This window comes from Aquibium pacificum, from assembly GCF_040839445.1.
Classification (GTDB): domain Bacteria; phylum Pseudomonadota; class Alphaproteobacteria; order Rhizobiales; family Rhizobiaceae; genus Aquibium; species Aquibium pacificus.
In genome coordinates this window covers 54,209-109,150 of record NZ_JBDPGJ010000001.1, presented here as the reverse complement: position 1 = coordinate 109,150, position 54,942 = coordinate 54,209, and the positions used below count along the sequence as shown (strand labels likewise).

General features: G+C 66.3%; 57 protein-coding genes (1 of these 57 running past the window's edge). 33 read left to right on the top strand and 24 right to left on the bottom strand.

Annotation, left to right across the window (positions count from 1 at the left end; translation table 11 throughout):
- On the top strand, positions 1-316 hold the final stretch of the coding sequence (locus ABGN05_RS00595) for an extracellular catalytic domain type 1 short-chain-length polyhydroxyalkanoate depolymerase (protein WP_367952054.1). The gene continues 830 nt to the left of window position 1, outside the view; the window shows 316 of its 1,146 coding nt (coding positions 831-1,146); its start codon lies off the left edge, out of view; it ends in the stop codon at positions 314-316.
- A gap of 82 nt (positions 317-398) precedes the next feature.
- Here ABGN05_RS00595 and katE read toward each other — a convergent pair whose 3' ends face one another.
- Together katE and ABGN05_RS00585 are read right to left on the bottom strand one after the other, a co-directional pair.
- A complete protein-coding gene (katE, locus tag ABGN05_RS00590; protein WP_367952053.1) occupies positions 399-2,510 on the bottom strand; it encodes a catalase in 2,112 nt (703 codons plus the stop codon).
- Between the two features lie 296 nt (positions 2,511-2,806).
- The gene (locus ABGN05_RS00585) at positions 2,807-3,979 is read right to left on the bottom strand and encodes an acyl-CoA dehydrogenase family protein (RefSeq protein ID WP_367952052.1); all 1,173 of its coding nucleotides are present in this window, start codon (positions 3,977-3,979) and stop codon (positions 2,807-2,809) included.
- Positions 3,980-4,224: 245 nt separating this feature from the next.
- Between ABGN05_RS00585 and ABGN05_RS00580 the strand changes: the two genes are divergently transcribed.
- Both ABGN05_RS00580 and ybiA read left to right on the top strand, forming a co-directional pair.
- A complete protein-coding gene (locus tag ABGN05_RS00580) occupies positions 4,225-4,506 on the top strand; it encodes an SCP2 sterol-binding domain-containing protein (RefSeq protein ID WP_367952051.1) in 282 nt (93 codons plus the stop codon).
- Positions 4,507-4,623: 117 nt separating this feature from the next.
- A complete protein-coding gene (gene ybiA / locus ABGN05_RS00575) occupies positions 4,624-5,175 on the top strand; it encodes a riboflavin biosynthesis intermediates N-glycosidase (RefSeq protein WP_367952050.1) in 552 nt (183 codons plus the stop codon).
- A 75-nt stretch (positions 5,176-5,250) separates the two neighbouring features.
- Here the strand turns inward: ybiA and ABGN05_RS00570 are convergent, their stop codons facing one another.
- Positions 5,251-5,838 (bottom strand): GNAT family N-acetyltransferase, encoded by a 588-nt coding sequence (locus ABGN05_RS00570; RefSeq protein ID WP_367953109.1) that lies wholly within the window; start codon positions 5,836-5,838, stop codon positions 5,251-5,253.
- Between the two features lie 127 nt (positions 5,839-5,965).
- Positions 5,966-7,099 carry an ornithine/lysine decarboxylase gene (odc2, locus tag ABGN05_RS00565; RefSeq protein WP_367952049.1) on the bottom strand — a complete coding sequence of 378 codons (1,134 nt, stop codon included), beginning with the start codon at positions 7,097-7,099 and terminating at the stop codon, positions 5,966-5,968.
- A 602-nt stretch (positions 7,100-7,701) separates the two neighbouring features.
- Here odc2 and ABGN05_RS00560 point away from each other — a divergent pair.
- From ABGN05_RS00560 to ABGN05_RS00550, 3 genes are all read left to right on the top strand, one after another.
- On the top strand, positions 7,702-8,157 hold the full coding sequence (locus ABGN05_RS00560) for a DUF2231 domain-containing protein (protein WP_367952048.1): 456 nt from the start codon (positions 7,702-7,704) through the stop codon (positions 8,155-8,157).
- Complete coding sequence (locus ABGN05_RS00555; RefSeq protein WP_367952047.1) at positions 8,150-9,745, top strand: PQQ-dependent sugar dehydrogenase; 1,596 nt, start codon at positions 8,150-8,152, stop codon at positions 9,743-9,745. The genes ABGN05_RS00560 and ABGN05_RS00555 overlap by 8 nt, the downstream gene beginning before the upstream one ends.
- A 130-nt stretch (positions 9,746-9,875) precedes the next feature.
- Positions 9,876-11,069, top strand: coding sequence for an amidase (locus tag ABGN05_RS00550; RefSeq protein ID WP_373695872.1), 1,194 nt, complete (start codon positions 9,876-9,878; stop codon positions 11,067-11,069).
- 23 nt (positions 11,070-11,092) lie between these two features.
- Here the strand turns inward: ABGN05_RS00550 and ABGN05_RS00545 are convergent, their stop codons facing one another.
- Together ABGN05_RS00545 and ABGN05_RS00540 are read right to left on the bottom strand one after the other, a co-directional pair.
- Positions 11,093-11,290 carry a type II toxin-antitoxin system HicA family toxin gene (locus ABGN05_RS00545; protein WP_367952046.1) on the bottom strand — a complete coding sequence of 66 codons (198 nt, stop codon included), beginning with the start codon at positions 11,288-11,290 and terminating at the stop codon, positions 11,093-11,095.
- The gene (locus tag ABGN05_RS00540; protein WP_367952045.1) at positions 11,291-11,527 is read right to left on the bottom strand and encodes a DUF1902 domain-containing protein; all 237 of its coding nucleotides are present in this window, start codon (positions 11,525-11,527) and stop codon (positions 11,291-11,293) included.
- 128 nt (positions 11,528-11,655) lie between these two features.
- On the opposite strand from ABGN05_RS00540, the gene ABGN05_RS00535 reads away from it, so the two are divergent.
- From ABGN05_RS00535 to ABGN05_RS00515, 5 genes are all read left to right on the top strand, one after another.
- Complete coding sequence (locus ABGN05_RS00535) at positions 11,656-12,555, top strand: LysR family transcriptional regulator (protein WP_367952044.1); 900 nt, start codon at positions 11,656-11,658, stop codon at positions 12,553-12,555.
- Positions 12,556-12,634: 79 nt separating this feature from the next.
- The gene (locus ABGN05_RS00530) at positions 12,635-13,300 is read left to right on the top strand and encodes a DUF1007 family protein (RefSeq protein WP_367952043.1); all 666 of its coding nucleotides are present in this window, start codon (positions 12,635-12,637) and stop codon (positions 13,298-13,300) included.
- Between the two features lie 7 nt (positions 13,301-13,307).
- Positions 13,308-14,372 carry a nickel/cobalt transporter gene (locus ABGN05_RS00525; RefSeq protein WP_367953107.1) on the top strand — a complete coding sequence of 355 codons (1,065 nt, stop codon included), beginning with the start codon at positions 13,308-13,310 and terminating at the stop codon, positions 14,370-14,372.
- A gap of 157 nt (positions 14,373-14,529) precedes the next feature.
- Positions 14,530-14,850, top strand: coding sequence for a type II toxin-antitoxin system PrlF family antitoxin (locus ABGN05_RS00520; RefSeq protein ID WP_367952042.1), 321 nt, complete (start codon positions 14,530-14,532; stop codon positions 14,848-14,850).
- Positions 14,847-15,365 (top strand): type II toxin-antitoxin system YhaV family toxin, encoded by a 519-nt coding sequence (locus ABGN05_RS00515; protein ID WP_367952041.1) that lies wholly within the window; start codon positions 14,847-14,849, stop codon positions 15,363-15,365. The genes ABGN05_RS00520 and ABGN05_RS00515 overlap by 4 nt, the downstream gene beginning before the upstream one ends.
- A 15-nt stretch (positions 15,366-15,380) precedes the next feature.
- Here the strand turns inward: ABGN05_RS00515 and denD are convergent, their stop codons facing one another.
- The 5 genes from denD to ABGN05_RS00490 all read right to left on the bottom strand — a co-directional run bounded on the left by denD (position 15,381) and on the right by ABGN05_RS00490 (position 19,087).
- Positions 15,381-16,343, bottom strand: coding sequence for a D-erythronate dehydrogenase (gene denD, locus ABGN05_RS00510; protein WP_367952040.1), 963 nt, complete (start codon positions 16,341-16,343; stop codon positions 15,381-15,383).
- Positions 16,344-16,346: 3 nt separating this feature from the next.
- Positions 16,347-16,547 (bottom strand): hypothetical protein, encoded by a 201-nt coding sequence (locus tag ABGN05_RS00505; protein WP_367952039.1) that lies wholly within the window; start codon positions 16,545-16,547, stop codon positions 16,347-16,349.
- Positions 16,547-17,305, bottom strand: coding sequence for an SDR family oxidoreductase (locus tag ABGN05_RS00500; RefSeq protein WP_367952038.1), 759 nt, complete (start codon positions 17,303-17,305; stop codon positions 16,547-16,549). The genes ABGN05_RS00505 and ABGN05_RS00500 overlap by 1 nt, the downstream gene beginning before the upstream one ends.
- A 93-nt stretch (positions 17,306-17,398) precedes the next feature.
- Positions 17,399-18,352, bottom strand: a complete 954-nt coding sequence (locus tag ABGN05_RS00495; protein WP_367952037.1) for a cation diffusion facilitator family transporter — start codon at positions 18,350-18,352, stop codon at positions 17,399-17,401.
- Between the two features lie 51 nt (positions 18,353-18,403).
- Complete coding sequence (locus tag ABGN05_RS00490) at positions 18,404-19,087, bottom strand: GNAT family N-acetyltransferase (RefSeq protein ID WP_367952036.1); 684 nt, start codon at positions 19,085-19,087, stop codon at positions 18,404-18,406.
- Positions 19,088-19,184: 97 nt separating this feature from the next.
- On the opposite strand from ABGN05_RS00490, the gene ABGN05_RS00485 reads away from it, so the two are divergent.
- From ABGN05_RS00485 to ABGN05_RS00475, 3 genes are read left to right on the top strand one after another with little or no spacing between them, the layout of a single operon-like run.
- Positions 19,185-19,451, top strand: coding sequence for a type II toxin-antitoxin system VapB family antitoxin (locus ABGN05_RS00485; protein ID WP_367952035.1), 267 nt, complete (start codon positions 19,185-19,187; stop codon positions 19,449-19,451).
- Positions 19,452-19,454: 3 nt separating this feature from the next.
- On the top strand, positions 19,455-19,859 hold the full coding sequence (locus tag ABGN05_RS00480; protein WP_367952034.1) for a type II toxin-antitoxin system VapC family toxin: 405 nt from the start codon (positions 19,455-19,457) through the stop codon (positions 19,857-19,859).
- A 2-nt stretch (positions 19,860-19,861) separates the two neighbouring features.
- The gene (locus tag ABGN05_RS00475; protein ID WP_367952033.1) at positions 19,862-21,049 is read left to right on the top strand and encodes a pyridoxal phosphate-dependent aminotransferase; all 1,188 of its coding nucleotides are present in this window, start codon (positions 19,862-19,864) and stop codon (positions 21,047-21,049) included.
- Here the strand turns inward: ABGN05_RS00475 and ABGN05_RS00470 are convergent.
- The 4 genes from ABGN05_RS00470 to ABGN05_RS00455 form a co-directional block, all read right to left on the bottom strand.
- Positions 21,037-22,815 carry a sodium:proton antiporter gene (locus tag ABGN05_RS00470; protein ID WP_367952032.1) on the bottom strand — a complete coding sequence of 593 codons (1,779 nt, stop codon included), beginning with the start codon at positions 22,813-22,815 and terminating at the stop codon, positions 21,037-21,039. The two genes, ABGN05_RS00475 and ABGN05_RS00470, sit on opposite strands and share 13 nt — an antisense overlap.
- Positions 22,816-22,982: 167 nt before the next feature.
- Positions 22,983-23,738 carry an SDR family oxidoreductase gene (locus ABGN05_RS00465; protein ID WP_367952031.1) on the bottom strand — a complete coding sequence of 252 codons (756 nt, stop codon included), beginning with the start codon at positions 23,736-23,738 and terminating at the stop codon, positions 22,983-22,985.
- Between the two features lie 214 nt (positions 23,739-23,952).
- Complete coding sequence (locus tag ABGN05_RS00460) at positions 23,953-24,789, bottom strand: hypothetical protein (RefSeq protein WP_367952030.1); 837 nt, start codon at positions 24,787-24,789, stop codon at positions 23,953-23,955.
- Between the two features lie 32 nt (positions 24,790-24,821).
- A complete protein-coding gene (locus ABGN05_RS00455) occupies positions 24,822-25,259 on the bottom strand; it encodes an ABA4-like family protein (protein ID WP_367952029.1) in 438 nt (145 codons plus the stop codon).
- Positions 25,260-25,406: 147 nt separating this feature from the next.
- Between ABGN05_RS00455 and ABGN05_RS00450 the strand changes: the two genes are divergently transcribed.
- Positions 25,407-26,039 carry a TetR/AcrR family transcriptional regulator gene (locus ABGN05_RS00450; RefSeq protein WP_367952028.1) on the top strand — a complete coding sequence of 211 codons (633 nt, stop codon included), beginning with the start codon at positions 25,407-25,409 and terminating at the stop codon, positions 26,037-26,039.
- A 28-nt stretch (positions 26,040-26,067) separates the two neighbouring features.
- Here ABGN05_RS00450 and ABGN05_RS00445 read toward each other — a convergent pair whose 3' ends face one another.
- The 3 genes from ABGN05_RS00445 to trhO are packed head-to-tail and all read right to left on the bottom strand — an operon-like array spanning position 26,068 to position 28,078.
- On the bottom strand, positions 26,068-26,811 hold the full coding sequence (locus ABGN05_RS00445; protein WP_367952027.1) for a tellurite resistance TerB family protein: 744 nt from the start codon (positions 26,809-26,811) through the stop codon (positions 26,068-26,070).
- Positions 26,812-26,863: 52 nt separating this feature from the next.
- A complete protein-coding gene (locus ABGN05_RS00440) occupies positions 26,864-27,067 on the bottom strand; it encodes a hypothetical protein (protein ID WP_367952026.1) in 204 nt (67 codons plus the stop codon).
- A gap of 39 nt (positions 27,068-27,106) precedes the next feature.
- A complete protein-coding gene (trhO, locus tag ABGN05_RS00435) occupies positions 27,107-28,078 on the bottom strand; it encodes an oxygen-dependent tRNA uridine(34) hydroxylase TrhO (RefSeq protein ID WP_367952025.1) in 972 nt (323 codons plus the stop codon).
- Positions 28,079-28,200: 122 nt separating this feature from the next.
- On the opposite strand from trhO, the gene ABGN05_RS00430 reads away from it, so the two are divergent.
- On the top strand, positions 28,201-29,115 hold the full coding sequence (locus tag ABGN05_RS00430; RefSeq protein ID WP_367952024.1) for an N-acetylmuramidase domain-containing protein: 915 nt from the start codon (positions 28,201-28,203) through the stop codon (positions 29,113-29,115).
- A gap of 86 nt (positions 29,116-29,201) precedes the next feature.
- Complete coding sequence (locus tag ABGN05_RS00425; protein WP_367952023.1) at positions 29,202-29,843, top strand: 2-dehydro-3-deoxy-phosphogluconate aldolase; 642 nt, start codon at positions 29,202-29,204, stop codon at positions 29,841-29,843.
- 55 nt (positions 29,844-29,898) lie between these two features.
- Here ABGN05_RS00425 and mepK read toward each other — a convergent pair whose 3' ends face one another.
- Both mepK and ABGN05_RS00415 read right to left on the bottom strand, forming a co-directional pair.
- Positions 29,899-31,773: a peptidoglycan L,D-endopeptidase MepK gene (gene mepK, locus ABGN05_RS00420; RefSeq protein ID WP_507237404.1), complete on the bottom strand. Its 1,875-nt coding sequence runs from the start codon at positions 31,771-31,773 to the stop codon at positions 29,899-29,901.
- A gap of 227 nt (positions 31,774-32,000) precedes the next feature.
- Entirely contained in the window at positions 32,001-33,536 is a 1,536-nt protein-coding gene (locus ABGN05_RS00415) for a sigma-54-dependent transcriptional regulator (RefSeq protein WP_367952021.1), read from the bottom strand.
- 149 nt (positions 33,537-33,685) lie between these two features.
- On the opposite strand from ABGN05_RS00415, the gene ABGN05_RS00410 reads away from it, so the two are divergent.
- From ABGN05_RS00410 to ABGN05_RS00395, 4 genes are all read left to right on the top strand, one after another.
- The gene (locus ABGN05_RS00410) at positions 33,686-35,548 is read left to right on the top strand and encodes a M3 family oligoendopeptidase (RefSeq protein WP_367952020.1); all 1,863 of its coding nucleotides are present in this window, start codon (positions 33,686-33,688) and stop codon (positions 35,546-35,548) included.
- A gap of 75 nt (positions 35,549-35,623) precedes the next feature.
- On the top strand, positions 35,624-35,917 hold the full coding sequence (locus ABGN05_RS00405; protein ID WP_367952019.1) for a CopG family ribbon-helix-helix protein: 294 nt from the start codon (positions 35,624-35,626) through the stop codon (positions 35,915-35,917).
- Positions 35,914-36,198: a type II toxin-antitoxin system RelE/ParE family toxin gene (locus ABGN05_RS00400; protein ID WP_367952018.1), complete on the top strand. Its 285-nt coding sequence runs from the start codon at positions 35,914-35,916 to the stop codon at positions 36,196-36,198. The genes ABGN05_RS00405 and ABGN05_RS00400 overlap by 4 nt, the downstream gene beginning before the upstream one ends.
- Positions 36,195-37,127, top strand: coding sequence for a heme-dependent oxidative N-demethylase family protein (locus ABGN05_RS00395; RefSeq protein ID WP_367952017.1), 933 nt, complete (start codon positions 36,195-36,197; stop codon positions 37,125-37,127). Before ABGN05_RS00400 ends, ABGN05_RS00395 begins: the two co-directional genes overlap by 4 nt.
- A 16-nt stretch (positions 37,128-37,143) precedes the next feature.
- Here ABGN05_RS00395 and ABGN05_RS00390 read toward each other — a convergent pair whose 3' ends face one another.
- Both ABGN05_RS00390 and ilvD read right to left on the bottom strand, forming a co-directional pair.
- Positions 37,144-37,437: a hypothetical protein gene (locus ABGN05_RS00390; RefSeq protein ID WP_367952016.1), complete on the bottom strand. Its 294-nt coding sequence runs from the start codon at positions 37,435-37,437 to the stop codon at positions 37,144-37,146.
- Positions 37,438-37,521: 84 nt separating this feature from the next.
- The gene (gene ilvD / locus ABGN05_RS00385) at positions 37,522-39,357 is read right to left on the bottom strand and encodes a dihydroxy-acid dehydratase (protein WP_367952015.1); all 1,836 of its coding nucleotides are present in this window, start codon (positions 39,355-39,357) and stop codon (positions 37,522-37,524) included.
- Positions 39,358-39,596: 239 nt separating this feature from the next.
- On the opposite strand from ilvD, the gene ABGN05_RS00380 reads away from it, so the two are divergent.
- Positions 39,597-41,348, top strand: a complete 1,752-nt coding sequence (locus ABGN05_RS00380; protein ID WP_367952014.1) for a hypothetical protein — start codon at positions 39,597-39,599, stop codon at positions 41,346-41,348.
- Positions 41,349-41,640: 292 nt separating this feature from the next.
- Here the strand turns inward: ABGN05_RS00380 and ABGN05_RS00375 are convergent, their stop codons facing one another.
- Positions 41,641-42,228 (bottom strand): TetR/AcrR family transcriptional regulator, encoded by a 588-nt coding sequence (locus tag ABGN05_RS00375; RefSeq protein ID WP_367952013.1) that lies wholly within the window; start codon positions 42,226-42,228, stop codon positions 41,641-41,643.
- Positions 42,229-42,361: 133 nt separating this feature from the next.
- On the opposite strand from ABGN05_RS00375, the gene ABGN05_RS00370 reads away from it, so the two are divergent.
- From ABGN05_RS00370 to ABGN05_RS00320, 11 genes are all read left to right on the top strand, one after another.
- The gene (locus ABGN05_RS00370; protein ID WP_367952012.1) at positions 42,362-42,859 is read left to right on the top strand and encodes a hypothetical protein; all 498 of its coding nucleotides are present in this window, start codon (positions 42,362-42,364) and stop codon (positions 42,857-42,859) included.
- A 180-nt stretch (positions 42,860-43,039) separates the two neighbouring features.
- Complete coding sequence (locus ABGN05_RS00365) at positions 43,040-44,485, top strand: homospermidine synthase (RefSeq protein WP_367952011.1); 1,446 nt, start codon at positions 43,040-43,042, stop codon at positions 44,483-44,485.
- An 89-nt stretch (positions 44,486-44,574) separates the two neighbouring features.
- Positions 44,575-44,949, top strand: coding sequence for an outer membrane lipoprotein Omp10 (gene omp10 / locus ABGN05_RS00360; protein WP_367952010.1), 375 nt, complete (start codon positions 44,575-44,577; stop codon positions 44,947-44,949).
- 42 nt (positions 44,950-44,991) lie between these two features.
- Entirely contained in the window at positions 44,992-45,669 is a 678-nt protein-coding gene (locus ABGN05_RS00355) for a zinc metallopeptidase (RefSeq protein ID WP_367952009.1), read from the top strand.
- A gap of 23 nt (positions 45,670-45,692) precedes the next feature.
- Complete coding sequence (locus tag ABGN05_RS00350) at positions 45,693-46,946, top strand: phenylacetate--CoA ligase family protein (protein WP_367952008.1); 1,254 nt, start codon at positions 45,693-45,695, stop codon at positions 46,944-46,946.
- Positions 46,947-47,110: 164 nt separating this feature from the next.
- A complete protein-coding gene (locus tag ABGN05_RS00345; RefSeq protein WP_367952007.1) occupies positions 47,111-49,510 on the top strand; it encodes a 5'-nucleotidase C-terminal domain-containing protein in 2,400 nt (799 codons plus the stop codon).
- 160 nt (positions 49,511-49,670) lie between these two features.
- Positions 49,671-50,711 (top strand): ferrochelatase, encoded by a 1,041-nt coding sequence (hemH, locus tag ABGN05_RS00340; RefSeq protein WP_367952006.1) that lies wholly within the window; start codon positions 49,671-49,673, stop codon positions 50,709-50,711.
- 60 nt (positions 50,712-50,771) lie between these two features.
- Complete coding sequence (locus ABGN05_RS00335) at positions 50,772-51,986, top strand: NAD(P)/FAD-dependent oxidoreductase (RefSeq protein ID WP_367952005.1); 1,215 nt, start codon at positions 50,772-50,774, stop codon at positions 51,984-51,986.
- A 58-nt stretch (positions 51,987-52,044) separates the two neighbouring features.
- A complete protein-coding gene (locus ABGN05_RS00330) occupies positions 52,045-52,269 on the top strand; it encodes a hypothetical protein (protein ID WP_367952004.1) in 225 nt (74 codons plus the stop codon).
- A gap of 111 nt (positions 52,270-52,380) precedes the next feature.
- Positions 52,381-53,331, top strand: a complete 951-nt coding sequence (locus tag ABGN05_RS00325; RefSeq protein WP_367952003.1) for an SPFH domain-containing protein — start codon at positions 52,381-52,383, stop codon at positions 53,329-53,331.
- Between the two features lie 22 nt (positions 53,332-53,353).
- The gene (locus ABGN05_RS00320) at positions 53,354-53,812 is read left to right on the top strand and encodes an NfeD family protein (RefSeq protein WP_367952002.1); all 459 of its coding nucleotides are present in this window, start codon (positions 53,354-53,356) and stop codon (positions 53,810-53,812) included.
- A 13-nt stretch (positions 53,813-53,825) separates the two neighbouring features.
- On the opposite strand, the gene ABGN05_RS00315 is transcribed toward ABGN05_RS00320, so the two are convergent.
- The gene (locus ABGN05_RS00315) at positions 53,826-54,824 is read right to left on the bottom strand and encodes a KpsF/GutQ family sugar-phosphate isomerase (RefSeq protein WP_367952001.1); all 999 of its coding nucleotides are present in this window, start codon (positions 54,822-54,824) and stop codon (positions 53,826-53,828) included.
- Positions 54,825-54,942 lie beyond the last annotated feature (118 nt).

Genomic DNA, 54,942 nt, shown 5'->3' with positions numbered 1-54,942 from the left:
GATCGCCGGCATGGGCCACGGCACGCCGGTCGGCCATGACGGACTGGGATCGCCGGGACCCTACATGCTCGACGTCGGCATTTCGTCTACGCGCCGGATCGCCGGGTTCTGGGGGATCGCGGAAGCGGAAGCGGTGGTGACGGGCAGGCAAACGGATGCCGTGTCGCCCGCCGCCCGGCCGCATCGCGATGCGACCGGACCGGTTGCAGCGAGGGCAGCGGCACCGAAGTCGGGCGCCTATCAGCCGGCGGCGGAGGCCACCGGCGTCAAGAAGATCATCGAGGATGCCCTGCGCACGGCAGGCCTCATGCGCTGACCGGCATACCCGCCCGGTCCCCGAACCAACACGAAGGCGCCGGCTTTGCACCGGCGCCTTCGCTTTTCCATGGTCTGTGCCGCTACAGCTTGACGGCCATCTCGCGGCTCCAGAGACGCAGCTTGCGGCAGGCCGCGATGAAGTCCTCCACCGCCTTCTGGCCGCCGAGATCGATGAGACCCTCGTCGGCGTCCGGCTCCACGCCGGCCTTTCTCAGCAGCGGCGCAGCGGCGGCGGTGATGCCGATGAACTTGCAATGGGCAAAGGCGTCGGCGACGAAATCGCGCGCGGCGGCCTCGCCCGTCAGGTGCTCGGCCCCCTCCTCCGAAAGGATCAGCGCCACGGCGTCGAACAGGACCGACGGCCCGCCGTCGATCATGTGCTTGGCCTCGATCCAGCTGCCGTCGGCCGCTTCCACGCCGCCGACCTTGGGCGCCACGATCTCCATCATCGCGCCTTCCTTCTCGAGCGCCGCCTGAAGCTTCTTCAGGAGCGCGGCGTCGGCGCCGGGGCTGACCAGCACGCCGACCTTGCGGCCGGCGAAGCTCTCCGGCCCGTTCCGGACGATGCTGAGGGCCGGGGAAGGATCGAGATCGGTTCGCGGCGTCACGGCGGCATCGGCCGGCTTCGGCAGCTTCTTCATGCCGAGCTTGTCGGCCACCATCTCCGCCAGTCCCTCGTCGATGTTGAGAAGATGCGAGACCATGCGCTCGCGGATCGTCGGGGTCTCGACCTTGGAGAGTTCGAACGTCAGGGCCATCGCGATATGCTTCTGCTCGGGCGCGGTCTGGCTGTCGAAGAACTGCCGCGCCTGGCTGTAGTGATCGGCAAAACTCTCCGCCCGCAGCCGCACCTTCTCGCCTTCGAGCGGTTCGGCGAAGGACCGGAAGCCGCGACGCGGCGATTCGCGCGGGCCGTCGCCGAACGAGTTCGGCTGGTAGTTCACGCGGCCGACGGGGTTGCGCATGGCCATGTGCCCGTCCTGCTGGAAGTGGTGCATGGGGCACTTCGGCGCGTTGATCGGGATATGCGTGAAGTTGGTCGAGCCCAGGCGTTTGATCTGGGTGTCGAGGTAGGAGAAGTTGCGGCCCTGCAGCAGGGGATCGTTCGAGAAGTCGACGCCCGGCGGCACGTTCTGCGTCATGAACGCGACCTGCTCGGTCTCGGCGAAGAAATTGTCGGGCATGCGGTCGAGCACCAGCCGGCCGACGGGGATCGGCTTGAGGAGTTCCTCGGGGATGATCTTGGTCGGGTCGAGCACGTCGAAGTCGAAACCGTCGGCGAAGGCCTGGTCGAAGAGCTGGACGCGGAGTTCCCATTCGGGGAAATCGCCCGCCTGGATCGCGTCCCACAGGTCGCGGCGGTGGAAATCCGGGTCGGCGCCGTTGATCTTCACCGCCTCGTTCCACACGACGGACTGGAGCCCGGCCTTCGGCTTCCAGTGGAATTTCACGAAGGTCGATTCGTCCTTCTCGTTCAGGAAGCGGAAGGTGTGGACGCCGAAGCCTTCCATGAAGCGAAGGGAGCGGGGGATCGCCCGGTCCGACATGACCCACATGACCATGTTCATCGATTCCGGCGTCAGCGAGATGAAGTCCCAGAAATTGTCGTGCGCCGACTGAGCCTGCGGAAAGCCGCGGTCCGGCTCGGCCTTCACGGAATGGATCAGGTCGGGGAACTTGATCGCGTCCTGGATGAAGAAGACCGGGATGTTGTTGCCGACGATGTCCCAGTTGCCTTCCTTGGTGTAGAGCTTGACCGCGAAGCCGCGCACGTCGCGGGCGAGATCGGACGAGCCCTTGGAGCCGGCAACGGTGGAGAAGCGCACGAAGGCCGGCGTCTTCTCGCCGGCGCGCTGGAAGATGTCGGCGCGGGTGTATTTCGCCAGCGATTCGTAGGTCTCGAAATAGCCGTGCGCGCCGTAGCCGCGCGCATGCACCACGCGCTCCGGGATGCGCTCGTGGTCGAAATGGAAGATCTTCTCGCGGAAGTGGAAGTCCTCCATCAGGCTCGGGCCACGCGGGCCGGCCTTGAGCGTGTTCTGGTCGTCGGCCACCGGCCCGCCCTGGGCGGTGGTCAGGACGGGCGCATCGCCCTCGGCGATCTGGTGCAGTTCGCCGCCTTTTCCGCGCACGAGTTTCTGGTCGTGGATCGTCGCAGTCGTGCTGGACGACTGTGTCGTGGTCTTTGCCATCGTGGTTCCTTCAGGAAGAGAGACGCCCGGGGTGCGTCCCCGCTTAATGAAGCGGCAGCCTTCGGGTTCCACGTTGGTTGCAATGGCAGGTGGTGGTGGTGGTGCGTGGTTCGACAAGCTCACCATGAGGGGGTCTGTGGAACGGCACACTGAAGACATGTGCCGCAGCATCCATTTCTTACGTTCTGCCGAGTTTCACCCTGGTTGAGTTTGCTACCGATGGACCAGCAGCTGTCCACGGAGCCCCTCATGGTGAGCTTGTCGAACCACGCACCATGCACGCCATCCCCCACGCCTCAACCGGCGTTCCGTGCCCTGTTTCCCGTGCCCGGCAGGGTGCCCTCCAGCTTGCAGATGATGCCGAGCATGACTTCGTCGGCGCCGGCGCCGATCGAGAGCAGCCGGGTGTCGCGGTAGGCGCGGCTGACGGGATTGTCGGCGGTGAAGCCCATGCCACCCCAGTATTGCAGGCAGGTATCGGTGATCTCGCGCGCCAGCCGCCCGGTCTTGAGCTTGGCCATGGAGGCGAGTTTCGTCACGTCGCTGCCGGCGACGTACTGTTCCACCGCGCTCCAGGCGAGCGCGCGGAGCGCCTCGACTTCGGTGCGCAGTTCGGCCAGGCGGAAATGCACGACCTGGTTGTCGAGGATCGACTTGCCGAAGGCGTTGCGCTCGGACGTGTAGTCGATAGTGAGGTCGATCAGGCGGTCGAAGCCCTTGATCGAACTCGCCGTGAGATAGAGCCGCTCCTCCTGGAACTGCAGCATCTGGTAGGTGAAGCCCATGCCTTCCTGCCCGATCAGATTGGCCGCGGGCACGCGCACCTCGTCGAAGAAGAGCTGCGCGGTGTCGGAGGAATGCATGCCGATCTTGCGGATCTTCTGGCGGGTGATGCCCCTGGCGTCCATCGGCACGCAGATCAGCGACTTGTTCCTGTGCGGCAGGCCCTCGGAGGTGTTGGCGAGCAGGCAGCACCAGTCGGCCTTCATGCCGTTGGTGATCCACATCTTGGTACCGGAGATCACGTAGTCGACGCCGTCCCTGCGCGCGATCGTCTTCGTCGCCGCGACGTCGGAGCCGGCGCCCGGTTCGCTGACGCCCAGGCAGCCGACGACGTCGCCGGCAATGGAGGGGGCAAGGAAGTTCGACTTCACATGGTCGGAGCCGAAGCGGTTGAGCGCCGGGGTGCACATGTCGGTGTGGACGCCGATCGCCATCGGCACGCCGCCGCAGGCGCACAGGCCGAGTTCCTCCGCCATGACCATGGAATAGGAGAAGTCGAGGCCGAGCCCGCCATAGGCCGGGTCGTACTTGATGCCGAGCAGGCCGAGGTCGCCGAGCTTCTTCAGGATGTCGTGCGAGGGAAACTCCTCCGCCGCCTCCCATTTGTCGACGTAGGGATCGAGCTCGGTCTCGACGAATTTCGCCACCGTGCGGCGCAGATCCTGATGCTCGGGCGTGAACTTCATATGTCCTCCTCCTCCGGCATTGCCGCTGTCCCGAGACGAAAATCGGTGCTGCACCGTCGCGCGCTCGAAACAAAAGCCGGCCAGGATGCTTTAGAGCGGGGCCGACATTCCTCCGGCGGGAATGCTAGGCAACGTTGACGTAAACGTCAATCGACTGGTATGGGAAGCGCCGAACGCCGCCGCATGCGGCGAGACCGATCAACCGGGGCGTCCGTCGCGTTCGCCCGCACGACAAGGAGACTGACATGACCCTCGACGAGATTGCCGCTGAAATGGGCAAGCGCCTGTCCGGTTCGGGCTTCGACCGTTCGGTGAAGATCGACCTCGGCTCCGACGGTGCCCTGACGATCGATGGAGAGGCCGTGTCGACAGATGGCGGCGACGCCGACTGCACGATCACCATGAGCAAGGACGATTTCGAGGCGCTCGCCGCCGGCGACCTGAACCCGACCGCCGCCTTCATGCAGGGCAAGATGAAGGTCGACGGCGACATGTCGGCCGCGATGGCGCTGAGCCAGGCGCTCTGAGGCGTCAGCTATCGGTTATCGAGGGCGGCGGTGGCCGCCCTATCCTTTGCCAGCCTCCAACTCTCCCCGCGAGGGCGTGGGGATTGACACCCGATCCGCGAGAACGGATCAAAGTTCATGATCTACGATCGGTCTTGGCTGGAGACGGAGTTCCGCGCGAAACGCCACAAGACGTTCGCGTTCTTCTGGGGTCATCAGCCGTCGAGGGACGGCAGCATCACCGCAGCCTGCTTCAGCCAGTGGTGGCCGTCGCCCTTTACATCAGCGGGACGGATCTATCCCACCGCGGAACACTGGATGATGGCTGGGAAGGCCCGACTGTTCGGCGACGAGGAAACGGCAGAGAATATCCGCGCCGCATCGAGCCCAAGAGAGGTGAAGGAACTCGGCAGGCAGGTCAGGGGCTTCGACGAGACCCGCTGGAACGAGGCCAAACGCGGCATCGTGGTGGAGGGGAATTTCGAGAAGTTCCGGCAGAACCCGCCGCTCGGCGAGTTCCTGCTCTCCACCGGCGAGGCCATCATCGTGGAGGCGAGCCCCGTCGACAGGGTCTGGGGAACAGGGCTCGCGGTGGACGGCGAGCGTGCAACGAACCCCACGCTATGGCGCGGAGAAAACCTGCTCGGTTTCGCGCTCATGGAAGTGCGCGACCGGCTCGAAAGACAATGATCGAACAAGGAAAAGGCCGCTCCCGAGCGGAGACCCCCGCGGCTCGACGCGTCGGGAGCGGCCTGAAGGCCCGGCCTAGGCGGCCATGGCCTGGCGCGTTGCGCCTGATTTGACGATCTTTCTTCCCGACGCCCTGAGCACGCCCCGCGTGCCATCGAGCCAACCCCCGATCAGTTCCAGCGCCAGAAACCGGCTCTTCTCGTAAGGTCCGGGCATGGCGAGTGCGTCGGTCTTTTCGGCCGAAAAGCCGAAGCGGGCATAGTAGGGCGCATCGCCGACGAGCAGGATGGCGCCGTGGCCGAGGCGGCGCGCCTCGGCCACGGCATGGTTCATCAGGGCCGAGCCGAGCCCGGCGGACTTCAGCGCTGGATCCACGGCCAGAGGGCCGAGCAGCAGCGCAGGCGCCCGGCAATCGCCAACGCTCACGTCCCACAGCCGCACGGTGCCGACGAGCCGTCCGTCGGCATCCTTCGCTGAGAAGGCAAGGCCTTCCGAAGGCTTGCCGCCGCGCCGCAGTTTTTCGGACGACTTGCGCTTGCGCATCGGTCCCATGGCACGGTCGAGCAGCGCCTCGCGCGGGGCGACGTCGGCGGGGGTTTCGGCGGTGATGGCGACGCACTTGTTGATCTCTCCCCTTGAGGGAGAAATCGCCGTCACATGCATCTCGCCGGCCATTGCAATTTCGAAGTCCATGTCCGCAATCCTTCACAAGCGGAGAAAAATCCACGAGCGAACCCGGCGCCGGCCTTGATGACCGGCGACGGGGTGATCTGGCGGCTCTCGCGAGCCGTCAGATCACGTAGGATCGGAGCGGCTCGAAGCCGTTGAAGGCGACCGAGGCGTAGGTGGTGGTGTAGGCGCCGGTGCCCTCGATCAGCACCTCGTCGCCGATGGTGAGCGACAGAGGCAGCGGGTAAGGGGTCTTTTCGTACATGACGTCGGCCGAATCGCAGGTCGGGCCGGCGAGCACGCACGGCGCCACTTCGCCGCCATCGTGCGGGGTGACGATCGGGTAGCGAATCGCCTCGTCCATGGTCTCGGCGAGCCCGCCGAACTTGCCGATGTCGAGATAGACCCAGCGCACCTTGTCCTCGTCGGACTTCCGGGAGATCAGCACGACCTCCGACTTGATGACGCCGGCATTGCCGACCATGCCGCGGCCCGGCTCGATGATGGTCTCGGGCAACTGGTTGCCGAAGTGCTTGCGCAGCGCCGAGAAGATGGCGCGGCCATAGGCCTCGGCCACCGGCACGTCGCGCAGGTAGCGGGTCGGGAAGCCGCCGCCCATGTTGACCATCTTGAGCACGATGCCCTCTTCCGCGAGCGTGGCGAAGACGCGCTTGGCATCGCCCAGCGCGCGATCCCAGGCAGTCAGGTCGCACTGCTGCGAGCCGACGTGGAAGGAGACGCCGTAGGGGTCGAGGCCGAGCGCCTTGGCATGGCGCAGAACGTCCACGGCCATGGCCGGCACGCAGCCGAACTTGCGGCTGAGCGGCCATTCGGCGCCCTCGCCGTCGGTGAGCACCCGGCAGAACACGCGGCTGCCGGGCGCGGCGCGGGCGATCTTCTCGACTTCTTCCACGCAGTCCACCGCGAAGAGCCGGATGCCAAGGTCGAAGGCGCGCGCGACGTCGCGCTCCTTCTTGATGGTGTTGCCGAAGGAAATGCGGTCGGCCGATGCACCGGCGTCCAGCGCCATCTCGACTTCGGTGACCGACGCGGTGTCGAAGGACGAGCCGAGGGTCGCGAGCAGGCGAAGGATTTCCGGCGCCGGATTGGCCTTCACCGCGTAGAAGATGCGGCTGTCGGGCAGCGCCTTCTCGAAGGCATGGAAATTGTCGCGCACGACGTCGAGATCAACGACGAGGCAGGGGCCGTTGGGACGTCGGGTGGCGAGGAAGTCGAGGATACGCTGGGTGGCCATCGGGTCTCTCCAATCGCGCCTTCCAAGGCGCGCGCAATCAGGCTCCGCCCCGTCGGCGCGCAGCCGGACGGACGAGCGGTGGACAAAGAGCGAAAATCGAGAGTCGAGGACCCGGCCGGTGGAGACGCCGGTACCTGGAACCCGCTTTCCGCGGTGATGAACGACGGCACTTCAGCCGGCGCTCGCTTTGTCTGCCTCAGCTTTGGAAGGGAGCCCCGTCCGCACTGTCGGCAATGATGGTGTGCCTCTTCAGTAACCCCGGTCTTTGGACAACCGGAAGAGAACCAGAAAGGCCCGCACCGTCGTTGCTTCAAGGCGTCCTCGGATCGGCGGTTGGCCGTCGAACCGACCGAAGGGGTTAGCTCCGGTTACCTTACCGATTTCCTCGCCATTCGAGGGACCGGCGGACGCCCACAGGCACGTGCGACTTTGGGCAGCCGGGATATATGCGCGACTGCTGTCACAATCAATGGGAAAATTGAGGGTGGGGAGGGAAAAACATCGGCGGGCGGATTGCCGCAGGAGGGGGCGCGGCAGGGAACCAAACGTTCTCTCACCCGTAGTGGACAGACTCGCCTTACACGTTGAAAGAAGGTGTGATCATGGCTCCCCTCCAAACCAGAAGCGCGGTCGCGGTCGGTGGACAGCCGATCCATGCGATGCTCGTACAATTCCCCGTCGTCTGCTTCACCCTCACGCTTTTGACCGACATCGCCTATTGGTGGACGGTCAACCTTATGTGGCAGAACTTCTCCTCATGGCTGCTCTTTGCCGGACTGGTGTTCGGCGTTCTTGCGGTGCTCGCCGGGATCATCGACTTTGCCGTGCGGCCCGCGATCCGCGCGAGCAGGCCCGCCTGGCCGCATGCGATCGGCAGCATCGTCGTCCTCGCACTCGCCCTGCTCAACAGCCTGGTCCACGCCGGTGACGGCTGGACAGCCGTCGTCCCGTGGGGCCTCACCCTGTCCGCCGTCACCGTGATCGTCATGATCGTCACCGACTGGTTCGGCCGGTCGATGGCTTATCGCCACGGCGCTGGAGTGTCCTATCATGCGTAGCAGATCATTTTTCACCCGCACCCTTCTCGCAAGCGCCTGCATCGCACTTGCGCCGGCCGGCCTGGGTCACGCCCAGGAGTTCGACGTGACGCAGCAGATCGGGCCGGATCCTGTCCTGCCCGACCCGAACCCCGGCCTGATCGCTGACATGAAAGTGGCCGAGGTGGTCGGCTGGGCCGACGGCCAGACACCCGCCGTGCCCGAAGGACTGAAGGTCACCGCCTACGCCACGGGGCTGGCCAACCCGCGCAACGTGCACACGCTGCCGAACGGCGACGTCCTGGTGGTCCAGTCGCGCGGCCCCTCCGGCGAACCCGTGTCCCGGCCCAAGGACGTGATTCGCGGCTTCATCATGTCGATGGCCCATGGCGGCGGGGGCGAGCAGAAGGAGAGCAACAAGATTACCCTCCTGCGCGACACCGACCGGGACGGCACGGTCGACGAGACGCACGATCTTCTGACAGACCTCGCCTCGCCGTTCGGCGTCGCCTGGTACGACGGCACGCTCTATGTCGCCTCCACCGAGGCGGTGCTCGCCTACCCTTATGAACTGGGCGCCACGAGCATCACCGCCGAACCCAAGGTGCTGACGCCGCTACCCGGCGGCCCGATCAACCACCACTGGACCAAGGACCTGGTGCTGAGCCCGGACGGCAAGTATCTCTATGCCTCGGTCGGCTCGAACTCCAACATCGTCGAGAACGGGATCGAGGCCGAGAAGGGTCGCGCCGCGATCTGGCAGATCGATCGCGAAACCGGCGCTTCGCGCGTCTTCGCCTCGGGTCTGCGCAATCCCAACGGCCTCACCTTCAACCCCGACACCGGCGAACTCTGGGCGGTCATCAACGAGCGCGACGAACTCGGCCCGAACCTCGTGCCCGACTACATGACGTCCGTGAAGGAAGGTGCGTTCTACGGCTGGCCCTGGAGCTATTACGGGCAGCATGTCGATCCGCGCGTGAAGCCCGAACGGCCCGACATGGTCGAGAAGGCGATACCGCCGGACTATGCGCTGTCGAGCCACGTCGCACCCCTCGGCATGACCTTCACCTACCGGTCGGCGCTGCCCGAACAGTATCGCAGCGGTGCCTTCGTCGGCGAGCACGGCAGCTGGAACCGCGATTCCTTCAACGGCTACAAGGTGGTCTACATCCCGTTCGAGAACGGGAAGCCCTCCGGTAAAGCGCAGGACGTGGTGACCGGCTTCATCGATGGCGACGAGGCGCATGGCCGCCCGGTGGGCGTGACCATCGACGGTACCGGCGCATTGCTGGTGGCCGACGACGCCGGCAACACGGTATGGCGCGTGGCCTCCGCCGACGGCTCGATCACGCGCGAGCCGGTCGGCGAGGATCCGGTCGCCACCAGCGCGATCGGCCCGGGCGCGGCTGCCGAAGAGCCGGTGCCGTCCGCCCTGCCCGCACCGACGGACCAGGATGCGGCCGCTCCAGCCGGAACGGAACAATCCACAGACGCCGCCGCGTCAGCCGACGAAAAGCTGACCGGCCAGGAACCCTCCGGCAAAGCAGACGGACCGCGCCCTGCCCAGACAGAGGTGGCTCCGGCGGTGATACCCGAGGGAGACTGAGAGCGTCGCGTAGGGGGCGACATGGCGTCGCCGCCTACGTCGGCTCAACGGATGACTTCACCGCCTCCACAGGTGTGACGCGACTTGCGCAAGCCGCGGTGTTGAACGATGGTCGCGTGATCGTTCACACATGCGGACCATCATGCGACAGCGCGATCCCTACAACGCCTTTCTCGACCACGATCCCGCGGAGGTTCCGCACGCGCCCGAGGGACCGCTCGCGGGGCTCACCTTGGCGATCAAGGACATATACGAGGTCGCCGCCCAGCGAACCGGCGGCGGAAATCCGCAGAAGCTTGCCGAGGCCGTTTCGGCTTCGCGTACCGCGCCCGCGGTGCAAGCGTTGCTCGATGCAGGCGCCCGCTTCGTCGGCCGGACGCAGACCGACGAGCTGACCTTCTCCCTGATGGGCCAGAACGCCCACTATCCGCACCCGGTCAACCCGGCCGCGCCCGACCGGGTGACCGGCGGTTCGTCGTCGGGATCGGCCGCGGCGGTGGCCGGCGGCTTGGCCGACATCGCGCTCGGCTCCGACACGGGCGGCTCGATCCGAGCGCCGGCGAGCTTCTGCGGGCTGGTCGGACTGCGCACCAGCCACGGCGCTATTTCGCTGGAGGGCGCCATGCCGCTCGCGCCGAGCCTCGACACGTTCGGATGGTTCGCGAGGGATATCGGGACGTATGAGAAGGTGGCGGAGGTTCTGCTGGGCCCGACTGCGGAGATGGCGCCTCGCCCTTTCCGCCTCGCCGTCCTCGACGACCTCCTTCTTAGCCCCGCCGAGGCGGCGGAGCACACTCGAATGGTCGAACAGATTTCGACCGCCGTCGGCTCGCCGGAGGCGGCTCGGCCCCTCTTGCATTCCATCGACGACCTCTACTGGTGCTTTCGCAAGATCCAGTCGTACGAGGCTTGGGCCGTGCACGGGCCGTGGATCTCGGCCGCCGACCGCAAGCTCGGTCCCGGTGTCAGGGAGCGGTTCGAGTTCGGATCGACGATCGACGAGGCGACCTTCGCGTCCGAGACCGCCCGGCGAAACGACTTCCGCGACGCGTTCGCGCAGATGCTGGGCGACGACGGCATTCTGGTGATGCCCACGGTGCCGGGAGCCGCGCCTCTGAAGGACGCGGGCTTCGAGGATCTGCAGGCCTACCGGGAGCGGGCGCTGCGGCTGCTCTGCCTCTCGGGGCTTTCCGGCTTTCCGCAGATCACGCTGCCCCTCGGCACGGTCGAAGGGGCGCCGTTCGGCATCTCGCTGCTCGGTCCGGCCGGCAGCGACATGGCGCTTATCGGGATGGGGCGCGCCATTCTGGGAAAAGAGGGATGAAAGCGCGGAGGGACTTCGTGCGATTAGAAGGACTTCGGCAGTCCGGCTTGCCGCAAGATGGCATTGGCGGTGTGCCGGCTCGGAATGCCGACCGGCACTGCGAAATTCTGCGCCGTGATCGGGCTGCGCCAGATCTCATGGCTACCCTTGCACTGGCGAACGAGCTCACAACCTCCCTCCGACAGGAGCTTGCGGAGGGCCTTGTCGAACTGCGGCGCCATTCAGGCCGCGGAACGCTCCGCCTCGCGCAGCGCCGTGATCTGCAGGAAGACCGCGGAACGGTCCAGTTCGGGATGATTGTCCGGCAACAGGTCGAGCGCCATCGCCGACATCTTTGCCAGAAGCTCGTCGAGCGTCGCGGCATCGGCAGCGGCCGGTATGTCGTCGCAATGTCCGCTCCAGACCGACGCCTCGTCGTCCCACACGGCCGAGATGGTGAAGATTGTTGGCTTCGACATGTCCGCTCCGATCGTCGGTGTCTTCATATCACGCCTGGGGCGCGAACTGGATACCCCCGGATTTCCCGGCGGCGCCATCTCGGTTCGTGCACCCGAATTTCCATGGCCTCGAACGCTGGAGCATCCCCATGGACACGCTGACCCGCATGCGCGCCTTCATCGACGTCGTCGAAGCCGAAGGCTTTTCGGCCGCGGCGCGCAAGATCGGACGATCGAAGGCGCTCCTGTCGAAATACGTGCGCGAGCTCGAGGACGAGCTCGGGGCGCTGCTCTTGAACCGCACGACGCGGCAGTTCTCGCTGACCGAGGCGGGCCATACATATTACAAGCGCGCCAACGAAATCATCCGCGAGATCGACAGCCTGGCCGACACGGTGCGCGAATCATCCGGCGACGTGCGCGGCCGCATCCGGCTCTCGGCGCCGCGCACCTTCGCCGATGCGCCGATCGGACAGTCGCTGATCGATTTCGCGCTGGCGCATCCCGACATCGTGCTCGACATCAATCTCGACGACCGATTCGTCGATCTGGTCGAGGAAGGCTTCGACCTGGCGATCCGTATTTCGCGGCTGGAGAACTCTTCGCTGATCGCGCGGCGGCTGGCGCCGTTCGCCGTGCAGGTCTGCGCATCACCGGAGCTGATCGCACGCACCGGGGCGCCGAAGCGGCCGCAGGATCTGACGTCGCGCCCCTGCATCATCGACACCAACGGCCGCTGGCTGTCGAACTGGCCCTTCAAGGGCGACAATGGCGAGATGATCTCGGTGGCGGTCTCCGGCCCGATCGAGGTGAACAGTCCCCTCACCGCGCGTGCCGCCGCAGTTTCGGGGCTGGGCTACGCCATCCTGCCCGACTTCATCGCCGCGCCCGAGATCGAGGCAGGCCGGCTCCAGCCGCTGCTCGAGGACAGGATGCTGACCGGCGCCGGCATCTTCGCAGTCTACCCGCACCGCCGCTACCTGCCGGCGAAGGTCCGGGTGTTCGTGGATTTCCTGGTGCAGTGGTTCAAGGACAATGACGGCGGGTGAGCAGCCACGCAGTCCCAATTTCGCCGGGTTTGTGGTAGACTACCTGCGGGAAATCAACCAAAGTTCGCCCGTGGAACCGATGCGACCCTTTTCGCGAACGACCGTTCTTGCCGCCACGACGCTCGCAGGCGCCGCCCTGACTTCTCCGGCGATCGCTCACCCGCACATCTTCGCGGAAGCGCGCCTCGACGTCATGGTTTCTCCCCAAGGCGACGTGTCGTCGCTGCGGCACCTGTGGCGGTTCGACGATCTCTTCTCCAGCACGGTGCTGCTCGAATTCGACGCCAACGGCGATTTGAAGCTCGACGACGCCGAGCTGGCAGAGGTCTCGAAGACCGTCTTCGATTCCATCGGGGAGTACGACTACTTCCAGGTCGTGCGGGCGAACGACAAGCCGGTCACCATGAAGCCGCCGGCCAACCTCATGGCCAATTACGATGACGGCCAGTTGGTCATCCTGTTCGAATCCGAGCCCGCCGACCCGCTGAAACTCGCGGGCAAGGTCGATTTCGGCGTCTACGATCCCACCTTCTACACGGCGATCGATTTCGTCGAGGACGCGAACATGTCGATCGACAATCTGCCCGACGGATGCGACCGCGCGGTGATCCGTCCCGATCCCGACGAGGCGCTCGCCCAGAACCAGTCGACGCTGACCGAGGCATTCTTCAACGACCCGGCGGGAACCGATTACGGCAACATCTTCGCCACCAAGCTGGAAATCACCTGCAGCGGACAGGGCTGACGCCATGATGAACCCGAGGTTCACGCGCTCGGTCTTCGCCGTTCTGGCGCTGACCTATGTCCTGACGCATTTTCTCGGGCACGCGCATGCGCAGAGCTCGCTCGGCATCGGCACCAACGAGGCGATGCTGCCGCAGACCGGCCTCTTCGCCGGACTGTTGAACTGGGTGAATGTCCAGCAGCAGGCGTTCTACCGGTCTCTGACGGGTGCGCTGAAGGCGATGCGCGAGGACGGGACCAAGCTCTGGGTGCTGGTCGGTCTCTCCTTCGCCTACGGCGTCTTCCACGCCGCCGGACCTGGCCACGGCAAGGCGGTGATCTCGTCCTACATGCTGGCCAACGAGGTGGCCCTGCGCCGCGGCATCCTCTTGTCCTTCGTGTCGGCGCTCCTGCAGGGCGCGAGCGCGGTTGTCATGATCGGGCTGGTATTCCTCGTGCTGCGCGGCACGTCGGTGTCGATGACCGACGCGACATGGTTTCTGGAGATCGCGAGCTATGCCCTGATCACGCTCTTCGGCGCGTGGCTGCTCTGGCAGAAGCTACGGCCGCGCTTGGCCCGGCTGTTCGGCAAGGCGCCGGCGCACAGCCTGTCGGCCGCCGCCTCGCACGCCGCGCATGATCATTCCGCCGGCCATGCGCACGATCATCCTCACGGCCATGACCATCGTCACGATCACCACCATGCCGCGGGCGAGGTCTGCGAGACCTGCGGCCATAGCCACGCGCCGGACCCGGCGCTGATCTCGGGCGACCGCTTCGACTGGCGCACCGCATGGACGGCGGTCGCGGCCGTGGGGCTGCGCCCCTGTTCGGGCGCGCTGATCGTCCTGACCTTCGCCTTCCTCAACGGGTTGTGGCTCGGCGGCATCGTCTCGGTTCTGGCCATGTCGATCGGCACCGCGATCACCGTCTCGGCCCTGGCGACGCTTGCCGTCACGGCCAAGAACTGGGCCGTGGCGCTCGCCGGGGACGGGCGGACGGGCAACACGATCCACGCGGCGATCGAGATCGGCGGCGCGGCACTGGTGTTCCTGCTGGGGCTGATGCTGCTCGCGGCAAGTTTGCAGGCGTAGGCGGAACCAACGATCCTGGGCGGAGCCAACGCCAGCCGCCATGCACGGATCCGATTCCAGCTAGTGCAAATAGTCGGCCGCCATGCGTTGCCTTGCGCTGGCAATGCATTTGCATTACCTTCGCACCAATGAACACCTTCGAAAAGGCGGGGATGCAATGGCGCTTGCCGAAGACACATCCAAGCTCACCGACCGCTACCAGACCACAGTGCCGAGCAGCGTACGCAGGCAGTTGAAGCTCGCGAAGGGCGACCAGATCCGCTACCGCACCGACGAGACCGGCCGGGTGTACATCGAAGCGGTGCGGGACGAGGCCGATCCGGCACTCGGGGCCTTTCTCGACTTCCTCGAGGCGGATATCAAGGCTCATCCCCAGCGGCTGGAAGCTTTTGGCGGGACGCTTCACGATCGGCTGCAGACGCTCGTCGGAGACATCGAGGTCGATCTCGAAGAGCCGCTCTCCGCGGACGACGATTGAAGAAGCCTGCACCACCGCGCGGGCCGCCGCTCATCGTAAACGGCTGGTCGGTCTATGCGCATCCCTTGTTCATGGGGCAACTTCAGGTCTTGATCGAGGAGGTCGAGGCATACAGGGCGCGGGACCCTGCCAACTACCGGAGCAGGAACTGTACGAAGCGACTGGCCGCCATAACCCGGCTCGTCACCAGCGACATTCCCGCCGATCCTGCAGCCGCGCAGTTCCGGCAGGGCGACACGCTCGGCGGCGCGCGGAAGCACTGGTTCAGGGCCAAGTTTTTCCAGCAGTACCGGCTCTTCTTCCGGTTCGACAGCGCGAGCAGGATCATCGTGGTCGCATGGGTGAACGACGACCGCACCCTACGCGCATACGGCAGCAGGAATGACGCCTACGCAACATTCAGGAACATGCTCGACAACGGCAATCCGCCCGACGATTTCGAAGAGCTGTTGGCGGCGGCGAAGGGCTCGGCGTCACGGTTCGCCGACACCATGAAGTCGTCGCTCGACGAGTAGATCGATCCGCGCGCCCTACCCGAGTTCGTCCTCGATATGCGCGCGGACGATCTCGTCAAAACTCTGTTCCGCCACGAAACCCAGCGCCCGGGCACGATCCGCGGAAAAGCGCGTCGGCCAGTTCTTCACGATCGCCCAGATGGTCGCGTCCGGCTCCTCGCGGATGAGCTTGACGGTGTCCGGCCCGGCGATGCGGGCGAGCGACTCGATCTGCTCGCCGACGGTGACGGCGACGCCGGGCATGGTGAGGTTGCGGCGCGGACCGATCGCCTCGCCGTCGAGGCCTGCGGCGTGGACGAGGAAGCCGACCGCCGCGCGCGGGCTCGCATGGGTGTGCAGCACCGAACGCGGCACGGGCAGGATCGCCGGCTGGCCCGCGAGGGGCTCGCGAATGATGCCGGAAAAGAAGCTGGAAGCGGCCTTGTTGGGCTTGCCGGGACGCACGCAGATGGTGGGCAGGCGGATGCCGACGCCATCGAAGAAGCCGCGGCGGGTGTAGTCGGCGAGCAGCGCCTCCGACATCAGCTTCTGCGTTCCGTAGGAGGTGAGCGGCGTCGGGTGGAAGTCGTCCGGAATGACGTCGGGGAACGGCGCGCCGAAGACGGCGATGGAGGAGGTGAAGACCACGCGCGGGCTGATGCCGGCATGGCGGATCGCCTCGAAGAGCGCGCGCGTGCCGTCGAGATTGACCCGATAGCCCTTCTCGAAATCGGCTTCGGCCTCTCCCGAGACGATGCCGGCGAGATGGAAGACCGCGTCGGGCCGGAAAGCGACCAGCCGCCCCGCCGCGCCGTCATCGGCGAGGTCGCCGGTCATCGTCGTGACCTTCGCTCCCGGGAGATCGGGCGCCTGCGGCTCGACGATGTCGTGCAGCAGGAGTTCCGCGATCCGCCGACCGTTCAGTCCGCCGTCGGCAACGAGCCGCTCGGTCAGCTTGCGGCCGATCATGCCGGCTGCGCCGGTGATCAGGATGCGCATGGTTCAGTCCTCCCGTTTGCTGCGCCCGCGCAGCCAGAACACGCCGAAGAAGGCTGCGACGAACAGAATGGCGACGAGACCCGCGGCGACCGGCGAGGTTTCACCGACCGCAAGCATGATCGTCGGCATGAAGAAGGCGACGAGCCCGAAGCCGCCGAGGATGATCGCCGCGGCGATCGCCGCGTTGCGCGTCTTCGGATCCATCAAAGCGTCCAGCCGCCGTCGATTGGGATCGCGGTTCCGGTGGTGAAGGCCGATTCGTCGGAAGCGAGATAGAGCGCCAGGGCCGCGATCTCGGACGCCTTCCCGACCCGGCCCATTGGCTGGCGCGAGACGAAGATCTCCATCGCCTTGTCCTTGCCGCCCACGGTCTTGCCCAGGTCCTCGACGCGCGTCTCCCAGGACGGCGAATGTACGGTGCCGGGGCAGATCGCGTTGCAGCGGATGCCCTGGCTAACAAAGTCGGCGGCAACGGACTTGGTGAGCCCGATGACGGCCGCCTTGGTGGCGCCGTAGACGTAGCGGTTCGGCGCGCCCTTGATCGAGGAGGCGCCCGAGGACATGTTGATGATCGAGCCGGAACTGCCCTGTTCCTTCGCCCGCGCCAGCATGCCGGGAAGGAAGGCGCGGATCATGCGGTGCATGGATTTGACGTTGAGGTCGAAGGAAAAATCCCAGTCCTTCTCCTCGCAGTCGAGCACCGTGCCGTGATGGACGAAGCCCGCCACGTTGACGAGAATGTCGATGCCGCCGATTTTTTCCGCGTAGGCCTCCACCGCCCTGGTGGATCGCACATCGAGCTTCGCCTTCTTGGCGCGCTTCAGATCGGCGAGTTTGTCGCGGTCGAGATCCGACGAGTGAACTGTCGCGCCCTCCGCCACGAAGGCTTCCGCGATCGCCCGCCCAATCCCCTGCCCCGCGGCCGTGACGACCGCGATCTTGCCCTTCAGCCTTCCGGCCATGATTTCCCTCCCCGTGATGCTCACATCGTCCGTTTATCCGGACTGTGGCGATGTTCGTAAATCCCCGCAGCCCGGAACGCAAAGCCCAACCCGCTACGAACCATGTCCTTTCGTGTTCTTCGCGCCATGATCCGCGCAGCGGCCGAATTCGGGCTCGACCGTGGCATGGCCGATCCCGTGATGTTCCGACAGGCGGGACTTGATGGCGCCGATGGCGGCATGGCTGTCGGTCTCTTCCACGAGGCAGGCGTGCAGCGTCGCCATGTTGCGCGTCCCGTCGAGCGACCAGACGTGCATGTGGTGGACTTCGCGCACGCCCGCGACGTTCGCCTCGATGTCGCGGGCGATGCGGTCGCGGTCCATGCTTGGCGGCGTGCCTTCCAGCAGCACATGGCCGGCGTCGCGGACCAGCCCCCAGGCGCTGCGGAAGAGCAGGAAAGCGACCAGCACAGACAGGATCGGGTCGATCGGATACCAGCCGGTGGCGAGGATGACGCCAGCGGCCACGAGCGCGGCGACCGACCCGAGCAGGTCGCCGATTACGTGCAGCAGCGCGCCGCGCATGTTGAGATCCTCCCGGCTGCCGCCGTGGAGCACGAGGAACGCGCCGACGTTGATTCCCAGCCCCAGAAGCGCGATCACCAGCATCGGCCCGCCCAGCACCGGGCTCGGATCGCTGAAGCGATCCCAGGCCTCCCAGACGATCCAGGCGGCGATGGCGAAGATCGTCAGCCCGTTCGTGTACGCGACAAGCGTCTTCAGGCGGTCGTAGCCGTAGGTGAGGCGGCTGGTGGCGCTGCGTTCGGCGAGGTGGAAGGCGTACCATGCGAAGGCGAGCGACACCGAATCGGTGAGCATGTGGCCGGCATCCGCCAGCAACGCCAGAGATCCGGTAAGGATGCCGCCCACAGCCTCGGCGACCATGAAGCCGCCGGTCAGGACCGCCGCGATCAGCATGCGCGTCTTGTTCGTCCCGGCCGCGCCATGCGCGTGGGAATGGTCGTGGCCATGATGGTTGTGGCCGTGGTGATCGTGGCCGTGCGCCATGGGTCCTGCCCTTTCGTCGGGCCGGTCTTACATCAGCGGCGCCGCGTTATACTATTCCGGTGCGCCTGCCCTGATGTCCTCAAGCCGCCGCTTCTGGTTTCCCGCGGCGTCGAAGTTCTTCGGATCGAGCCAAGTTTCGTAGGCGGCCCCGAGCGCCGGCCATTCAGCGTCGATGATCGAGAACCAGGCGGTGTCGCGGTTCTCCCCCTTCACGATCATGTGCTGCCGGAAGACCCCTTCGAACGTGAAGCCGAACCTGACGGCGGCGCGCTTGGAGGGCTCGTTGCGGTCGTTGCACTTCCACTCGTAGCGGCGGTAGCCGAGGTCGTCGAAGACGTGACGCGCGAAGAGGACGAACGCCTCGGTCGCCAGCCGGGACCGTTGCATGCGCGGACCCCAGTGGATGTTGCCGATCTCGATCACGCCATGGGTCGGATCGATGCGCATCAGCGTCTGGCGCCCCACGGGTTCGCCGCTCGCCTTGTCGATCACGGTGAAGAACAGCGGATCCTCGCTCGCCTCGGCCTTTTCGAGCCAGGCCTGGAAGCTATCCCGGTCGGCCGGCGTGATCTCGGACAGCCAGCGGAAGCGATCGTCTGCGTCGCCCTCGGTGGCCGCCCTGAACAGGCCGTCGCCATGCAGGGCCGCCGAAAGCGGCTCGAGGCGCGCATAGCGTCCATCCATCGCCGCGCGGGCCGGCCGCGGTCGCGGCGTCCATCCCGAAAGGTCCGTCATCGCGCTTGCTCCTTGAAGGCGGAAGCATAGCAGCATATGCTTCCGCGTCGCGTGCAGCCAGATCGCGCAAGCCTGCTGAGCCAGAGGACCGGAGCCGGTGGCCATCACCATCCGCAACAAGGAAACGGAAGAACTGATCCGCAGGATCGGCCGCCGCACGGGCGAAGGTCCGAGCGCGGTGATACGGCGGCTGGCGGAGAGGGAGGCCATGCAGCATCCCACCAGAGTTTCCGAGGAGGAAGTGCAGCGCCGACTGGCTTTCATGGCCGATCTCAGAAAGCGTTATCCGCCGCCCGATGATGGAACGACATGGGCCGACCTCGAAGAGGAAATGGATTCCATCTTCGGCGACGATCTGAAGTAGCCGATGGAACTCGTGGCAGACACGTCCGCCTTCGTGGCGATCTACCGCAACGAAGAAGCCGCCGGATCTTGTGCGCAGGCTCTCGCGCGGGCGACGCGCATTTTCATTCCTGCAAGTTGCCAGGTCGAAGCTGCGCTCCTTCGGCGGCCCGGCAATGACTTTTTCGAATGGTTCCGCAAGTTCACGAGCATTCCCGCCTACGGCAACGCCGATCTTACCGAGGGCGTGATCGAGGCTGCGGTGGCCGCGGCCCGGTTCTATGGAAAAGGTTCGGGCCACCCCGCCCAACTAAACTTCGGCGACTGTCTCGCCTATGCCGTCGCGAAGCAACGCGACCTGCCGCTCCTGTTCGTAGGCGACGATTTCGTCCATACCGACATCACACGCGCCCTCCCACTGGAAACCTGATCATGCTCCACACCGTCGCCGCCTTCGACCGCATCGGCGAGGAAAACGCGTTTGCCGTGCTGGCGCGCGCGACGCTGCTCGCCGCACAGGGCAAGGACATCATCAACCTCGGCATCGGCCAGCCCGACTTCCGCACGCCGGAGCACATCGTCGAGGCGGCGATCAAGGCCCTGCGCGACGGCCATCACGGCTATACGCCCGCCACGGGGCTGCTGGCGACGCGCGAGGCGGTGGTGCGGCGCACTTTGACGACTACGGGCATCGAGGTCTCGCCGGAGAACGTCGTCATCCTGCCGGGCGGCAAGCCGACCATGTACGCCACGATCGTCCTGTTCGGCGAGCCGGGCGCCGAGATTCTCTATCCCGACCCAGGCTTTCCGATCTACCGCTCGATGATCGAGTTCACCGGCGCGACGCCGGTTCCCGTGCCGATCCGCGAGGAGAACGGCTTTGCCTTCTCGGCCGAGGAGACGCTGGCGCTGATCACGCCCAGGACGCGGCTCCTGATCGTCAACTCTCCTGCCAACCCGACCGGCGGCGTCACGCCGAAATCGGAGATCGACAAGCTGGTGGCCGGACTGGAGAAGCACCCGCACGTGGCGGTTCTCTCCGACGAGATCTACGACGTCATGACCTATGACGGCGAGACGCATCATTCGCTCTTGAACTATCCGGAGATCCGCGACCGGCTGATCCTATTGAACGGCTGGTCCAAGACCTGGGCGATGACCGGCTGGCGCATGGGCTGGTCGATCTGGCCGGACCGGCTCTACGACAAGATCCGCAAGCTCGCGGTGAACTGCTGGTCCTGCGTCAACGCGCCGTCGCAATATGCCGGCATCGCCGCCATCGACGGTCCACAGGACGAGGTCGAAAAGATGATGCGCGCCTTCGACCGGCGCAGGAAGATTGTGGTGGAGGGCCTGAACAGCCTGCCGGGCGTTTCCTGCATCACGCCCAAGGGCGCGTTCTACGCGTTTCCGAACATCAAGGGTACCGGCTGGAAGGCCAAGCCGCTCGCCTCCGCGCTTCTAGAGGACAAGGGCGTTGCGCTGATCGGCGGCCCCGATTTCGGCATCCTGGGCGAAGGCTACCTGCGGCTCTCCTACGCCAATTCCGAGGAGAGCATTCTCAGGGCGATCGACCGGATGGACGATTTCCTCCGCTCGAACCCGGCTCAGAAGTCGTAGAAGAAGTAGATCGCGGTGCAGGTGGCGACGCCGATGGCGACGTTCATCGGGATGCCGATCTTCAGGAAGTCCGAGAATCGGTAATTGCCGGCGCCGTAGACCAGCGTGTTGGTCTGGTAGCCGATCGGGGTGGCGAAGCTGGCGCTCGCGCCGATCATGACGGCGATCAAGAAGGGCCGCGGGTCGACGCCCATCTGGGTGGCCAGCCCGATGGCGATCGGCGCGATCAGCACGGCGACCGCGTTGTTCGTCACGACTTCGGTCAGGACCGACGAGATGACGTAGATCGCGACCAGCGTGGCGAGCGGCGGCAGGGTGACGAGGTGGGGCGTGAGCGCGTTCACCACGAGATTGACGCCGCCGGAGCGTTCGAGTCCCGCCCCAATGATGAGCATGGAAAAGATCAGGACGAGGATCGACCCGTCGATCGAGCTCCAGGCTTCATCGCTGTCGATGCAGCGCAGCACCAGGATGCCGGCGACGGCGAGCATGGCCAGGATGCCGATGTCCATGACGTTGAAGGCGGCGAGCACTACGACGGCGGCGAGCGCGAAGAGTGCGATCGGCGCCTTGCCGCGCCGATAAGGCCTGCCGCTCGGTCGCGACACGGATATGAGGTCGGCATCCTCCGTGAGTGCATCGAAATTGTCGGGCGGACCTTCCAGCAGCAGCTTGTCGGCCGGCCGCAGCTTGACGCTCTCTAGGTCGGTACCGGGAATGTGGCGGTGGCGATGCGCGCCGAGCACGCGCACGCCGTAGCGGCGGCCGAGCGAGAGGTCGACGATCCGTTCGCCCGCGGTGGACCGGTGCGGCGCGACGACCGCCTCCACGGCCACCGTCTCGCCGGAGCGCTCCTGGCCGCGGCGCATGCCGATGCGCAAGCCGGCTTTCTCATTGAGCGTGAGGATTTCGGAGGTCGTGCCGACAAGGATGAGCGAATCGCCCTTCTTCATGACGCGGTCCGCGATGCCCTCGCGGATGATCTCGGTCCCGATTCTCAGCCCCAGGATGCGCAGGCCAGAGCGCTTGAAGTCGGACAATTGTCCGATCTTCTGCTGCGTGTAGCGGCCCTCGCTGCGCACCGTCGCTTCGGAAAGGAATTCCGTTTCCGCGTTGAGCGCCGTGTCGGTCTCACCACGCCTGTCGGGAAGCAGGAAACGGCCGAGAACGACCATCACCAGCGTCCCGGTGAGGGCGGCGACGATTCCGACCGGCGTGATTTCGAAGATCGAGAAGGCTTCCAGTCCCGATGCGCGTGCGACGCCGTCGACGAGGATGTTGGTCGAGGTGCCGATGAGGGTGCAGGTGCCGCCGAGGATCGCGGCGTAGGAGATCGGAATGAGGAGACGCGTGGCGGCGATGTCCAGCGAACGCGCAAGCCGGAACGCGATCGGTATCAGGATGAGCACGACCGGCGTGTTGTTCATGAAGGCGGATGCCATCACCGCGCCCGACAGCAAAGCCATGACCGCGAATGCCGGCCGGCGCGTGGCCCGCTGGATGAGTGCGTCCGCGAGGCTTTCGAGCACGCCGGTGCGCACCAGCGCCCCCGACAGGATGAACATGGCGGCGATGGTGATCGGCGCCGGGTTCGAGAAGGCGGCCATCGCCTGCTGGGGCGTGGTGAGACCGAAAAGCAGGAACACCGCGGCCCCCGCCGCGGCCGTCACTTCGGGCGGATAGCGCTCGAGGATGAAGGCGGCGAGCAGCCCTACGAGCAGCGCGAGCGCGAAATAGGGCTCGTATCCGGCGATGAGGGATTCCATTCGAGTCAATCTCCGGCCCGATGGCGAGCGCAGGCTAGGGGATGCTTCCGGCACATCGGCGTTCCTCCTGCTCCCTCACGCCGGCGTGCCCGTCTAGAAGAACGCAGGATTTTGCTTTTGTCGAAGAAAATCGTTCCTTCCGGACGGCCGGACAGAGCCGCTCTTTCTCAACCGCGCCCGACGAACGGCATGGCCGTGGCCATCACCGTCATGAAGAGCACGTTGGCGTCCAGCGGCAGCCCGGCCATATGCAGCACGGCATTGGCGACGTGGCGCACGTCCATGGTCGCCTCCACGGCGATCTCGCCGTTGGCCTGAGGAACGCCCTTGGTCATCGGCGCGGCCATTTCGGTCAGCGCGTTGCCGATGTCGATCTGGCCGCATGCGATGTCGAAAGGCCGCCCGTCCAGCGCAAGCGTCTTGGTGAGCCCGGTGATCGCATGCTTGGTCGTGGTGTAGGGCACGGATCCCGGCCGCGGCGCATGGGCCGAGATCGATCCGTTGTTGATGATGCGCCCGCCCCGCGGCGTCTGATTGCGCATGTGCCGGAAAGCGGCCCGCGCGCAAAGGAAGGAACCGGTCAGGTTGGCGTTCACGACATCCAGCCAGACCTCGACGGGGATTTCGTCGATCGGCATGCCCCTGGCGCCCATGCCCGCATTGTTGAACAGGAGGTCGATGCGGCCGAACTCGGCGGCAGCCCTGTCGAAGAGGGCATCGACCTGGTCTGGTTTTGAGACGTCGCATGCGATGGCGAGTGCCCTGCCCCCGCCCTGCCCGGCGGCGGCCACCGCCTCTTCCAGGACATTCAGCCTGCGCCCGGTGAACACGGTGTTCCACCCGTTCTCGACGAGCGCGGTCGCCGCTGCCCTGCCGATCCCGGTTCCGGCCCCGGTAACGATCGCCACCTTGCTGGTATCCATGCGTCCCTCCTCTGGCTCGGGGAGCACATTGCAGAGGGGCGGGTGAAGCGCAAGAGCGACCGCAGGCCGCAACAGGAAGGGCGGTCATTCGCGACCGCCCCTAATCAGGACCTTGCTTGGGAGGAGGATTAGCAGATCCGACTGTCATGAATCATGCGCCGGCATGGTTAACGAAAGGTTAACGCCCGGCGCGGCGGGGCGCTGCCGCTTTTCCTTACCCGAGGAACGGCGATCCCATGGCCGCCTGGAACAGTACCGCACCAACGAAGACCGCGTAGGTTGCCGAAAACAGCCGCACCGCGAGCACACCCCAATTCGGCGCAAGCAACGTACACAGGAGCCCGAAGCCGGGAATGAAATGCATCGCATGGGTAGCGAAGAAATGTGGGACGCGCAGATCGCCGCCGTTGCTGGCCCAGCCGAGGAACGGCACGCCGCGCATGTCGGTCGCCTCGCGGCCGACCAGGTGCCCCTCGCCCGAAGCCAGATATCCGGCGGTGGCGATGGTCAGGAAAAAGGTCAGGGTCAGCCCGATGGAAACGGCGCTTCGGAAGGCCGGGCCAAGCCCAGCGTCTCCATCCCGCGCGATCAGCCGCCCGTAGACGAGCGTCGCCGAAGTGAGCCCGACCGCAAAGACGCCCATCAGCGGATAGACGGCTTCGAGCAGTCCTCCCTCGCGATTGAAGTGCGACGGCGCACCGGCCGCCGCGGCGCCCATCAGCCACACCATCTCGATGGCGATCATGAAGACGACGAGAGCGGAATAGACGCGGTACCACCGGCGGCCGGTCGTGCCTTCCGGCAGATATCCGGCGAACCATGCCAGCGTCAGGAGATAGATCGAAAGCGAAGCCTCGAATTTGAGCGGCTTGCTCCAGACGCTTTGCGCCGCGAGCGTCCGCTCGTCCAGGAGACCGGCCACCGCGGTCGGGACGGCCAGCACGAGGAGGAGAAGCGCCGCGGCGGTGAAGAGTGGTTCGCGCCGCCAGAATTCTCGCGCGATGTCCGGAAAGTTCGATGCGTGGGGCGTGGATATCGCGAGCGTGTTCATGGTCCTGCTCCGGTTTCGGGACGCAATGGCGGTCAGGCGGCCGACACGTCCGCCGCCATGCGCGTGCGAACCTGGCGGATGGCGACGAAGGCAAGGAACCCCGCAGGTCCGAACAGAAAGGTCGCCGCCAGGCAGGGGACCACCATCCAGAAGGGCACGCCCGCATCACGGGCGCTCCGCACGATCCAGGCGCCGACGAAGAGATCGAAGGCGAGGTAGTGCAGCCAGCCGGCGAGAAGCATCTCCCGGGTCTGGAAGAGCGCCGCGACGTTGGAAAGACTGTCGAAGCCGCCTTCGGCCGAGGTCCAGAACGCCAGGACGAGCCCCGAATAGACCACGGCGAAGAGCAGGGGGATACCGTAGGCCGCAGCCGCGTTGGCGATGCGGGGAGCGAAAGGGCTCGCGAGGAGGAGCACCCAGCCGACCAGGGCGAGGCTGTTGGCGTACTGAAAAATGGCGTCGGGGCTCATGTTCGGTGCCTCGCGATCTGTGTGATACCGTAAACTTTACATCGTCAAGATTAGCGCCGAACTTTTCATTGTCAAGATGGGTTTTCAAGGCGTAAGGGTCGGCCGTATCCGATGGCATGCACAAAGGCCATTCTCAGGGAGAAGGGATTGGCTGGAGCGGACGAACAGAAGACCAGTTACCACCATGGCGACCTGCGCCATGCACTGCTCAAGGCCGCGGAAGCGGAACTGCGGGAAAAGGGCGTCGAGGGTTTCACGCTTCGCGGCTGCGCCAAGCGCGCCGGCGTCTCGCACGCCGCGCCTGCCCATCATTTCCGCGACGCGAACGGTCTGCTGACTGCGCTCGCCGCAATCGGCTTCGAACGGTTCCTGTCAATGCAGAAGGCGCGCCAGGCCGCGGCACCGGCCGCGCCGCGCGCGCAACTGGCCGCCTCGGGGCTCGGCTACATCGACTTCGCGCTGGAGAACCCTGACCTGTTCCGGCTCGTCTTCACGTCCAGCCGCACCGACTTCGAGGACATGCAACTGGGAGAGGCGGCGCGCGCCAGCTTCGATCACCTCGTGGCGGGCATCGCCGAGCTTCGGGGAGAGGATCCGCACGCTGATCCGCGCGCGATGAGCGACGTCATGGCCGTCTGGGCGACCACGCATGGACTGGCCGATCTGCTCCTGTCCGGTCGGTTGAAGGCGCTACTGGCGCTTCCGAAGGAGATGCGGGAGAAGGCGCTCGCCGACATCATCCTGCGGGCGGTTCCGGAACACCCCTCCGGAACCGTATGACCACCCGCCTTCTGCTGCGGGAAATCGTCTACCAGGGCGATTTCGGGGGCGTGGGGGCGGAGGGATTTGCGGCGGACTCCTTGGCAGCGGAGACCGTGGCCTCGATGTGGTCGACCAGCGCGTCGGGCAGTTGGAGGCGGCCGGCGAGCATGTCGAGATAGCCGCGCTCGGCGCGCGTCTCGGGCTCGATGGCCAGACGCGAGGCGGTGTAGAGTTCGACGCGTTGCGCCTCGGTCGACGCGGATGCGACGAGGGCATCGAGATCGACCGGGCGTTCGAGTTCCCGCACCAGGAAGGCACCTTCCTCCTCGCCCATGCCCGAGAGCTTGAGACGATCGCCGATGCGGCCGCGCTCCTCCGCGTCGATGTGGCCGTCGGCGCGTGCGGCCGAGATCATGGCACGCACGAGCGTCAGCGCGAACTCGTTCTCGCCCTGCGGCGCGTCGGCCGGATCGAATCCGGTGTCGGCCGGCGGCGCCAGGAGTTCAGGCTTTTCGGACGGCGTGGCCGCCGGCTCCGCGCCGCTGTTGTAGTTCTGGTAGGCCTTGTAGGCGAGGCCGGCGATGGCCGCGAGGCCGCCCATCCTCAGGACCGAGCCGGTGACCTGACGCCCGGCGCCGGTGCCCAGCAGCATGGCGGCGATGGCGCCGGCCGCGAGCGGGTTGTCCTTGGCAAGTTGCGTCGCCTGCCCGGCCTTGTCCCGGACGGTGCCTCCCACTCCCGGCACCTGTGAACCGAGCAGATCGTCGAGCAGCTTCTTGGGATCGAACATGGTGCCTCCGTGGGTATTGGTCACGGGGAGATAGGGGCCGGCCGATCGCGGTTCAACGGTCTTCGGGCGCGGGCGGATCGGCGAATGGCGCGGGAACCGGGACGCCGTGCTTGCGGAACAGCCGCGCCACGCCAACGTCGATGCCGCGACAGCCGCAATTGCGCGCATGCTCGGCGTGCCAGGCGATCCGCTGCAACTCCGTCGGGTTCTCCGGCATCCTGTGGCTCTGATGCCACTCGCGGTTGATCTTGGACATGGATACTCCCGCCTGCTCCCGGCTCGTCCCCGCAAGCTATCAGCGGCGGTCGCGGGCGGCTTGATCCGGATCAACCGGCACCTGTCCGATGTGGGGCGCCTCGCCGCGTTCGCGCGCGAGCGCGACCTGGCGGTGTCGCTCCGCATAGCGGGCGCGGTCCTCCTCGCTGCGGCGGTCGTGGCAGTGCGGACACGAGACACCTTCCTCGAACGAGGGCGAGGCTTTCTCGGCCGGCGTGACCGGATGGCGGCAGGCGCGGCAGAGCTCCGCCTCGCCCGCCGCGAGCCCGTGCACGACCGACACCCGCTCGTCGAACACGAAGCACTCGCCCCGCCAGCGGCTTTCAGCCGCCGGCACCTCTTCCAGGTAGCGCAGGATGCCGCCCTTGAGGTGATGCACGTCGGGAAAGCCGAGCGACTTCATGTAAGCCGTCGCCTTCTCGCAGCGGATGCCGCCGGTGCAGAACATCGCGATCCTGCGGCCCTCCAGCGAAGCGCGGTTGCGCTCCACCCATGCGGGGAACTCGCGGAAGCTGGCGGTGCCGGGGTCGACGGAGCCGGCAAAGCTGCCGATCGCGGTCTCGTAGGCATTGCGCGTGTCGATCACCACGGTATCCGGGTCCTCGACCAGGCGGTTCCAGTCGCGCGGATCGACATAGGCGCCGACACCCTCCAGCGGATCGACGCCATCGACGCCCATGGTGACGATCTCGCGCTTCAGCCGCACCTTCAGCCTGTGGAACGGCATCTCTTGCGCCCGGCTGAACTTTACCTCGGCATCGGCGATGCCTGCCTCGTCGCGGAGCCAGGAAAGCAGTTCGTCGATTGCCGCGTCGCTGCCGGCCACCGTTCCGTTGATGCCCTCGCGGGCAAGCAGGAGCGTTCCCCGGATGCCACGGGCGGCGCAGAACGCATCGAGCGGCTGGCGCAGCGCCGCCGGATCGCTCAGCCGGCAGAAGCGGTAGAGCGCGGCGACCTTGAATCCGGCTGCGGGCGTGGATGGATCCGACATGGCGCATCGCCTAGATCGTTGGGCTTGCTGGCGCAAGCGAAGAGATAGGGTGGAAATCTGTCAACGTCCGTCGGCGTTGCAGGAATATGTTCCTCGACAGGAATCGATGAGGATGCCGGGACATGTTCGAACAGGAAACCATCGCAAGCATCAACAGGACGGCCGAGGAAGCAGGGCTCGAACCCGCGGCGCTGCTGGCCGTCGCCGAAGTCGAGAGCGCCGGCAAGGCGTTCGCCACGGTGGGCGGCAGGCGCGAACCCCTGATCCGTTTCGAGGGACACTATTTCGACCGGCGACTCACCGGCGCCAAGCAGGCGCAAGCCCGCGCCGCCGGGCTCGCGTCGCCCAAGGCCGGCGGCGTGGCCAATCCGCGTACGCAAGCCGGACGCTGGGACCTGCTCGAACGCGCCTGCGCCATCGACCGGAAGGCCGCCTGGGAATCGGTCTCGTGGGGGCTCGGCCAGGTGATGGGCGCGCACTGGCTCTGGCTCGGCTATGCGAACGTCGAGGCGCTGGTCGGGGAAGCGCGCAGCGGCGTCGCCGGCCAGGCGAGGCTGATGGTCCGCTATATCGACAAGACCGGCCTGCGCGCCGCAATTGAACGGCGCGACTGGGCGGCCTTCGCGAAGGGCTACAACGGCCCGGCCTACAAGAAGCACGGCTACGACACCAGGATCGCCGCCGCCTATGAAAGGCACCGCAAGGCGGGCGGAGGGACCGGAAAGGATGCATCGGGCGACGAGAAGGCCCCGGACGACCGCGTGGTTATCAGAAGCGGGGATCGTGGCGCCGGTGTCGCCGAACTGCAGAAGCGGCTGTCCGCCGCCGGCCATCCCTGCGCGATCGACGGCGTCTTCGGACCCGCCACCGCGGCGGCGGTTCGCCGGTTCCAGCGGGAGAACGGTCTTTCGCCCGACGGCATCGCCGGACCCCGGACATTGGCCGCGCTGCGTCGGATGAAATCGGCCGGTGAGGAGGAAATCGATTTCTGGCTTCGGCTGCGAGCCTTCGTCACGCGGCTTCTCAGGGCCGCCTGAATTCCGCCGGAGCCGGACTTCTGGTTGCGGGGACGATAGGCTATACCGTTGCGGTCTCAGGATCCGCGGAAGGGAACGACGTCCTCATGCCCCAGAAAGCCGACAAGCTCCTTCCCCTCATGACGGGCCAGCCGGTGATCCCGGTGCTGAAGATCGCGCGCGCCGCCGATGCGGCGCCGCTGGCGCGGGCGCTTGCGAGAGGCGGGTTGCCGGCGGTGGAGATCACCCTGCGCACCCGCGAGGCGATCGACGCGATCCGCATCGCCGCGGCCGAGGTGCCGGAGGCGATCGTGGGCGCCGGCACCATCCTGACGCCACGCCAGTACGACCAGGCGACGGCTGCCGGGGCCCGTTTCGTCGTCAGCCCCGGCATGACGCAGGAACTGCTGGATGCCGCGCGCGCCAGCGACGTGCCGCTGTTGCCGGCCGCGATCACGCCGAGCGAGATCATGGCCGCCATGGAAGAGGGCTATTCGCTGCTGAAATTCTTCCCGGCCGAGCAGGCGGGCGGTGCGGCGTTCCTGAAGGCGCTGGCCTCGCCGCTCGCCGGCGTGCGCTTCTGCCCCACGGGCGGAATCACCGCGGCGAATGCGGGCGACTATCTGCGGCTGCCCAACGTGATCTGCGTCGGCGGCTCCTGGGTCGCCCCGGACGAACTGGTGGATGCGGGAAACTGGGACGCCATCGAGGAGCTGGCACGCCAGGCGGTCGCGGCCGCACGGGGCTAGTCCAGACCAGAAGATACGCCTGGCCCGCACGGACGAGGCTCGATCGACGCCGCGATCAGTTGGTGTCGAAGGTTGCCACCGACAGGAAGGTGACCGCGTTGCCCGAGAACCTTGCCGGATCCGGCTCCTTCATGGCCGGCACGAAGCCGCTCGTGTAGACCTGCCGGGGCGAGGTGCGGATCTCGTTGTAGGCCAGCGACGGCTCCTTGGCCGAAGCGATGGCGCGCGTCAGGTGTCCGGAACGCTCGAGCGCCCAGCGCGCCGCGACTTCCTCGACCGGAATGACCACCGGCTTGCGATCGGCCTTCAGGTCCTGCGGGCCGGGCTTGGCAGATTTCCCGGTGGTCTTCACCTCCGATGCGATCGCCTTCACGGGATCGACGCTGCCATTGCTGGCTAGCAGCACCGCACGCTGCGAGGCGCCGTTGCTCTCGCCGGTGGCGACGCGCGAACCCTTGCCGATCTTCTGCTCTACGGCGCCCACGATGTCGGACTGGATACGCACGCGGGCCTCACGCGCCTCGGGGCGCGGTGCCGGCATCGCCGCGATCATTTCCTCGATAGGCCCGCCGGACGGACGCAACTGCGGCACCGGCGCAAAGGCCGCGAGCGCGATCGTATCGCTGGGCGGAGCGGGATCTTCCGGCCGCCGGGACGGCATTGCCGACTGCGTGTCGGACAGCGACGCCATTACGGAACTGCGGATCTGCCCGGCCGCGTCGGCAACCGGCGTTTCCGGCAAGGCTTCCGCGACCTTCGCCGCCGCGATGAGTTCCGCGGCCGGTCTCGTGGTCGGCGTGGGGACGGCCAACGCCACGACGGTTTCTTCCTGGGCGGGTTCGACCACCGGAGCGGCACCGGACGCGCTTGCGACGAGAACGGTGGTTTCGGGAACGATGCGCTGCGCGAAGACCGGGAGCGGAACGCTGCGGGCCGGCAGGGACGCGATGATTTGTTCCGGAGTCGGCTCGGCCTTTTCGGGTTCGCGCGCCGGGGCCGGCGCGGACGCCGCTGCGACGGCCACGCCCGGCAGTGCCTGCCTCTCGGGTTCCTTGCGGGTCGCGGCGGCGGCCGGGACGTCGCGGCCGGTCGCCCGGGCGATCGTTGCGAAGGATGTGCTCGATTCCTCTTCCTCGTCCGCGCCGCCCCCGAAGAGCGCCGCCAGGAAGCCGCGTCCGGAACCGGACCGCGGGGCCTCCGCGTCGTTGCTCGCCACCTGGACGGTCGCACCGCTGCGTCCGCGGGACTTGTACGACGCAAGTGCCTGGTCGTAGCCGGGCAAGGGCTTTCCGTCGCTCGGCACATGGAGCGTGCCGCCGTTCGGGAAGATCGCGACCAGTTCCTTGCGGCTCATGCGCGGCCAGTGGCGGACGCTGCCGACGTCGAAGTGGACGAAGGGCGAGCCGGAGGTCGGATAATAGCCGACGCCGCCAGCGCCCATCCTGAGACCGGTGGCACGCAGCGTGCTGAGCTTCACGCCGGGGATGTAGAAGTCCATGGCCTTGCCCAGCGTGTGCTGGCTGTTCTTGGCAACGCCCTTGCTGCGGCTGCGCAGCATCGAATTGGTCGTCGGTGAGCGATAGGCGGACACGACGTGGATGTAGTCTCGGGCGCCGACCGTCTGGTATGCCTCCCAGACGATGTCCAAGAGCTTCGGATCCATCTTGGTCGGCTCGTTGCGGCGCCAGTCGCGCAGGAACCTGTTGACCTCATTGAGACCGGACTGGATGTAGCGTCCGTTCTTCTTGTAGGTGATCTCCGCCCTCTCCTTCGTATGGATGAAGTAGAGTTTCAGCGTGCGGGTCTGGGCATGTGCCTGGCTGGCCGTAGCCATCAGCAACCCCGTTGCGAAAAGCACTCCGGCGGCCCGAAACAGCCTGGAAAGTGCGCGCGACCGCCACCATGCGATGGAGAAGTACCGTGTGTCCAAAATGATAGGCCTTGCTGGCTTCTTTTTCGTCCCCGGTAGTCCGACGGCGCTACCTACATCGTCGGACTATCATCCCTAATGGTTAACTGGAGCTTATTGAAGTCGAAATACGGTGAGACGATGGCGGGAACTTGCCCGAAATCGATCCCCGTTTCGCTTGGTAAATGAAAGCTTCCCGGGATGCAATTTCGGAAAATGCCGGTCGGCGATCCATGAACCGAAAAAAATCAGGAGGTCACCTTGTCGCCCCGGCCAGCCTCGGGTTCGATCCCGTATTCCTTGAGTTTCCTATAGAGCGTGGAGCGACCTATGCCCAGCCGGCGCGCTACTTCGCTCATCTGTCCTTCGTAGTGACCGATGGCGAACTGGATCATTTCCAGTTCGACGTCCGCCAGCGAGCGGACATTGCCCTTCTCGTCCAGCGCATCGAGAACGGCGTCGCTTTCGCGGGCGGCATAGATGCCCGGCGTCGGCAGCCGCAGCCGGCCCGTCTGGCCTCCCTCGGTGCCAAGGCCGGCAAGTTGCGAAATGGCGGCAGGCTCCACCTCGAGATCGCTCTCGGCACCGGCGTCGACCGTCCCGACCTGGGCGCAGATCTGCGGGAATTCCTCCGGCGTGAGGATGGAACCCTCGCACAGCACGACGGCGCGGAAGATGGCGTTCTCCAGCTGGCGGATGTTGCCCGGCCAGTCATAGGCCTTGAGGATCGCCAGCGCCTCGCCCGAGATGCCATGGACCCGCCCGCCCGTTTCGGCGGCACCGATCGAGCCTATGAAATGGCGGACGAGGCCGGCGATGTCCTCGCGACGGTCGCGTAGCGGCGGAACGAAGATCGGAAACACGTTCAGCCGGTAGAAGAGGTCCTCGCGGAAGAGCCCGTCCCTGACCCGCTGGAGGAGATCGCGGTGGGTGGCAGACACCAGGCGGATGTCGACCTTGACCGGCGCCCGTCCGCCGACCGGATCCACCTCGCCCTCCTGGACGGCACGCAGGAGCTTGACCTGGACATCGAGCGGCAGGTCGCCGATCTCGTCGAGGAACAGCGTGCCGTGGTTGGCCTCGATGAACTTGCCCTGGTGCTTGTCGGTCGCGCCGGTGAAGGAGCCCTTCTCGTGGCCGAACAGGATGCTCTCGACGAGATTGTCCGGGATGGCGCCGCAGTTGACGGTGACGAACGGTTTTGACTTGCGGCTCCCAGACCCCTGGATCGCGCGCGCGATGACTTCCTTGCCGACGCCCGATTCGCCTTCGATGAGGATCGGGATGTTCGACGACGCCGCCTTCTGGGCGAGGCGGATGACGCGCTCCATGGCTGGGCTGGTGGTGACGAGGTCCCCGATCGTGAGCGTCTTTTGCTTTTCCGGCCGGGTGCGGCGGCTGGCCGCGTCATGCGTCTCGACCTTGATGGCCTTGGCGATGGAAGCCTGGAGACGCTCCGGCGAGACCGGCTTGACGACGAAGTCGAACGCGCCCGCGCGCATCGCCGCCACGACCGTGTCGATCCCCGCCTGCGCGGTCTGCACGATCACCGGCGTGCCGATCCCGCGTTCGCGCATGGCTTCGAGGACGGCAAGTCCGTCCGTGCCGGGCATGACGAGGTCGAGCACGACCACCGCGAAGCTTTCGCGGGCGGTATCGAGCTTCTCCAGGGCGGCGGCGCCGCCGTCCGCGCACACGGCCGCGTGGCCGGCGCGCGTCACGGCCGCTTCGAGAAGCCGGCGCTGGACGGGATCGTCGTCGACGATGAGGACTGGGCCCGACATTTAACCTTCGCACAGGTGATCTAATGGTCGAAATTGCTGTCTGGATCATGATGGCACGGGGGTCTAAATAGGGCCTCAAGAAAGCCGGTGAACAAACCCTTTCAGCTCCGCGCGCCGGCCGCGGCATCCAGGCGGGCAAGGACCGAGCGATGAAATTTCAGATCGAATCCCTTCTCGCCGGCGCGACGCTCGCGCCCTCCGGCGCGTCGGCCGCGGCCGCGCCGGTATCGAGCCTGGGCGATCTGCCCGAGTGGAACCTCGGCGATCTCTATGCGGCGATGGACGCGCCCGAACTGCAGCGCGACATCGCGCGCGCGCAATCCGACGCGGTCGCCTTCGAGACCGAGTGGAAGGGAAAGATCGCCGAGGCGACGAGAGACCCGAACGGCGGTGGGCTAGGCGCGATGATGCATTCCTACGAGGCGCTCGAGGAACTGATCGGGCGTATCGTTTCCTATGCCAGCCTCGTCTACGCCGGAGACACCGGCGATCCCAAACGCGCCAAGCTCTACGGCGACATCCAGGAGAAGATGACGGACGCCAGCGCCCATCTCCTGTTCTTTTGCCTCGAGCTGAACAAGGTGGAGGAGGCCGGCATCGCCGCCGCACTCGATGCCGATCCCGCATTCGGCCGTTATCGTCCCTGGGTCGAGGACCTGCGCAAGGACAAGCCCTACCAGCTCGAGGACCGTGTCGAGCAGTTGTTCCACGAGAAGTCGATCACGGGACGCGGCGCCTGGAACCGCCTCTTCGACGAGACGATGTCGGCCCTGCGCTTTACCGTTGACGGGGAGGAGCTTTCGCTCGAGCCGACGCTGAACCTCCTGCAGGATTCCGACGGCGATCGGCGGCGCCGCGCCTCCGAGGCCCTGGCGCGGACGTTCAAGGATAATCTGCGCATCTTCACGCTGATCACCAACACGCTGGCCAAGGACAAGGAGATCTCCGACCGCTGGCGCGGATTTGGCGACATCGCCGATTCCCGCCATCTGGCCAACCGGGTCGAGAGGCCCGTGGTCGACGCGCTCGCGGCCGCGGTGAAGGACGCCTATCCCCGCCTGTCGCACCGCTATTACGCGATGAAGGCGCGCTGGCTCGGCATGGAGCGGATGAACCACTGGGACCGCAACGCGCCGCTTCCCGAAACGCCGCAGGCGATCATCGGCTGGGAGGAGGCGCGCGAAACGGTGCTGTCGGCCTATCGCGGCTTCGCGCCGGAGATGGCCGAGATCGCGGGAAAGTTCTTCGACCGCAACTGGATCGACGCGCCGGTGCGCTCCGGCAAGGCGCCCGGCGCCTTCGCCCATCCCACCGTCCCTTCCGTGCATCCCTACGTGCTGCTCAACTACATGGGCAAGCCGCGCGACGTCATGACGCTCGCCCACGAACTTGGCCATGGCGTTCACCAGGTGCTTGCCGGCAAGCAGGGGCCGCTAATGGCGTCGACGCCACTGACGCTGGCCGAGACGGCCTCGGTGTTCGGAGAAATGCTGACCTTCCGCTCGCTGCTCGAACGGACGCGTGACCGCCGCGAGCGCAAGGCGATGCTCGCCCAGAAGGTCGAGGACATGATCAACACGGTGGTGCGCCAGATCGCCTTCTACGAGTTCGAACGCAAGGTGCATACCCAGCGCCGCATGGGGGAACTCACGTCCGACCAGCTGGGTGAATTCTGGCTGGAGGTGCAGGCCGAGAGCCTGGGTCCCGCGATCCGGCTGCGCGAGGGCTACGAAGTGTTCTGGGCCTACATCCCGCACTTCGTCCATTCGCCTTTCTACGTCTACGCCTATGCCTTCGGGGATTGTCTGGTGAACTCGCTCTACGCGGTCTACCAGAACGCCGAGAAAGGCTTTCAGGAGAAGTATTTCGACATGCTGCGGGCCGGCGGCACCAAACACCATTCGCAGCTGCTGGCCCCCTTCGGCCTGGATGCCTCCGACCCCGGCTTCTGGGCCAGAGGACTTTCGGTGATCGAGGGTTTGATCGACGAACTGGAGGGGATGGAGGGGTAGAGCGGTTCGGGTTGACGTTGACCGCAGGTATGCCCGCGATTACGATGTCATCGATTGTAATACAAAGGCGATCGAATGGCCGATAGCTCCAGCCTCGTCTCGGTTCGGCTTCCCGACGACCTCCGCCAGCAGGTCGACGACCTTGCGCGGCTGACGAAGCGCTCGCGTTCCTTCGTCGTCAAGGAAGCGGTCGCGTCCTACTTGGAGGAGCGCCGGCAATATCTCGACGCGATTGACGAGGCAGTCCGCGAAGCCGACAAAGGCGTCTTCGTGTCCGGCACGGCCGTCGAGGCCTGGCTTCGCTCATGGGGGACCGGAGAACCGCTGCCTGCTCCGGAGCCGGACATCCTGCCGCATGACGAACAATGAACTGGCGGCTTCTTCCGCGAGCCGTTCGCGATCTGGCGGAAATCGAATCCTTCATCCGTCGTGACGATCCCGCCGCTGCGGCATCCGTCGCAAGTCGCCTGGCGAAGTCCTTCGAGCTTCTCTCCCGCAAGCCCGACATCGGTCGCCCGCTCCCTCGCACAGGCGTGAGGGAATGGTCCGTTCCGGGTCTTCCCTATATCATACCGTATCGCACCGGACCGGCCGGAATCGAAATCCTCCGGGTCTGGCATACTAGGCGAAAGGCACCCGAATTCTGGTGAGAACACCCCCCACCCACACGCCCTATGACGGCTCCTCGACGCCTTTCACCATCGGACTGAGGCCGCTCGACATTGCGACCTGGCTGGAGATCGACGACCACTATGAAGCCTACCTGGTCGAAAAGCGGCGCCTGATCGCCAAGGACGTCGAGGCGGTGTTCCGGGCCGAGCCGGAGACGGAGGCGGCGCAGGCGGAGGTGCTGGGCCTGGTCCGGGAGCATCTGGTCGACGGGTTTCCCGCGGTATTTCCCGGAACGAGGCAGTGGGAAGCCGCGCTCGCCGCGCTAGATGCTGTGGCTTCGGAAGATCACCCTCCCCTGCTCGCCGCCTCCCTGCTCGTGCAGGAGGATCTGGTCCTGATGCGGCGCGGCGAGGAGGGCTGGCGGCTGGCCGCGGCCTCGCTCTGCTTTCCGTCCTCCTGGTCGCTCGCCGAAAAATTCGGCAAGCCGATGCACGAGATCCATGCGCCGGTTCCGGGCTTCGCGGCCGGCACCCGCAACGCGGACCTCATCGCCCGCATGTTCGACAATCTGCGGCTCGACCGACCGGTCGAGCGCCTCAACTGGTCGCTCCAGACCGACGCGGAACTGCACAAGCCGATGTCCTCGCAGGCGCTCGACGAGCGGGCGGCTTCGCGCACCCCGCGATTCGGAGAAGCGCCGGCCCAGAATGCCTTCGTGCGGGTCGAGCGCCAGACGCTGCGCAAGCTGCCGGTTTCGGGAGACATCCTGTTCACGATCAGGATCTTCCTGGATCCCATGCCGGTGCTGGACCGCCATCCCGAGCGCGCTTCGCTCGCGCGTTCCTTCGCCGCGCAACTGGCCTCGCTGGACGAGCGCCAGCTCGACTACAAAGGCCTGACGGCCGACCGCGACAGGCTCGTGGCGGCGCTGGAAAGGATGGCGGGAGAGCCGGTCGCCGCGGGTTGACCGCAGGCTTTCGGGTTCAGATACCGGAGCCGAAGAGTTCCTCGCCCTCTTCCCACGGGCTCGGACGCGGCGAGGCGCCCGCCGATGGCAGCGGCATCCAGCATTTGAGTTCGGGCTCGGCATAACCGATGATCTGGCCGGGATGGGAATCAGCCGAGCGCCAGCCCTCCATGCCGAACTGGTCCGCGCGCGCCCAGTGCGCCACGTCCACCTGCGCCGGTCCCTGCTCGGAGTCCCGGACGGTGACGAGGATGCGGCTGCCGTCCCTCGGCGCGCTGCTCATGTGCCGCCAGCCAGTCGTGTCGTCCATGCCGCTTCCTCCGTTCGGGAAGAAATTCTAGGTCGCAGGTGAGGCGCCGGCAATGCACCGCCGCCCTCGACTTGAAGCCTCACGTCACTCCGGCAGAATCCGCACCGCGCCCCTGTCCGCGCTTGCCGCGAAGGCGGCATAGGCCTTCAAAGCCGTGGTGACGTTGCGCTTGCGCGACGCTTCCGGCTTCCAGCCCTTCGCATCCTGCTCGGCGCGGCGGCGGCCGAGTTCCGCATCGTCGACCATGAGCGTGATCGTCCGGTTGGGGATGTCGATCTCGATCATGTCGCCCTCGCGCACGAGCCCGATCGCGCCGCCGCTCGCCGCCTCCGGCGAGACATGGCCGATGGAGAGGCCCGAGGTGCCGCCCGAAAAGCGGCCGTCGGTCAGGAGCGCGCAGGCCTTTCCGAGGCCTTTCGACTTCAGATAGCTGGTGGGATAGAGCATTTCCTGCATGCCGGGGCCGCCCTTCGGCCCCTCGTACCGGATGACGACGACGTCGCCGGCCTTGACCTCGTTGGAGAGGATGGCCTTGACCGAGGCATCCTGGCTTTCGAACACTTTCGCGGGGCCGGTGAACTTCAGGATGGAATCGTCGACGCCGGCGGTCTTCACCACGCAGCCGTCGAGCGCGATGTTGCCCTTGAGCACGGCCAGGCCACCGTCCTTGGAGAAGGGATGTTCCGGCGAGCGGATCACGCCTGACTTGCGGTCGAGGTCGAGGTCGGTCCAGCGGTTCGACTGGCTGAAGGCCTGCGTGGTGCGCACTCCGCCGGGTGCGGCCATGAAGAAGTCGCGGACGCTCTGCGAATTGGTGCGGCTGACGTCCCAGCGGTCGAGCGCGTCGCCCAGCGTCACCGCGTGGACGGTCGGCTCGTCGCGGTTGATCAGCCCGCCGCGGTCGAGCTGGCCGAGGATGGCCATGATGCCGCCTGCGCGGTGGACGTCTTCCATGTGCACGTCGTTCTTGGCGGGCGCGACCTTGCACAGCACCGGCACCTTGCGCGACAGCGCATCGATGTCGTCCATGGTGAAGTCTATCCCGCCCTCGTGCGCGGCGGCGAGGATGTGCAGCACCGTGTTGGTCGAGCCGCCCATGGCGATGTCGAGCGCCATGGCGTTCTCGAAGGCGGCCTTTGTGGCGATGGAGCGCGGCAGCGCCGTCTCGTCGTCCTGCTCGTAGTAGCGGCGGGCGAGGTCGACGATCAGATGACCGGCCTCGACGAACAGGCGCTTGCGATCGGAATGGGTGGCGAGCGTCGAGCCGTTGCCGGGAAGCGACAGGCCGAGCGCCTCGGTCAGGCAGTTCATCGAATTGGCGGTGAACATGCCGGAGCAGGAGCCGCAGGTCGGGCACGCGGCTTCCTCGACCGCCTGAACCTCCGCGTCTGTGTACTTGTCGTCGGCGGCTACGACCATCGCATCGATCAGGTCCAGCGCCTGCAGCTTGCCTTTCATCATTGCCTTGCCGGCCTCCATCGGTCCGCCGGAAACGAACACCGCCGGGATGTTGAGCCGCATCGCCGCGTTCAGCATGCCGGGCGTGATCTTGTCGCAGTTGGAGATGCAGACCATGGCGTCGGCGCAGTGCGCGTTGACCATGTACTCGACCGAGTCCGCGATGATCTCGCGCGACGGCAGCGAATAGAGCATACCGTCATGGCCCATCGCGATGCCGTCGTCGACGGCGATGGTGTTGAACTCCTTGGCGACGCCGCCGGCCGCCTCGATCTCGCGGGCGACCAGCTGGCCGAGATCCTTCAGGTGCACGTGGCCCGGCACGAACTGGGTGAAGGAATTGACGACCGCGATGATCGGCTTGCCGAAATCGCCGTCCTTCATGCCGGTCGCGCGCCACAGGCCGCGCGCACCGGCCATGTTGCGGCCGTGGGTGGTGGTTCTGGAGCGATAGGCTGGCATGGCAATGATCCTGTCTCTTTGATGCCCTCCTTAACGCGGATTTGTCCGCCAGCAAAGGCGTGGGAGCCATTCGAAGAGACGGGCAGTCCGCAGCCGCGCCTCTGCTTTCACCGCAAAACCACCCGGCGAACCGCGCGCGTGGGAGTGAACGCATTTGATTTGTCATCCAACGTTTTCGAGAACATAATTTCCGGGCCGACGAATGGCGCATCGTCATCGTCCCACATGTGGAGGCTCGCATGAGATTTCACGTTCTCCTGAAAAATTCACGTCTGCCCGTTCTCCTGTTCGCCGGGATGGGAGCCGGCGCAGCTGCAGCCGCTCTCAATTCCGAAGACGCAGCGCAGGCGATCTCGCGATCGGCCACCTGCATGTTCGCCAGCATACCGACCCAGGTCCAGTCGCCCGAGGCGATGAAGTCCTACGAGGAGGCCGAACCGCCGCTCTGGGACGATCTGGGCACACTCGCGTACCCCGTCACCACGACAGTGCCGGAGGCGCAGGCATATTTCGACCAGGGACTGAGGTTGACCGCGAACTTCAATCATGCGGAGGCGCGGCGCTCCTTCCGCAAGGCGCAGCGGCTCGATCCGGATTGTGCGATGTGCTTCGCCGCGGAGGCCCTCATCCTCGGGCCGAACATCAACGTGCCGATGGACCCGGCAGCCAATCCTGCCGCACTCGCCGCCATGGAGAAGGCGCAGGTGCTCGCCGGCAAGGCGAGCGCGAAGGAACAAGACATCATCGCGGCGATCGCCACGCGCTATTCGCCCGATCCGGCGGCGGAGCGGGCGGCGCTCGACGGCGCATTCGCGGACGCGATGACGGCGGTGGCGGACAAGTATCCCGACGATCTTGCGCTGGCCGTCTTGGCCGCCGAAGCCGACATGGACACCCAGCCCTGGGACTACTGGGAACCGGGCGGCGCCGCGGCCAAGGGACGGACGGCCGACGCGCTCGGTCGCATCGAGGGCGTGCTCGCAAGGTCGCCCGACCATCCCTGGGCGATCCACCTCTACATCCATCTGGTGGAAGCATCCGACCGGCCGGAACGCGCGGAGCCCTATGCCGATCGTCTCGCCGCGCAGATGCCCGGCGCGGGCCACATCGTCCACATGCCGAGCCATATCTACTACCGGATCGGCCGCTACGTCGATTCGCTGGAGGCCAACAAGGCGGCGTCCGCGGTGGACGAGGCCTACATCTCCGAGACCGGCGCGATGGGCGTCTATCCGATGGGATACTACTCGCACAACATCCACTTCGTCCTGGTGTCGGCCCAACTCCTTGGCGAGGCAGAGACGGTGCTCGCCCAGGCCGAAAAGCTGGACAGGTGGCTGACGAACGAGGTCGCGACGGCCGTTCCGATTGCCCAGCCGGTCAAGGCCGCTCCCTACTTCGCCTGGGCCCAGTATGCGCCGCCGGAACAGGTGATGGCCCTGCCCGAACCGCCCGGCGCGCCGCCCTACGTAAAGGCCATGTGGCACTATGCCCGCGGCGCGGCGCTTGTGGGCATGAAGGATCTTGCCGGCGCGGCGGCCGAAGCGGATGCCATAGCGCGGCTCGCCGCCGAGACCGACTGGTCGATGCTCGACGCGTGGGGGGTGCCCGCCCGGCCGGTCCTCGGCGTGGCGGAAAAGGTGGTGCGCGCGCGCATAGCTCAGGCCGAGGGCGATCGCGCAAAAGCGATCGAGCACTGGCGCGCGGCGGCGGAGACCGAGGATACCATCCCCTACATGGAGCCGCCGTTCTGGTACTACCCGGTGCGGCAGTCACTCGGAGCGGCCCTGCTCAACCAAGGCGACGTCGAGGCGGCGGCGAACGAGTTCGGCGCCGCGCTCAAGCACGCGCGCGGAAGCGCATGGGCGCTCTACGGCCTCAAGGAAGCCGCGAAGGCCAGGGGCGACGCGGCCGCCGAGAAGGAGGCTGAAACCGAACTCGTGAAGTCGTGGCGCGGCGATCCGGCGCTGCTCACGCTGGATCGGCTCTGATCCGGACACTCCCGGTGCCGCGAAGGTGCGGCGCCGGGAGACGGCTTTCCCGACATCGATGGCGCGCGGCTGCTGCAGGCGCGTCCGCGCCGATCGCAGCCGAGGGCGAAAAGGCGCGCGCGCCCGCCATGTTGGGGCCATGGGTGGTGGTTCGGGAGCGATAGGGTGGCATCGCAATGGTCCTACTGTTTCTGGAGTGTCCGAAGTCCTTTCTGCGCCAACGACCCGCGTGACCAGACCTTCGGGTGCGGGCAAGTCCTGCGGAATCGCGCAGAGCGCAGTAGTTCGCCCCCTAGGCCGCGAACCTGCGGGCGTCGTCGACGAAGAAACCGTGGGGAATGCCGCCGCCGACCAGTCGGTGGAACATCGCGTCGATTTCCTCGGCCGACGTTCCGGGCTCCTCCGAGAGCCACCAGGTCGCGACCGACATGAAGGCTCCGGTGATGAAATCGAGAATCAGCCTGCTCGGTGTACCGCGATGAAAGCCCGGGCGGGCATGGGCGCCGAGGAAGCGCGTCAGCTCCTGGCGGATCGCAGCTAGCACGATCGCATGGCCCGCGGTCCCCTCCAGTGCCGTGAGCAACGCGCGATGGTCGTGCATGTGGCGCAGCAAAGCGAGCGTTCCCTGGCAGGATTCGATGCGGGGTCGCAGCAATTGCGTTTCGCGGCCATGCTGGAGAACCGGACGCAGTCGTTCGAGGCTGCGCGCGACGAGCTCGTCCTTCGACCGGAAATGGGCATAGAAGGTCGAACGTCCGACGCCCGCCTCGGCGATGATATCCGGCACGGCGATGGCGTCGTACGGGCGGGTCAGCATGAGCCTCACCACGGCATCGTAGAGAGCCTGCCGGGTTCTGTAGACACGTCGATCGATCGCCACGGGTCGCTCCCAGGTCAAGGGACGTCAGGGGGCGGATGCCGGACGTATTGCCCGAAACGTCCGGCAACAACCCGCCAACACTCACAGATATCGCGCTAACGCTCTCTCATCGCAACAGCAAGGGAGAGCCTTCATGTCGACCCAACTCATCTCCGGCGCCCCGTCGACGTCCAACGAACTCCGTTCCGCCGAGTTCCGCGCCGGCGCCGCGGCCCTGTTCATCCTCTTCTTGACCTCCGTGCACCACGCCTGGGGCGCCTATGTCTTCGCCACGCCTTTCCGGCTCCACATCGTATTCATCAGCGTTCCGTTCGCGGCCGCAGTCATCGGCCTGATCTACTATGCCGGGACGGTCGAGGCGCGCCGCGCGAGGATCGCGCGCTGGGCGGCGATCGTCACTATCGCGGCCTTTCCGATCCTGGCGATCGGCATCTACGAGGGCGGCTACAACCACGTCGTAAAGAACCTAATCTTCTTCATCGGCGGAGCCGGCGCGGCCCGGGAAGCCTTTGCCTCCCCGATGTACGAGATGCCCAGCGACGTCTTCTTCGAGGTGACCGGGGTCTTGCAACTGCCCGCAGCCATCTTTGCTTCGCTGCAGCTGTGGCGGCTCGCGCGGGCGATCCGCTGAGGAGCACGGGCGTCGGCAGTGGCCGGCGCCCGACCTCGATCAATTGCCGAGGGCGCGCCAGCGCCGGTCACAGCCGAGAGGAACGAGCGCGCGGGATTTCGCTTTATTGTGACGACCGTTTGTGGTTTAGCCGCCACCCAACCGCGCGTTCGCAATCAGCCCTTCCGGAGATCCTGCGTCATGGCGAAAAATACCTGGCCCCTGCACGGCGAAATCACCGGCCCGATCGTGATGATCGGCTTCGGCTCGATCGGCCGCGGCACGCTCCCGCTGATCGAACGCCATTTCACCTACGACAAGTCGCGCATGGTCGTCATCGATCCGTCCGATGCCGACAAGGCGCTGCTCGACGAGCGCGGCATCGCCTTCGTCAAGGAACACGTGACGAAGAAGAACTACAAGGACCTGCTGACCCCCCTCCTGACCAGGGGCGAGGGCCAGGGATTCTGCGTCAACCTTTCGGTCGACACGTCGTCGCTCGATCTCATGAAGCTCTGCCGCAAGCTCGGCGTGTTGTATATCGACACGGTGGTCGAGCCCTGGCTCGGCTTCTATTTCGACAAGGAGGCGGACAACGCATCGCGCACCAACTACGCGCTGCGCGAGACCGTGCGCGAGGAGAAGCGCAAGAATCCCGGTGGCACGACCGCCGTCTCCTGCTGCGGGGCCAATCCCGGAATGGTGTCCTGGTTCGTCAAGCAGGCGCTGCTGAACCTCGCCAACGACACCGGTGCCAAGATCGCGGAGCCGGCTGCCGACGACCGCAAGGGTTGGGCCAAGCTGATGAAGAAGCTCGGCGTCAAGGGCATCCACATCGCAGAGCGCGACACGCAACGCACCAAGAATCCCAAGCCGATGGACGTGTTCTGGAACACATGGTCGGTGGAGGGCTTCATCTCCGAGGGCCTGCAGCCGGCCGAACTCGGCTGGGGCACGCACGAAGAGTGGAAGCCCAAGAACGCGAAGAAGCACAAGAAGGGCTCCAAGGCCGCCATCTATCTCGAGCAGCCGGGTGCAAACACCCGCGTGCGGACTTGGTGTCCGACGCCGGGTGCACAGTATGGCTTCCTCGTCACCCACAACGAAGCCATTTCGATCGCCGACTATTTCACCGTGCGCGACAAGGACGGCGAGGCGACCTACCGTCCGACCTGCCACTATGCCTACCATCCTTGCAACGACGCCGTGCTATCGCTGCACGAGATGTTCGGCGCGGCCGGCAAGGCGCAGCCGGTCCATCATGTGCTCGACGAGAACGAACTGGTCGACGGCAAGGACGAACTCGGCGTGCTCCTCTACGGCCATGAGAAGAACGCCTATTGGTACGGCTCGCAGCTGACGCTCGAAGAGACGCGCAAGCTCGCGCCCTACCAGAATGCCACCGGCATGCAGGTGTCGTCGGCCGTGCTGGCCGGCATGGTCTGGGCGCTGGAAAATCCTGAAGCCGGCATCGTCGAGACCGACGAGATGGACTACCGGCGTTGCCTCGAGGTCCAGATGCCCTATCTCGGACCAGTGAACGGCTATTACACCGACTGGACGCCGCTCGATGGTCGACCGGGGCTCTTCCCGGAAGATCTCGATACCAAGGATCCATGGCAGTTTCGCAACATCCTGGTGCGCTGAAAACGAAGCGGGCTCCTTGTCGTTCAGCCTGCCTTGCTTTTGCCGGGCCGGCGCGGCATGAAACGGCATCCTGAGGAGAGGAGCGCACAATGAGAACGGTTCGACTGCTTGCGGCTTCGGTCGCCCTTGCCACGCTGGCGGGATGCCAGATGGCAGGTCCGGGAAGCGGCCCGGTCGTGCGCGCGCCCTCGGGCGTGGACGGAGACTGGGTCGGAACGGACGGCGTGGCGGTCTCCCGCTTCAGCAACGGCGCCTTCGAGACCTATGCCCGGGATACGGGAAACAAGCTCGCCCAGGGCAGCTATTCGATGCGCGACTCCCGCACCATCGACATCACGCTGACCTCGCTGATCCGCCAGACGACGTCGAGCGTCGTCTGCTCGATGGTGACGTCGACCCAGCTCAACTGCACCAGTTCCAGCGGCAACCAGTTCGTCCTCGTACGCCGCGCCGGCGTCTCCTGACCCTGACGGCGCTCCGCACCGGCCGGTTCTGACGGCCCGCCGATGATCGTCGTTGCCGTCCTCCTGCTGCTGGCGATCGTGGTCCTGCCGCAGCTCTGGGTCCGGCACACGATCAGCAAGCATGGCGCGGAGCGGCCCGACCTGCCGGGAACGGGCGGCGAACTGGCGCGGCATCTGCTCGACCGCTTCGATCTGGGCAACGTTCCCGTCGAGATCACCGAGAAGGGCGACCACTACGATCCGGACGCCAAGGTGGTGCGGCTCCTGCGCCAGCATCATGACGGACGGTCGTTGTCGGCCATCGCGATCGCGGCGCACGAGATCTCGCACGCGCTTCAGGACGCCAATGGCGAGCGCAAGCTGGCGGCGCGGCAGCGACTGGCAAAGCTCGCCAACGTGACCGACCGCCTGGCGGGGATCTTCTTCATCGCCGCCCCGGTCCTGACGCTGATCGCGCGCACGCCGGCCGCCTTCGTCGCCGTGATCGGTCTCGGCATCGGGCTGCTCGCCGTCCGCGTGCTGGTGAACCTCGTCACCCTGCCGGTCGAGATGGACGCGAGCTTCTCCAAGGCGCTGCCGATCCTGCGCGAAGGGCGATACCTTTCCGAGGACGACCTGCCCGCCGCCCACAGCGTGCTGAGGGCAGCCGCCTTCACCTACGTCGCCGGCGCGCTCATTTCGCTGGTGAACCTTGCACGCTGGATCAGGCTCCTGCGATAAGGACGGCGGGGGAGGAGAAACCCATGAGCACCCATTTCGACGAACTGGAGACGCGCGATCCAAAAGAGCGCGAAAGCGACCTCTTCGGGCGCCTGCCCGGCTTCCTCGCGCAGGCCGCATCCAGGGCGCCCGGGCTCGCCAAATGGCTGGAGGGCGTGCCGCTCGAGGCGGTGAATTCCCCCGCCGCGCTCGCGGCTCTGCCGGTGCTGCGCAAGTCCGAACTGATGGAATTGCAGGCCGGGTCTCCCCCGTTCGGCGGTTTCGCCGACGAGAGCGCCCTTGGAGGGCGACGCGTCTTCCTTTCCCCAGGCCCTATCTGGGAGCCGGAGTGGACGGAGGATGAGGCCTTCCACAATGCACGCGCCTTCTTCGCCGCCGGCATTCGATCCGGAGACCGCGTGCATAACGCTTTCGCCTACCACATGACGCCCGGCGGGTTCCTGCTCGACGCGGGCGCGCGCGCCCTCGGCTGCACGGTCTTTCCGGCCGGCACCGGCAACACGGACATGCAGGTGGAGGCCGCGGCCGCGCTCAAGCCGGCCGTCTATTGCGGCACGCCCGACTTTCTCAAGGTCATGCTCGACCGCGCCGCGCAGGCGGGCAAGGACCTTTCCTCGTTCCGCCGCGGCCTCGTCTCGGGCGGCGCTCTCTTCCCGTCGCTCAGGGCGGAGTATGCCGGTCGGGGCATCAAGGTGCTGCAATGCTACGCCACGGCCGAGTTCGGCGTCATCGCCTACGAGACCGCCAGCGAGGATGGCGAGCCGAACCCCGGCATGGTGATCAACGAGAACCTGATCGTCGAGATCGTCAGGCCCGGCACGGGCGACCCGGTGGAGGATGGCGAGGTCGGCGAGGTGGTCGTCACCGGGTTCAACCCAGTTTACCCGCTGGTGCGCCTGGGCACTGGCGACCTGTCCGCAATCATCCCCGGCGCCTCCCCTTGCGGGCGCACCGGCCGGCGGCTGAAAGGCTGGATGGGTCGCGCCGACCAGCGCACGAAGATCAAGGGCATGTTCGTCGACCCGAAGCAGGTCGCGGAGATCGTCAGGCGTCATCCCGAGATCGCCAAGGCGCGGCTCGTGGTCACGCGCAACGGCGAGAGCGACGCGATGGAACTGCGCGCCGAGAAAGCCGACGGCGCAGCGCCGGATGCTTCGGCCATCGCCGCGTCGCTGCGCGACCTGACGAAGCTCGGCGGAACGGTCGAGATCGTGGAGGCGGGCGCGTTGCCCAATGACGGCAAGGTGATCGCCGACGAGAGGGACTATGCGAAGTGACCCGCGGGCAGGCGCAGGAAGCTCTTGCATCCGCCGTGTGCGGGTGTGAACATGAACGCCACGGGATGTCACGGGCCTGACAAGCAGCCGGTTCAAGACACCGACGACAAGATCTGTTTCGGAGTGCCGGTCCGCCGGATCCGGAACGCCACGGGAGACTGACGATGAAGAAGATAGCCACCCTTGCCGCGATGTCGGCATCGATGCTTGCCATGTCCACGGCGGCTTCGTTTGCCGACTACACGCTGAACATCCTGCACATCAACGACTGGCACAGCCGCATCGAATCGAACAACAAGTACGAGTCCACCTGCTCGGCCGAGGACGAAGGGAAGGGCGAGTGCTTCGGCGGCGCCGCGCGCCTCGTCACCATCATCGACGATCGCCGCGAGGCGCTCGCCAACGAGAACCTGCTGGTCCTCAATGCCGGCGACAATTTCCAGGGCTCGCTCTTCTACACGACGTTCAAGGGAACCGCGGAAGCCGAGTTCCTGAACCGCATGAAGTTCGACGCCATGACGGTCGGCAACCACGAGTTCGACGACGGCGAGGACGCCCTCGTGCCGTTCCTCGAGAAGGTGGAGTTCCCCGTGCTCAGCGCCAACGTGGCGCCGAACGCCCAGTCGAAGGTCGGCGACATGATCAAGCCGTCGCTGGTGCTGGACGTCGGCGGCCAGAAGATCGGCATTGTGGGCGCGGTCACGACCGACACGCCGGAGATCGCCTCGCCGGGACCCAACATCGCCATCGAGGACGACGTCGCGACGATCACCGCCGAGGTGAAGAAGCTCCAGGACCAGGGCATCAACAAGATCATCGCGCTCACGCATGTCGGATACGCGCGCGACATGGAGGCGATCGCCAAGATCCCCGGCGTTGACGTGGTCGTCGGCGGTCACTCGCATACGCTCCTGTCGAACACCGACGACAAGGCTGCCGGCCCCTACCCAACCATGATCGAGAACCCGGAAGGCTATCAGGTTCCCGTCACGCAGGCGGCCTCCTACTCGAAGTATCTCGGCGAACTGAAGGTGGTCTTCAACGACGAGGGCGTCGTGACGTCGGCGATGGGCGATCCGATCCTGCTCGACAAGTCGATCGTGCCGGATGAGGCGGTGCTTGCCCGCATCAAGGAACTCGGCGCGCCGATCGAGGAACTGAAGGGCCGCGAAGTCTCGGAGACGACGGCGCCGATCGACGGGAGCCGCGACACCTGCCGCGCGCAGGAATGCGAGATGGGCAATCTCATTGCCGATGCCATGCTCGACCGCACGGCCGACCAGGGCGTAACCATTGCCGTGCAGAACGGCGGCGGCATCCGTGCCTCGATCGACGAAGGCACGATCACCATGGGCGAGGTGCTCACGGTGCTGCCGTTCCAGAACACGCTGGCGACCTTCCAGATCACGGGTGCCGACCTGCGCGCGTCGATCGCGGCCGGTCTGTCCGAGATCGAGGAAGGCAAGGGCAAATTCCCGCAGGTCGCGGGGCTCAAGTACACCTTCGACAAGTCGGCCGCGCCGGACGACCGCCTGAAATCGATCCAGACGATGGAGAACGGTGCCTGGGTGCCGCTCGAGGACGGCAAGCTCTATACGGTCGCGACCAACAACTTCGTGCGCGGCGGCGGCGACGGCTACAAGCTGTTCGCCAACAATGCGCAGAACGCCTACGACTTCGGTCCTGGCCTCGAACAGGTGGTCGCCGACTACCTCGCCGAAAACCGGCCGTTCACGCCCGCGCTTGACGGCCGCATCACCGAGGTGAGCGCAGCCGCTCCGGCGCCGGCGGCAGCCGAGCCCGAGAAGAAGGCCGAGATGACGCCGGCCGCCGAGCCGGAAGCCAAGATGCCGGAGTTGCCGGCCGCGTCCTCCAGCCTCACGACAACCGCGCCGACGGTGCCTGCGGGCGATACGGCCATGAAGGCTGAGGAAGAAGCCAAGATGGCGGCCGAGAAGGCTGCGGCCGATGCCGCCGCCAAGGCCGAAGAGGAGGCCAAGGCCGCTGCCATGAAGGCCGAAGAGGAAGCCAAGGCTGCCGCAATGAAGGCCGAGGAAGAGAAGATGGCTGCGGAGAAGGCCGCGGCCGATGCCGCCGCCAAGGCCGAGGAGGAAGCCAAGGCCGCTGCCATGAAGGCCGAGGAAGAGGCGAAGATGGCGGAGGAGAAGGCCGCGGCCGATGCCGCTGCCATGAAGGCCAAAGAGGAAGCCAAGGCTGCCGCAATGAAGGCCGAGGAAGAGAAGATGGCTGCGGAGAAGGCTGCGGCCGAGGTCAAGACGCCCGACCTCCCCGCCATGTCCTCGACCCTGACGACCGAACCGCCGGCAGTTCCGGCCGAAGAGCCGCAAAAGACCGCGATGGCTGCGCCGGACAAGCCGGCCGACGGCGCGATGGCGCAGGGCAAGGAGCCCTACGTCATCATGCGCGGCGACAACTACTGGAAACTGGCCGTGAAGTTCTACGGCGACGGCATGAAGTGGTCGATGCTCAAGGACGCGAACCCGGACCTCGATCCCGATCGCCTGCCGATCGGCGGCTCGCTGGTGGTACCGGCCGCGAACTGACGGCCGAACGGATGGACGGGACCCGCCCTCCCCTGCGAGGGCGGGTCTTTTCGTTTCGGCCGGTCTCGCGGCAATTGGTCCGATTGTCTTGCATCCGCGTACACCTATTTCCGGTACCGCCGATGGGGGCATCTCGATGACGATCAATTCACGAGCCGACATGACGCACACCACCGCGACGGGTCCGTTGCCGCAGGGCCATCCCCCGGTGGCGCAGCCGAAGGTGGGCGTGCTGCTTGTCAATCTCGGCACGCCGGACGGAACGGACCGCGCATCGATGCGGCGCTACCTGGCGGAATTCCTGTCGGACCGCCGCGTGATCGAATGGCCGCGCGCGGTCTGGTATCCGGTGCTCTACGGCATCGTGCTGAACACTCGGCCGAAGAAGTCGGGCGCGCTCTACGACAAGATCTGGAACCGCGAGAAGGACGAATCGCCGCTCCGCACCTACACGCGCGCGCAGGGCGAAAAACTCGCCGCCGCGCTGTCCGCGCATGACAACGTCGTGGTCGAGTGGGCGATGCGCTACGGCAATCCCTCGATCGAAAGCGTGCTGGAACGCATGACCAAGGCGGGATGCCGCCGGATCGTGATGTTCCCTCTCTATCCGCAATATTCCGCCACCACGACGGCGACCGTGAACGACAAATTCTTCGAGGCGCTGATGAAGATGCGCTGGCAGCCGGCAGTCCGCACCGTGCCGGCCTATCACGACGAGCCGGTCTACATCGACGCGCTGGCGCGCTCGATCGAGAAGCACCTCGCCTCGCTCGACTTCGAGCCGGAGGTCGTGATCGCCTCCTACCACGGCATTCCGCAGAGCTACTTCAAGGCCGGCGACCCCTATCACTGCCATTGCCAGAAGACGACGCGCCTGCTGCGCGAACGGCTCGGCTGGGACGAGACGAAGCTGATTACGACGTTCCAGTCGCGGTTCGGCCCGGAGGAATGGTTGCAGCCCTATACCGACAAGACGGTGGAGCGGCTGGCGAAAGAGGGCGTGAAATCGATCGCCGTGTTCAATCCGGGCTTCGTGGCGGATTGCCTGGAGACGCTGGAGGAGATCGCCGGCGAGGTCGGGCATCTCTTCCATGAGAATGGGGGTACGAACTTCTCGCATATTCCCTGCCTGAACGACAGCGACGAGGGCATGGCCGTGATCGAGGCGATGGTGCGGCGCGAACTGGGCGGCTGGGTCTGAGGCGAACGGAACCGACAGACGCCCCATCCGTTGCCGGAGCGTCCAGAGGGAACCTCCATAATGTCACGAAAGCTCGACCTGCGAACCGGCAGGGCCGTCTGGACTGCGTATCGCGCAGCCGCAATCCCCGCCACGCCGCTGACCCGCGACGTCAAGGCGGATGTGGCCATCGTCGGCATGGGGATCAGCGCCGCGATGATGGCGGATTCGCTGACGGACGCAGGGCTGTCGGTCGTTCTGATCGATCGCCGTGGCCCGCTGCTCGGCTCGACGGCGGCCACGACCGCACTGGTGCAGTTCGAGATCGACCAACCCTTGACGACGCTGACGAAGAAGATCGGCAAGGACCGGGCCGAGCGCGCCTGGCGGCGTTCGCGCCTCGCGGTGGCCAACCTCGCCGCCCGCGTGAAGGAACTCGGCATCGAATGCCGCATGATCGAGCGGCCGTCGCTCTATCTCGCCGGCAACGTCCTGGCGCCGCAGGCGCTGCGGGAGGAGGGATTGCAGCGCAACCGCGCCGGACTGCGATCCGCATACCTGACGGCCGGAGAGTTGAAGGACCGTTTCGGCCTCGACCGGAAGGGGGCCCTGCTCTCTCACGGCAACCACGCTCTCGATCCAAGGAGGCTCGCGGGCGGCTTGCTGCTGGCTGCCATCGACCGCGGCGCGCGGCTCTATGCGCCAACGGAGGCGACCGGCTTCGAAAGCCATCGCGACGGCGTGACGATTTCCACCCGCGACGGCCCGTCGATCTCGGCCGGCGCGGCGGTACTGGCGACCGGCTACGAACTCGCCGACTTCGTGCCGAAGGACCACCATTCGGTGATATCCACCTATGCCATCGCCACGCGGCCTCAGCCGCGCGCGATCTGGCCCGAAGCCGCGCTCATCTGGGAAGCCTCGGACCCCTACCTCTATCTGCGCGCCACGCATGACGGCCGCGTCATCTGCGGCGGCGAGGACGAGGAATTCACCGACGAGGAGCGGCGCGATTCGCTGCTTTCCGACAAGACGACGCGCATCACCGAAAAGCTCGGCCGCCTCCTGCCGGGCATCGATACGACCCCCGAATTCGCCTGGGCGGGCGCCTTCGGCACGACGCCGAGCGGCCTGCCGCTGATCGGGCCGGTGCCCGGCAAGCGCGGCTTCCATGCGGTGATGGGATACGGCGGCAACGGCATCACCTTCTCGCGCATAGCCGCCGAAGTGGTGACCGCCAGCCTGACCGGGGGCGCGGACCGCGACGCGGACCTCTTCGCCCTCGACCGCGCCTGACGCAACACGGTGCCTCATGCGATACGCTTCAGCGACGGCGCCTTTGTGCGCCCGTCGAATGACCACTTTCTTTGTGCCGCGGCCAGATCGGGGGAGCGATCCCGCGGCGACCGACGAGGCGCTTCTCCTTGCCGCAGGTGCGGCTGACGAGGCCTCTTCGCCGCATCCGGCCGGCGGCGCACCTGTGATCCTGCCGGGAGCGCGCCGTCTCAGCGTCGTGAATGATCCGGCCGCCATTGCCGCCATCGAGGCGTTCCCGGCGAATCTGCCTGCGGCACGGTGACGGTGCTGCTGCCTCCGGAATTGTTTCCGGCCCGAAACCCTTCTACAGCTTTCCCCGAGGGCCGCTGGCCCGAGTCGCCGTGCGGAGCGGCGAGGCAAAAGGGAGTGCAGCATGAATTTCACGGGCCTGGACATCATCATACCGGTCCTCGTCGTCCTGGTGCTTCTCTTCCTGTTCGCGGGCATCAAGACCGTGCCGCAGGGCAGCAACTGGACTGTCGAGCGATTCGGACGCTACACCCGCTCGCTCTCTCCCGGATTGAACCTGATCCTGCCCTTCATCGACCGCATCGGCGCCAGGCTGACGATGATGGAACAGGTGCTGGACGTTCCCACGCAGGAGGTCATCACGCGCGACAACGCGATCGTGGCGGTCGACGGCGTTGCCTTCTACCAGGTGCTGAACGCCGCGCAGGCGGCCTATCAGGTGGCGGGGCTGGAGAACGCGATCCTCAATCTCACCATGACCAACATCCGCTCGGTCATGGGCTCGATGGATCTCGACGAGCTTCTCTCCAATCGCGAGGCGATCAACGAGCGTCTGCTCAGGATCGTCGACGAGGCCGCCGGCCCCTGGGGCATCAAGGTCACGCGCGTCGAGATCAAGGACATCAACCCGCCGGCCAACCTCGTCGAGTCCATGGCGCGCCAGATGATGGCCGAGCGCAACAAGCGCGCGCAGATCCTGGAAGCCGAGGGACTGAAGCAGGCGCAGGTGCTGGAGGCCGAGGGCCGCAAGGAAGCCGCCTTCCGCGATGCCGAGGCGCGCGAGCGGTCGGCCGAGGCCGAGGCGCGCGCCACGCAGGTCGTCTCCGAAGCGATCGCGGCGGGCGACGTGCAGGCCATCAACTACTTCGTGGCCCAGAAGTACACCGAGGCGCTGGCGCGGATCGGATCCGCCCCCAACAGCAAGATCGTGCTCCTGCCGATCGAAGCCTCCGCGCTGATCGGCTCGCTCGGCGGCATCGGCGCCATCGCCAAGGAAGTGTTCGGCGGCGAATCGCCCACCCAGAACACGCGCGGCGCAAACCGTCCGCCGATCGTGCCGCCCGGCCAGGGCTGATCGGCCGCCCGGGAGAGCCCCCATGCTGGAACGCATCTTCTCCGAACTCGGCCCGTGGAACTGGCTGGTGCTCGGCTTCGTCCTGCTGACGCTGGAGATCATCCTGCCCGGCGTGTTCCTGGTGTGGATCGGGCTGGCGGCGCTGGCGGTCGGCGTCCTGTCGATAGCGATCTGGGAATTCGCCCTGTGGACCTGGCAGGTGCAGATACTGGTGTTCCTGGTATTCTCGCTGCTGTCCGCATGGCTCGGCTACCGATTCGTGCGGCGCGACGAGACGCCGAGCGACCAGCCCCTGCTCAACCAGCGCGCCAGGCAGCTCGTCGGCCGCACGGGAACGCTGGAAGAGGCCATCCGCGACGGTCGCGGCCGCCTGAAGATCGGCGACACGTGGTGGCCCGTGAATGGTCCGGACGCGGCACCCGGCACCAAGGTGCGCGTGGTCGCCGCCACCAACGGCGACCTCAAGGTGGAACCGCTCTGAGCCGTTCCGGCGGTCAGGCGGCTCCGAGCCGCAGGAGGTCGTGGAAATGCACGACGCCGACCGGAACGCCCTCGTCGACCACCACCAGCGCGCTGATGTGATGCTCGTTGAGCAGCGCCATCGCCTCCGCCGCCAGCGTGCGCGGCGTGACGGTCTTGGGATTGCGGGTCATCAGCTCGTCGATGGCGATCTCCGCCAGGTTGAGATGCAGGCTGCGCGCCAGGTCGCCGTCGGTGAAGATGCCGGCGAGCCGTCCGTCCTCGCCCGTCACGCACACGCAGCCGAAGCGCTTGGCGGAAAGGACCATGATGGCCTCCGGCATGGTGACGCCGCGCCTGACGACGGGCATCTCGTCTCCCACATGCATCACCTCGCGGACCTGCGTCAGGTTGGCGCCGAGCTGCCCGCCGGGATGGAAGGTGCGGAAATGGTCCGGCGTGAAGCCGCGCGCCTCCAGGAGCGCGACCGCCAGCGCATCGCCGATGGCGAGTTGCAGCACCGTCGAGGTGGTGGGGGCCAGTCCGTGCGGGCATGCCTCCGGCGCCTTCGGCAGACACAGCACCAGATCGGCCGCCGAAGCGAGCGTCGACGTCTCCCCCGACGTGATCGCGATCAGCGGGATCTTGAAGCGCCGCGAATAGGCGACGATCCCCTTCATCTCCGAGGTCTCGCCGGACCAGGAGATCGCGACGATCGCGTCGTCGGGAGCGATCATGCCCAGGTCACCATGGTTGGCTTCGGCCGGGTGGACGAAGAAGGCGGGCGTACCGGTCGAGGCGAGCGTCGCCGCCATCTTGTTGCCGATATGGCCGCTCTTTCCCACGCCGGTGACGATCACCCGGCCGCCGATCCCGGCGAGCATCTCCACCGCCCTCGCGAAGGGCTCCGAGAGCCCGTTGCCAAGCGCGGCCGCGAGCGCCGCCATGCCTGCCTGCTCGGTGGTGATGGTGCGGACCGCGGAATCGATGGCCGCCTTGGCGTCCACCCGCTGATTCAGGACTTTCCCGTGCATTGCGACGCTCTATCGCGTCCAAACCCGGCTGTCCAACCTTGATTTCAAACGACGAATGCCGGGCGGAGGGGACCGCCTCAACCTCCCGTTAACCATCGGTGTTTACGGTTCGGTAAAG

Excerpts from the sequence above, each read along its gene's own strand:
- ABGN05_RS00560 (WP_367952048.1), top strand. The coding sequence starts at position 7,702 with ATGGCTCCCCTCCAAACCAGAAGCGCGGTCGCGGTCGGTGGACAGCCG.
- ABGN05_RS00460 (WP_367952030.1), bottom strand. The coding sequence starts at position 24,789 with ATGAACACGCTCGCGATATCCACGCCCCACGCATCGAACTTTCCGGAC.
- hemH (WP_367952006.1), top strand. The coding sequence starts at position 49,671 with ATGACGCACACCACCGCGACGGGTCCGTTGCCGCAGGGCCATCCCCCG.
- ABGN05_RS00520 (WP_367952042.1), top strand. The coding sequence starts at position 14,530 with ATGGCGCTTGCCGAAGACACATCCAAGCTCACCGACCGCTACCAGACC.
- ABGN05_RS00330 (WP_367952004.1), top strand. The coding sequence starts at position 52,045 with ATGACCACTTTCTTTGTGCCGCGGCCAGATCGGGGGAGCGATCCCGCG.
- denD (WP_367952040.1), bottom strand. The coding sequence starts at position 16,343 with ATGCGCATCCTGATCACCGGCGCAGCCGGCATGATCGGCCGCAAGCTG.
- ABGN05_RS00505 (WP_367952039.1), bottom strand. The coding sequence starts at position 16,547 with ATGGATCCGAAGACGCGCAACGCGGCGATCGCCGCGGCGATCATCCTC.
- ABGN05_RS00365 (WP_367952011.1), top strand. The coding sequence starts at position 43,040 with ATGGCGAAAAATACCTGGCCCCTGCACGGCGAAATCACCGGCCCGATC.
- ABGN05_RS00580 (WP_367952051.1), top strand. The coding sequence starts at position 4,225 with ATGACCCTCGACGAGATTGCCGCTGAAATGGGCAAGCGCCTGTCCGGT.
- odc2 (WP_367952049.1), bottom strand. The coding sequence starts at position 7,099 with ATGGCCACCCAGCGTATCCTCGACTTCCTCGCCACCCGACGTCCCAAC.
- ybiA (WP_367952050.1), top strand. The coding sequence starts at position 4,624 with ATGATCTACGATCGGTCTTGGCTGGAGACGGAGTTCCGCGCGAAACGC.
- ABGN05_RS00550 (WP_373695872.1), top strand. The coding sequence starts at position 9,876 with ATGCGGACCATCATGCGACAGCGCGATCCCTACAACGCCTTTCTCGAC.
- ABGN05_RS00545 (WP_367952046.1), bottom strand. The coding sequence starts at position 11,290 with ATGGCGCCGCAGTTCGACAAGGCCCTCCGCAAGCTCCTGTCGGAGGGA.
- ABGN05_RS00470 (WP_367952032.1), bottom strand. The coding sequence starts at position 22,815 with ATGGAATCCCTCATCGCCGGATACGAGCCCTATTTCGCGCTCGCGCTG.
- ABGN05_RS00390 (WP_367952016.1), bottom strand. The coding sequence starts at position 37,437 with ATGGACGACACGACTGGCTGGCGGCACATGAGCAGCGCGCCGAGGGAC.
- ABGN05_RS00555 (WP_367952047.1), top strand. The coding sequence starts at position 8,150 with ATGCGTAGCAGATCATTTTTCACCCGCACCCTTCTCGCAAGCGCCTGC.
- ABGN05_RS00430 (WP_367952024.1), top strand. The coding sequence starts at position 28,201 with ATGTTCGAACAGGAAACCATCGCAAGCATCAACAGGACGGCCGAGGAA.
- ABGN05_RS00495 (WP_367952037.1), bottom strand. The coding sequence starts at position 18,352 with ATGGCGCACGGCCACGATCACCACGGCCACAACCATCATGGCCACGAC.
- ABGN05_RS00425 (WP_367952023.1), top strand. The coding sequence starts at position 29,202 with ATGCCCCAGAAAGCCGACAAGCTCCTTCCCCTCATGACGGGCCAGCCG.
- ABGN05_RS00370 (WP_367952012.1), top strand. The coding sequence starts at position 42,362 with ATGTCGACCCAACTCATCTCCGGCGCCCCGTCGACGTCCAACGAACTC.
- ABGN05_RS00410 (WP_367952020.1), top strand. The coding sequence starts at position 33,686 with ATGAAATTTCAGATCGAATCCCTTCTCGCCGGCGCGACGCTCGCGCCC.
- ABGN05_RS00415 (WP_367952021.1), bottom strand. The coding sequence starts at position 33,536 with ATGTCGGGCCCAGTCCTCATCGTCGACGACGATCCCGTCCAGCGCCGG.
- trhO (WP_367952025.1), bottom strand. The coding sequence starts at position 28,078 with ATGTCGGATCCATCCACGCCCGCAGCCGGATTCAAGGTCGCCGCGCTC.
- ABGN05_RS00500 (WP_367952038.1), bottom strand. The coding sequence starts at position 17,305 with ATGGCCGGAAGGCTGAAGGGCAAGATCGCGGTCGTCACGGCCGCGGGG.
- ABGN05_RS00335 (WP_367952005.1), top strand. The coding sequence starts at position 50,772 with ATGTCACGAAAGCTCGACCTGCGAACCGGCAGGGCCGTCTGGACTGCG.
- ABGN05_RS00525 (WP_367953107.1), top strand. The coding sequence starts at position 13,308 with ATGAACCCGAGGTTCACGCGCTCGGTCTTCGCCGTTCTGGCGCTGACC.
- ABGN05_RS00315 (WP_367952001.1), bottom strand. The coding sequence starts at position 54,824 with ATGCACGGGAAAGTCCTGAATCAGCGGGTGGACGCCAAGGCGGCCATC.
- ABGN05_RS00445 (WP_367952027.1), bottom strand. The coding sequence starts at position 26,811 with ATGTTCGATCCCAAGAAGCTGCTCGACGATCTGCTCGGTTCACAGGTG.
- ABGN05_RS00455 (WP_367952029.1), bottom strand. The coding sequence starts at position 25,259 with ATGAGCCCCGACGCCATTTTTCAGTACGCCAACAGCCTCGCCCTGGTC.
- ABGN05_RS00325 (WP_367952003.1), top strand. The coding sequence starts at position 52,381 with ATGAATTTCACGGGCCTGGACATCATCATACCGGTCCTCGTCGTCCTG.
- ABGN05_RS00400 (WP_367952018.1), top strand. The coding sequence starts at position 35,914 with ATGAACTGGCGGCTTCTTCCGCGAGCCGTTCGCGATCTGGCGGAAATC.
- ABGN05_RS00585 (WP_367952052.1), bottom strand. The coding sequence starts at position 3,979 with ATGAAGTTCACGCCCGAGCATCAGGATCTGCGCCGCACGGTGGCGAAA.
- omp10 (WP_367952010.1), top strand. The coding sequence starts at position 44,575 with ATGAGAACGGTTCGACTGCTTGCGGCTTCGGTCGCCCTTGCCACGCTG.
- ABGN05_RS00530 (WP_367952043.1), top strand. The coding sequence starts at position 12,635 with ATGCGACCCTTTTCGCGAACGACCGTTCTTGCCGCCACGACGCTCGCA.
- ABGN05_RS00380 (WP_367952014.1), top strand. The coding sequence starts at position 39,597 with ATGAGATTTCACGTTCTCCTGAAAAATTCACGTCTGCCCGTTCTCCTG.
- ABGN05_RS00570 (WP_367953109.1), bottom strand. The coding sequence starts at position 5,838 with ATGCATGTGACGGCGATTTCTCCCTCAAGGGGAGAGATCAACAAGTGC.
- katE (WP_367952053.1), bottom strand. The coding sequence starts at position 2,510 with ATGGCAAAGACCACGACACAGTCGTCCAGCACGACTGCGACGATCCAC.
- ABGN05_RS00535 (WP_367952044.1), top strand. The coding sequence starts at position 11,656 with ATGGACACGCTGACCCGCATGCGCGCCTTCATCGACGTCGTCGAAGCC.
- ABGN05_RS00345 (WP_367952007.1), top strand. The coding sequence starts at position 47,111 with ATGAAGAAGATAGCCACCCTTGCCGCGATGTCGGCATCGATGCTTGCC.
- ABGN05_RS00355 (WP_367952009.1), top strand. The coding sequence starts at position 44,992 with ATGATCGTCGTTGCCGTCCTCCTGCTGCTGGCGATCGTGGTCCTGCCG.
- ABGN05_RS00465 (WP_367952031.1), bottom strand. The coding sequence starts at position 23,738 with ATGGATACCAGCAAGGTGGCGATCGTTACCGGGGCCGGAACCGGGATC.
- ABGN05_RS00405 (WP_367952019.1), top strand. The coding sequence starts at position 35,624 with ATGGCCGATAGCTCCAGCCTCGTCTCGGTTCGGCTTCCCGACGACCTC.
- ABGN05_RS00320 (WP_367952002.1), top strand. The coding sequence starts at position 53,354 with ATGCTGGAACGCATCTTCTCCGAACTCGGCCCGTGGAACTGGCTGGTG.
- ABGN05_RS00480 (WP_367952034.1), top strand. The coding sequence starts at position 19,455 with ATGGAACTCGTGGCAGACACGTCCGCCTTCGTGGCGATCTACCGCAAC.
- ilvD (WP_367952015.1), bottom strand. The coding sequence starts at position 39,357 with ATGCCAGCCTATCGCTCCAGAACCACCACCCACGGCCGCAACATGGCC.
- ABGN05_RS00490 (WP_367952036.1), bottom strand. The coding sequence starts at position 19,087 with ATGACGGACCTTTCGGGATGGACGCCGCGACCGCGGCCGGCCCGCGCG.
- ABGN05_RS00475 (WP_367952033.1), top strand. The coding sequence starts at position 19,862 with ATGCTCCACACCGTCGCCGCCTTCGACCGCATCGGCGAGGAAAACGCG.
- ABGN05_RS00440 (WP_367952026.1), bottom strand. The coding sequence starts at position 27,067 with ATGTCCAAGATCAACCGCGAGTGGCATCAGAGCCACAGGATGCCGGAG.
- ABGN05_RS00540 (WP_367952045.1), bottom strand. The coding sequence starts at position 11,527 with ATGTCGAAGCCAACAATCTTCACCATCTCGGCCGTGTGGGACGACGAG.
- ABGN05_RS00350 (WP_367952008.1), top strand. The coding sequence starts at position 45,693 with ATGAGCACCCATTTCGACGAACTGGAGACGCGCGATCCAAAAGAGCGC.